At 43.0% G+C, this 57,671-nt stretch carries 56 protein-coding genes, 1 tRNA gene and 1 pseudogene (2 of these 58 cut by a window edge); 26 read left to right on the top strand and 32 right to left on the bottom strand.

Annotation, left to right across the window (positions count from 1 at the left end; all coding sequences use genetic code 11):
- Positions 1 to 356, top strand: the 3' portion of a protein-coding gene (locus tag CW735_RS00555) for a DEAD/DEAH box helicase (RefSeq protein ID WP_100970686.1). 2,227 nt of this gene lie to the left of the window's left edge; 356 of the gene's 2,583 nt are visible here — the last part of the coding sequence; its start codon lies beyond the left edge, outside the window; its stop codon occupies positions 354 to 356.
- 283 nt (positions 357 to 639) lie between these two features.
- Here the strand turns inward: CW735_RS00555 and CW735_RS00550 are convergent, their stop codons facing one another.
- Entirely contained in the window at positions 640 to 1,143 is a 504-nt protein-coding gene (locus tag CW735_RS00550; protein WP_100970685.1) for a hypothetical protein, read from the bottom strand.
- 266 nt (positions 1,144 to 1,409) lie between these two features.
- On the opposite strand from CW735_RS00550, the gene CW735_RS00545 reads away from it, so the two are divergent.
- From CW735_RS00545 to CW735_RS19690, 3 genes are all read left to right on the top strand, one after another.
- Positions 1,410 to 2,222, top strand: a complete 813-nt coding sequence (locus tag CW735_RS00545) for a hypothetical protein (protein WP_100970684.1) — start codon at positions 1,410 to 1,412, stop codon at positions 2,220 to 2,222.
- 253 nt (positions 2,223 to 2,475) lie between these two features.
- Positions 2,476 to 3,150 (top strand): substrate-binding periplasmic protein, encoded by a 675-nt coding sequence (locus CW735_RS00540; protein WP_157812628.1) that lies wholly within the window; start codon positions 2,476 to 2,478, stop codon positions 3,148 to 3,150.
- A gap of 58 nt (positions 3,151 to 3,208) precedes the next feature.
- Positions 3,209 to 3,364 carry a hypothetical protein gene (locus CW735_RS19690; protein ID WP_198033582.1) on the top strand — a complete coding sequence of 52 codons (156 nt, stop codon included), beginning with the start codon at positions 3,209 to 3,211 and terminating at the stop codon, positions 3,362 to 3,364.
- A 130-nt stretch (positions 3,365 to 3,494) separates the two neighbouring features.
- Here CW735_RS19690 and CW735_RS00535 read toward each other — a convergent pair whose 3' ends face one another.
- The gene (locus CW735_RS00535) at positions 3,495 to 4,274 is read right to left on the bottom strand and encodes a hypothetical protein (RefSeq protein WP_071978208.1); all 780 of its coding nucleotides are present in this window, start codon (positions 4,272 to 4,274) and stop codon (positions 3,495 to 3,497) included.
- Between the two features lie 296 nt (positions 4,275 to 4,570).
- Between CW735_RS00535 and CW735_RS00530 the strand changes: the two genes are divergently transcribed.
- Positions 4,571 to 4,837, top strand: a complete 267-nt coding sequence (locus CW735_RS00530; RefSeq protein ID WP_071978207.1) for a helix-turn-helix domain-containing protein — start codon at positions 4,571 to 4,573, stop codon at positions 4,835 to 4,837.
- Entirely contained in the window at positions 4,837 to 6,150 is a 1,314-nt protein-coding gene (locus CW735_RS00525) for a type II toxin-antitoxin system HipA family toxin (protein WP_100970682.1), read from the top strand. Before CW735_RS00530 ends, CW735_RS00525 begins: the two co-directional genes overlap by 1 nt.
- A 70-nt stretch (positions 6,151 to 6,220) precedes the next feature.
- Here CW735_RS00525 and CW735_RS00520 read toward each other — a convergent pair whose 3' ends face one another.
- The gene (locus CW735_RS00520) at positions 6,221 to 6,613 is read right to left on the bottom strand and encodes an OsmC family protein (protein ID WP_071978205.1); all 393 of its coding nucleotides are present in this window, start codon (positions 6,611 to 6,613) and stop codon (positions 6,221 to 6,223) included.
- A 546-nt stretch (positions 6,614 to 7,159) separates the two neighbouring features.
- Here CW735_RS00520 and CW735_RS00515 point away from each other — a divergent pair.
- The gene (locus CW735_RS00515) at positions 7,160 to 7,981 is read left to right on the top strand and encodes a MipA/OmpV family protein (protein WP_100970681.1); all 822 of its coding nucleotides are present in this window, start codon (positions 7,160 to 7,162) and stop codon (positions 7,979 to 7,981) included.
- A gap of 20 nt (positions 7,982 to 8,001) precedes the next feature.
- Here the strand turns inward: CW735_RS00515 and CW735_RS00510 are convergent, their stop codons facing one another.
- Together CW735_RS00510 and abiEi are read right to left on the bottom strand one after the other, a co-directional pair.
- Positions 8,002 to 8,901, bottom strand: a complete 900-nt coding sequence (locus CW735_RS00510) for a nucleotidyl transferase AbiEii/AbiGii toxin family protein (protein WP_100970680.1) — start codon at positions 8,899 to 8,901, stop codon at positions 8,002 to 8,004.
- The gene (gene abiEi / locus CW735_RS00505) at positions 8,894 to 9,433 is read right to left on the bottom strand and encodes a type IV toxin-antitoxin system AbiEi family antitoxin (protein ID WP_071978202.1); all 540 of its coding nucleotides are present in this window, start codon (positions 9,431 to 9,433) and stop codon (positions 8,894 to 8,896) included. Before abiEi ends, CW735_RS00510 begins: the two co-directional genes overlap by 8 nt.
- 504 nt (positions 9,434 to 9,937) lie before the next feature.
- Here abiEi and CW735_RS00500 point away from each other — a divergent pair.
- The 5 genes from CW735_RS00500 to CW735_RS00480 all read left to right on the top strand — a co-directional run bounded on the left by CW735_RS00500 (position 9,938) and on the right by CW735_RS00480 (position 13,047).
- Positions 9,938 to 10,366 carry a YeeE/YedE family protein gene (locus CW735_RS00500; RefSeq protein ID WP_083595134.1) on the top strand — a complete coding sequence of 143 codons (429 nt, stop codon included), beginning with the start codon at positions 9,938 to 9,940 and terminating at the stop codon, positions 10,364 to 10,366.
- Positions 10,367 to 10,386: 20 nt separating this feature from the next.
- Entirely contained in the window at positions 10,387 to 10,806 is a 420-nt protein-coding gene (locus tag CW735_RS00495; RefSeq protein WP_071978198.1) for a YeeE/YedE family protein, read from the top strand.
- Positions 10,807 to 10,819: 13 nt separating this feature from the next.
- The gene (locus CW735_RS00490) at positions 10,820 to 11,248 is read left to right on the top strand and encodes a rhodanese-like domain-containing protein (RefSeq protein ID WP_100970679.1); all 429 of its coding nucleotides are present in this window, start codon (positions 10,820 to 10,822) and stop codon (positions 11,246 to 11,248) included.
- Positions 11,249 to 11,290: 42 nt separating this feature from the next.
- Positions 11,291 to 11,845, top strand: coding sequence for a DsrE family protein (locus CW735_RS00485; protein ID WP_232368334.1), 555 nt, complete (start codon positions 11,291 to 11,293; stop codon positions 11,843 to 11,845).
- A 317-nt stretch (positions 11,846 to 12,162) separates the two neighbouring features.
- Positions 12,163 to 13,047, top strand: coding sequence for an acyl-CoA thioesterase (locus CW735_RS00480; RefSeq protein WP_100970678.1), 885 nt, complete (start codon positions 12,163 to 12,165; stop codon positions 13,045 to 13,047).
- Positions 13,048 to 13,052: 5 nt separating this feature from the next.
- Here CW735_RS00480 and CW735_RS00475 read toward each other — a convergent pair whose 3' ends face one another.
- Both CW735_RS00475 and CW735_RS00470 read right to left on the bottom strand, forming a co-directional pair.
- A complete protein-coding gene (locus CW735_RS00475) occupies positions 13,053 to 14,735 on the bottom strand; it encodes an amidohydrolase (RefSeq protein WP_100970677.1) in 1,683 nt (560 codons plus the stop codon).
- Positions 14,736 to 14,942: 207 nt separating this feature from the next.
- Positions 14,943 to 15,716, bottom strand: a complete 774-nt coding sequence (locus tag CW735_RS00470; protein ID WP_100970676.1) for a PEP-CTERM sorting domain-containing protein — start codon at positions 15,714 to 15,716, stop codon at positions 14,943 to 14,945.
- A gap of 232 nt (positions 15,717 to 15,948) precedes the next feature.
- Between CW735_RS00470 and CW735_RS00465 the strand changes: the two genes are divergently transcribed.
- A complete protein-coding gene (locus CW735_RS00465) occupies positions 15,949 to 16,494 on the top strand; it encodes a heme NO-binding domain-containing protein (protein WP_100970675.1) in 546 nt (181 codons plus the stop codon).
- 8 nt (positions 16,495 to 16,502) lie between these two features.
- Positions 16,503 to 17,756, top strand: a complete 1,254-nt coding sequence (locus CW735_RS00460) for a sensor histidine kinase (RefSeq protein WP_100970674.1) — start codon at positions 16,503 to 16,505, stop codon at positions 17,754 to 17,756.
- A gap of 60 nt (positions 17,757 to 17,816) precedes the next feature.
- Here CW735_RS00460 and CW735_RS00455 read toward each other — a convergent pair whose 3' ends face one another.
- Positions 17,817 to 18,440 carry an HD domain-containing protein gene (locus CW735_RS00455; protein WP_100970673.1) on the bottom strand — a complete coding sequence of 208 codons (624 nt, stop codon included), beginning with the start codon at positions 18,438 to 18,440 and terminating at the stop codon, positions 17,817 to 17,819.
- Positions 18,441 to 18,450: 10 nt separating this feature from the next.
- The gene (locus CW735_RS00450) at positions 18,451 to 19,575 is read right to left on the bottom strand and encodes a TauD/TfdA family dioxygenase (RefSeq protein ID WP_232368333.1); all 1,125 of its coding nucleotides are present in this window, start codon (positions 19,573 to 19,575) and stop codon (positions 18,451 to 18,453) included.
- 98 nt (positions 19,576 to 19,673) lie between these two features.
- Between CW735_RS00450 and CW735_RS00445 the strand changes: the two genes are divergently transcribed.
- Both CW735_RS00445 and CW735_RS00440 read left to right on the top strand, forming a co-directional pair.
- Positions 19,674 to 20,576, top strand: a complete 903-nt coding sequence (locus tag CW735_RS00445; protein ID WP_100970672.1) for a LysR substrate-binding domain-containing protein — start codon at positions 19,674 to 19,676, stop codon at positions 20,574 to 20,576.
- Between the two features lie 764 nt (positions 20,577 to 21,340).
- Positions 21,341 to 22,303, top strand: a complete 963-nt coding sequence (locus tag CW735_RS00440) for a hypothetical protein (protein ID WP_157812627.1) — start codon at positions 21,341 to 21,343, stop codon at positions 22,301 to 22,303.
- 387 nt (positions 22,304 to 22,690) lie between these two features.
- Here the strand turns inward: CW735_RS00440 and CW735_RS00435 are convergent, their stop codons facing one another.
- The 4 genes from CW735_RS00435 to CW735_RS00420 all read right to left on the bottom strand — a co-directional run bounded on the left by CW735_RS00435 (position 22,691) and on the right by CW735_RS00420 (position 28,925).
- Entirely contained in the window at positions 22,691 to 23,305 is a 615-nt protein-coding gene (locus CW735_RS00435) for a TetR/AcrR family transcriptional regulator (RefSeq protein ID WP_157812626.1), read from the bottom strand.
- Between the two features lie 108 nt (positions 23,306 to 23,413).
- Positions 23,414 to 24,823: an efflux transporter outer membrane subunit gene (locus tag CW735_RS00430; RefSeq protein WP_100970669.1), complete on the bottom strand. Its 1,410-nt coding sequence runs from the start codon at positions 24,821 to 24,823 to the stop codon at positions 23,414 to 23,416.
- A complete protein-coding gene (locus tag CW735_RS00425) occupies positions 24,820 to 27,936 on the bottom strand; it encodes an efflux RND transporter permease subunit (protein WP_100970668.1) in 3,117 nt (1,038 codons plus the stop codon). The genes CW735_RS00430 and CW735_RS00425 overlap by 4 nt, the downstream gene beginning before the upstream one ends.
- An 8-nt stretch (positions 27,937 to 27,944) precedes the next feature.
- Entirely contained in the window at positions 27,945 to 28,925 is a 981-nt protein-coding gene (locus CW735_RS00420) for an efflux RND transporter periplasmic adaptor subunit (RefSeq protein ID WP_157812625.1), read from the bottom strand.
- 315 nt (positions 28,926 to 29,240) lie between these two features.
- Here CW735_RS00420 and CW735_RS00415 point away from each other — a divergent pair, with 315 nt between their 5' ends.
- The gene (locus CW735_RS00415) at positions 29,241 to 30,197 is read left to right on the top strand and encodes an IS1595 family transposase (RefSeq protein ID WP_157812624.1); all 957 of its coding nucleotides are present in this window, start codon (positions 29,241 to 29,243) and stop codon (positions 30,195 to 30,197) included.
- 445 nt (positions 30,198 to 30,642) lie between these two features.
- Here CW735_RS00415 and istB read toward each other — a convergent pair whose 3' ends face one another.
- Positions 30,643 to 31,428, bottom strand: a complete 786-nt coding sequence (gene istB / locus CW735_RS00405; RefSeq protein WP_269529678.1) for an IS21-like element helper ATPase IstB — start codon at positions 31,426 to 31,428, stop codon at positions 30,643 to 30,645.
- A 14-nt stretch (positions 31,429 to 31,442) separates the two neighbouring features.
- The gene (istA, locus tag CW735_RS00400; protein ID WP_083595408.1) at positions 31,443 to 32,969 is read right to left on the bottom strand and encodes an IS21 family transposase; all 1,527 of its coding nucleotides are present in this window, start codon (positions 32,967 to 32,969) and stop codon (positions 31,443 to 31,445) included.
- Positions 32,970 to 33,116: 147 nt separating this feature from the next.
- On the opposite strand from istA, the gene CW735_RS00395 reads away from it, so the two are divergent.
- A complete protein-coding gene (locus CW735_RS00395) occupies positions 33,117 to 33,983 on the top strand; it encodes a class I SAM-dependent DNA methyltransferase (RefSeq protein WP_100970665.1) in 867 nt (288 codons plus the stop codon).
- 65 nt (positions 33,984 to 34,048) lie between these two features.
- Here CW735_RS00395 and CW735_RS00390 read toward each other — a convergent pair whose 3' ends face one another.
- Positions 34,049 to 35,182 (bottom strand): cysteine desulfurase family protein, encoded by a 1,134-nt coding sequence (locus CW735_RS00390; protein ID WP_100970664.1) that lies wholly within the window; start codon positions 35,180 to 35,182, stop codon positions 34,049 to 34,051.
- A 225-nt stretch (positions 35,183 to 35,407) separates the two neighbouring features.
- A tRNA-Arg gene (locus CW735_RS00385) sits at positions 35,408 to 35,484 on the bottom strand.
- Positions 35,485 to 35,868: 384 nt separating this feature from the next.
- Here CW735_RS00385 and CW735_RS00380 point away from each other — a divergent pair.
- Together CW735_RS00380 and CW735_RS00375 are read left to right on the top strand one after the other, a co-directional pair.
- A complete protein-coding gene (locus CW735_RS00380; protein WP_071978191.1) occupies positions 35,869 to 36,276 on the top strand; it encodes a c-type cytochrome in 408 nt (135 codons plus the stop codon).
- Between the two features lie 104 nt (positions 36,277 to 36,380).
- Positions 36,381 to 38,981 carry a sensor domain-containing phosphodiesterase gene (locus CW735_RS00375; protein ID WP_071978190.1) on the top strand — a complete coding sequence of 867 codons (2,601 nt, stop codon included), beginning with the start codon at positions 36,381 to 36,383 and terminating at the stop codon, positions 38,979 to 38,981.
- Positions 38,982 to 39,025: 44 nt separating this feature from the next.
- Here CW735_RS00375 and rep read toward each other — a convergent pair whose 3' ends face one another.
- Entirely contained in the window at positions 39,026 to 41,041 is a 2,016-nt protein-coding gene (rep, locus tag CW735_RS00370) for a DNA helicase Rep (protein ID WP_071978189.1), read from the bottom strand.
- A 218-nt stretch (positions 41,042 to 41,259) separates the two neighbouring features.
- On the opposite strand from rep, the gene ubiK reads away from it, so the two are divergent.
- Positions 41,260 to 41,511, top strand: coding sequence for a ubiquinone biosynthesis accessory factor UbiK (gene ubiK / locus CW735_RS00365; protein WP_071978188.1), 252 nt, complete (start codon positions 41,260 to 41,262; stop codon positions 41,509 to 41,511).
- On the opposite strand, the gene ubiA is transcribed toward ubiK, so the two are convergent.
- Together ubiA and CW735_RS00355 are read right to left on the bottom strand one after the other, a co-directional pair.
- Positions 41,497 to 42,360, bottom strand: coding sequence for a 4-hydroxybenzoate octaprenyltransferase (ubiA, locus tag CW735_RS00360; protein WP_071978187.1), 864 nt, complete (start codon positions 42,358 to 42,360; stop codon positions 41,497 to 41,499). The two genes, ubiK and ubiA, sit on opposite strands and share 15 nt — an antisense overlap.
- A gap of 24 nt (positions 42,361 to 42,384) precedes the next feature.
- The gene (locus tag CW735_RS00355; RefSeq protein WP_083595130.1) at positions 42,385 to 42,957 is read right to left on the bottom strand and encodes a chorismate--pyruvate lyase family protein; all 573 of its coding nucleotides are present in this window, start codon (positions 42,955 to 42,957) and stop codon (positions 42,385 to 42,387) included.
- Between the two features lie 235 nt (positions 42,958 to 43,192).
- On the opposite strand from CW735_RS00355, the gene CW735_RS00350 reads away from it, so the two are divergent.
- Positions 43,193 to 43,609 carry a flagellar basal body-associated protein FliL gene (locus CW735_RS00350; protein WP_071978186.1) on the top strand — a complete coding sequence of 139 codons (417 nt, stop codon included), beginning with the start codon at positions 43,193 to 43,195 and terminating at the stop codon, positions 43,607 to 43,609.
- Positions 43,610 to 43,628: 19 nt separating this feature from the next.
- On the opposite strand, the gene glpG is transcribed toward CW735_RS00350, so the two are convergent.
- The 8 genes from glpG to CW735_RS00310 all read right to left on the bottom strand — a co-directional run bounded on the left by glpG (position 43,629) and on the right by CW735_RS00310 (position 52,601).
- Positions 43,629 to 44,513, bottom strand: a complete 885-nt coding sequence (gene glpG, locus CW735_RS00345) for a rhomboid family intramembrane serine protease GlpG (protein ID WP_071978185.1) — start codon at positions 44,511 to 44,513, stop codon at positions 43,629 to 43,631.
- Between the two features lie 112 nt (positions 44,514 to 44,625).
- Positions 44,626 to 44,937: a thiosulfate sulfurtransferase GlpE gene (glpE, locus tag CW735_RS00340; RefSeq protein ID WP_071978184.1), complete on the bottom strand. Its 312-nt coding sequence runs from the start codon at positions 44,935 to 44,937 to the stop codon at positions 44,626 to 44,628.
- Complete coding sequence (gene tdh / locus CW735_RS00335) at positions 44,934 to 45,962, bottom strand: L-threonine 3-dehydrogenase (RefSeq protein WP_071978183.1); 1,029 nt, start codon at positions 45,960 to 45,962, stop codon at positions 44,934 to 44,936. The genes glpE and tdh overlap by 4 nt, the downstream gene beginning before the upstream one ends.
- The gene (locus CW735_RS00330) at positions 45,959 to 47,155 is read right to left on the bottom strand and encodes a glycine C-acetyltransferase (RefSeq protein WP_071978182.1); all 1,197 of its coding nucleotides are present in this window, start codon (positions 47,153 to 47,155) and stop codon (positions 45,959 to 45,961) included. The genes tdh and CW735_RS00330 overlap by 4 nt, the downstream gene beginning before the upstream one ends.
- Positions 47,156 to 47,326: 171 nt before the next feature.
- Positions 47,327 to 49,789: a putative bifunctional diguanylate cyclase/phosphodiesterase gene (locus tag CW735_RS00325; RefSeq protein ID WP_071978181.1), complete on the bottom strand. Its 2,463-nt coding sequence runs from the start codon at positions 49,787 to 49,789 to the stop codon at positions 47,327 to 47,329.
- 7 nt (positions 49,790 to 49,796) lie between these two features.
- Positions 49,797 to 50,972, bottom strand: coding sequence for a hypothetical protein (locus CW735_RS00320; RefSeq protein ID WP_100970663.1), 1,176 nt, complete (start codon positions 50,970 to 50,972; stop codon positions 49,797 to 49,799).
- Positions 50,969 to 51,439, bottom strand: coding sequence for a hypothetical protein (locus CW735_RS00315; protein ID WP_071978179.1), 471 nt, complete (start codon positions 51,437 to 51,439; stop codon positions 50,969 to 50,971). Before CW735_RS00315 ends, CW735_RS00320 begins: the two co-directional genes overlap by 4 nt.
- A gap of 157 nt (positions 51,440 to 51,596) precedes the next feature.
- Entirely contained in the window at positions 51,597 to 52,601 is a 1,005-nt protein-coding gene (locus CW735_RS00310) for a glycosyltransferase family 9 protein (RefSeq protein ID WP_100970662.1), read from the bottom strand.
- 94 nt (positions 52,602 to 52,695) lie between these two features.
- On the opposite strand from CW735_RS00310, the gene CW735_RS00305 reads away from it, so the two are divergent.
- Complete coding sequence (locus CW735_RS00305; RefSeq protein WP_232368332.1) at positions 52,696 to 53,427, top strand: 3-deoxy-D-manno-octulosonic acid kinase; 732 nt, start codon at positions 52,696 to 52,698, stop codon at positions 53,425 to 53,427.
- Between the two features lie 119 nt (positions 53,428 to 53,546).
- Positions 53,547 to 54,032, top strand: a complete 486-nt coding sequence (coaD, locus tag CW735_RS00300) for a pantetheine-phosphate adenylyltransferase (RefSeq protein WP_071978177.1) — start codon at positions 53,547 to 53,549, stop codon at positions 54,030 to 54,032.
- Positions 54,033 to 54,106: 74 nt separating this feature from the next.
- Here coaD and mutM read toward each other — a convergent pair whose 3' ends face one another.
- The 4 genes from mutM to rpmB form a co-directional block, all read right to left on the bottom strand.
- The gene (gene mutM, locus CW735_RS00295) at positions 54,107 to 54,916 is read right to left on the bottom strand and encodes a bifunctional DNA-formamidopyrimidine glycosylase/DNA-(apurinic or apyrimidinic site) lyase (protein WP_071978176.1); all 810 of its coding nucleotides are present in this window, start codon (positions 54,914 to 54,916) and stop codon (positions 54,107 to 54,109) included.
- Positions 54,917 to 55,381, bottom strand: a complete 465-nt coding sequence (locus CW735_RS00290; protein ID WP_071978175.1) for a hypothetical protein — start codon at positions 55,379 to 55,381, stop codon at positions 54,917 to 54,919.
- 254 nt (positions 55,382 to 55,635) lie between these two features.
- Complete coding sequence (rpmG, locus tag CW735_RS00285) at positions 55,636 to 55,791, bottom strand: 50S ribosomal protein L33 (protein ID WP_013786148.1); 156 nt, start codon at positions 55,789 to 55,791, stop codon at positions 55,636 to 55,638.
- A gap of 11 nt (positions 55,792 to 55,802) precedes the next feature.
- Positions 55,803 to 56,039 (bottom strand): 50S ribosomal protein L28, encoded by a 237-nt coding sequence (gene rpmB / locus CW735_RS00280; RefSeq protein ID WP_032094753.1) that lies wholly within the window; start codon positions 56,037 to 56,039, stop codon positions 55,803 to 55,805.
- Between the two features lie 730 nt (positions 56,040 to 56,769).
- Between rpmB and CW735_RS00275 the strand changes: the two are divergent.
- Together CW735_RS00275 and CW735_RS00270 are read left to right on the top strand one after the other, a co-directional pair.
- Positions 56,770 to 56,979, top strand: a pseudogene (locus CW735_RS00275) (glycerol-3-phosphate cytidylyltransferase); the annotation flags it as partial.
- Between the two features lie 11 nt (positions 56,980 to 56,990).
- Positions 56,991 to 57,671: the 5' portion of a glycosyltransferase family 25 protein gene (locus CW735_RS00270; protein ID WP_071978174.1), read on the top strand. It continues 78 nt past the right edge of the window; only the first 681 of its 759 coding nucleotides appear in the window; it begins with the start codon at positions 56,991 to 56,993; its stop codon lies beyond the right edge, outside the window.

Raw genomic sequence — 57,671 nt, 5'->3', positions numbered from 1 at the left:
AAGTCTCTCTTCCAATGCTTAGAGATGACTATCAGGAGTTTTATAAGAACTTATTAGCGAAATATGGAAAAGCAGAAAAGAGTAATAGCCCACTCAACAACCCAGAATTTTTAAATGACAAAAAGCAGCTAACGAAAAGTATTTTACAAAATCCATTCGAGAAATTTGAGCGCAAAAGCTTTATGTACCACGCCAAAGATTTAGACAAACTAGCATTTGACGCTGTTCTATGGGAAAAGCTTGAAAGCGGCGATTTTGAGTTGACTAGAGAGCAGATGATTGAAGATGGGAAAAGTTACTTCGATAAGCATATTGAGGCTGGCGCGTTCAGAGAAGAAATGTTTGACGACATCTAGTTAATGGCTCGCTTATCTTGCGTGCAGAAGATTCGAACCAATGACCTTTGCCTCCGGAGGGGTGCGCTCTATCCAGCTGAGCTACGGGCGGTTTAACTTTTTACTTCAATTTTTATGGTACACGACGTTATGTCGTGTTCTTCGCACAATGTCCGTTGCCCATTTTTTTCGACTCCCGGATGTCCGTTACCTCCGGAGGGCTGAGCTTTATACAACTGAACTAGGGCAGAATACTTTTTTCACTTCGCTCCGAGAAAGCACACAAGAACTTTTCAGTGCTCTCTCACGCCTGCCGTTGCTTTATATAACACATCAACCTTTTCGTGGCCGTATTACTTTTTACATCTAGGCTTACGCTTTGTTTACTATACGCATCGGGCTGCTCTTTATACAAAAACAGGCAAACTGCCAAGAAGTTAAAATCGATATCGTTGTTTATAAGGGAATTAAGCAAAGTGAGCTGTTCCAGTAATATTTGCTCACTTGGAGACAATCCATTACTTCGCCTGCTTTTCATTATTTCAAAGTCTTCAGCAATCATGGCTTCAGTGTAACCAGCAGAGGTAAGCGCATAACCCAGAATCTGCTTTGCCGCTGAGGCAATGCTATTTATATTGTTTTCATTGCCTGTTGATTTTTGAGCCACATTATTTTCGCTGCATGCCATCATAAAAAGCACCGCAGGGTCGACCGCATTAAGCCGTATAGCGATATCTTCGATAGACCGATAAAACCGTGGATGGGAAATGTTGTCGATAAAGGCGTTAATAATCGCTCGGTAAACCACGTTGGCTCTCCAATTATCCTGCTTCTTTGTGTAACTGATTGATGCTTGATAGTACGCATTTTCGCTGCTTGCGTGTAATTAAAAACTAGCAATATGCAATGGGCAGTCTAGGCTCAACAAGCCATTCGGATAGTGGAATGCTATACCTTGCAGAAATAACGCTGTTGGCATGTTTATCGGAAATACCCCTTTTCTCCCCCAAGTTCGTAACAACTTATAAGCTATTACCTAAATCTTAACACCCATAATTTCATAACCCACAAATTGTGCACACTCAAACAAACGAGGCTGTTATCAAAAAAGGTCTTACATTTTTCTTACTACTGACCTCGCTCGTACTAGCTGGCGCTATTTGGTTTTTTCAAACCCAGCACAGTAACACTAAGCCAGGTTATACCGAGCCGTGGCGTAGTAGCGTGTGGAACAACGCCTTGTGCAACTTTTTTACGGAAAACAGCGATAAGCGAGATGTGGCACTACTGAATGAAGCATTGACTAACGCTTTGGGTGACAAAGAGCCTGTTTTTGATGAAGAGGCTGTTGCTAAAGAGATTGTTGCAAAAGAAAGCACCGCTGAACCAACAAATATTACAGAGCAAGCTTGCGCTGCAGTTACTAGTTCATCTGCTAGCTTATCTGCTAGTTCATCTCCTAACTTACCTTCTGGCTTACCATCTAATTTATCTTCTAGCCTATCGGGCCGCGAAAGACGCTTGCTCGAAACGCTACAGGCGGTAACGGTATTACCTAGCCCGCCATCAAACACAATGAGTGCTGACGTATTAACGCTTACCTCTTTTATTGAACAGTATGGCCCACTTGCTCGCGCCGATATGCGCATTTATGAGGTAGATGTAGCCAACCAGCTTTTTGCCTACGAACTGCGCTTTGAAGATGCTCGCGCATACGTAATGTACAACTTCTCTTTTGATACTCACCCAATGCCTTTGCCCCTTGGCTTTATGGCTTCAACCAAAGTCACGCTGTATAGAACAGACAACCCAGAGTTTAAGCGCTTTGTCACTAACGGCCCGTTAAGTATTACCTACCACTCTGCCGTTGTGGTTATTGTCGACTGAATTAAATTATAGGTTGCCGGCACAAAGGATTTGTATAGTCTGATATACTCATAAGTACGAAGTAAAATTATTCGAATGCAGTTAATTCGTGAGAGCTTCGGTGGAGCGTGTATGGCATTTAAGGCAACAATGTTTTTCTTTTTAGCGATTGTGAGTTTCGGGCTTGCTAGTGAAACACACATTAATGCTGAGCCTGCGCATCAAACTGATGCAAATAAAGTAAAATGGCCCGATACCCAACCCGTTTTGCGCTTTGCGCTTTGCAATAAATCATTTCCCTCCCTACTCCATATTGTCAGAGGGCAAGCCCCCAGCTGGAATAAATGTTGAAGCTATGAAAATAGTTGCCGAGCAGCTGAACATGCGTTTGAAGTTTGTGGAATGCCCGTTTGCTCGCTGTATTGTGTTACTTGAAAAGGGTCTGGTAGATGTTTTTGTTGGGGTAACGCACAGCGCCGAAAGAGCAGAATTTTTGCACTTTATCGAACCTCCTGTTGCACCAGGCAGTGTGCAAACCTTTTACGCGAGAGCGGGTTCACCTATCTCGATTAATGAGTTTGCCGACCTTGATGGCTTAATTGTCGGCCTTTTACGTCATAGCCTATACTTCCCTGAATTTGATAAGGCCACAAATTTTGCGAAAGTTGAAGCCAATACACACATGCAGCTTATCGATTTATTACTCAATAAGCGCATTGATGCGTTTATTGGCTCTGAACGAAGGTTCAACTATTTACTACATGAACAAGGCCTATCAAACAAAATTTCGCAGCAAACCTTTCACATAACCGAAGACAGAAAGGTGTACCTTGCACTGTCGAAGCACTCTGTACATTCGGATTTAACAGAATCATTCAGCAAAGCTCTCAGCTACGCAAAAAACAAAGGCGTTTTTGAAACACCTTTTGATAGGAGTAGTAGCGAGTAAGTTGAAATGGCTATTTTTTGCATCATAATATGAAATAGCCAGTTAAAAGGAGGGCTATATGAAAAGCGCGGTTTCAAAGAATGCTAATCAAAAAAGTCGATTTATACCAAATATGGCAAATTTTGAAGTAAGCCTGAGCTACGAAGGTCTTTCGCTGAAAAAAGTTAGTGAACGGAAGACCATCAACGATTTAAAACGGAAGTATGCAAGGTAAGTACGCGGTATCTCAGGATAGATGCAAATATTGCAGGCGTAAATTTAGATTTATCTCCGCTTGAGGCAATATTTTCTCTGGCAATCTCACCGAAAGCCGACTGCAACAATAGACCTCTTTAATCTCTGCGCTACTCTTTCACCCTTAAGACATAAAATTTATCTAACGCCTCTTGTACCGTTAGGTTTTCATCGGCTAGCAAATATTTTTTTACCTCGCGAATAACTAGATTTCTGTTCTGATTGTATTGCTTTGCAAAGGCTTCGCAGGGCTTCTCGATTGCGTCTAATAACCTGCGCGCTTCCACCGAGCGATGAAACGCCTCTATCGCTTTATCGAAGCTCTCACCGTTTTCAAAGTACAGCTCGCTTAAACGGCCCTTTTTAATTTGATAGGTACTGCTGGCGTACTCTAGTGCTAATTTGAAGTTTTCAAATGTTTGGTCAAATACTTGATAAGACTTGTCTAGAGCTTTGCCCACTCGGGTAATGCTGCCGCCAATTTCGTGGTCGAAACCGTTGAATTTAAGTCGCGACACAGTTTCTTTGCCTAAATTTATGCCCGCGCTTAAGCTAATTTGAAACGCTTTGTCCATTTCCTCCAGCTCTTCTGGGCTCCACATGTTATATACCGTTATAGCCTTTTTGTATTTCTCTGCAAGCAGCGCTTTTAAAACATCGAAACGGGTTTGCAACGTGCCGTTGTTTTTCTTTTTCAGTATATCGAAGCACTCATTGCAGGAGAGAACGGCAATAAATTCTGCTTCGCTATTTGCATCGCGCCAGTGGTGAATAAAGGATATAGGAGGAATGTAGTCGGTGTGATTAGCTTCGCAGCCACAGTAAAAGCAGCGATTAAAGTCTGAAGAGTTTACGGCCACCAGCGGCTCGTAATATTTTTCGTAGTTCATGCTTTTACCGCCTGTTTTTAGTCACCCATTTCTGCTTTACAGGTTCACCAATAAAAAGTAACCGTTCTTTCAATTACGCTGACAAACGGTAAGTCGATCGTTGTCATTTCTTTGGTCTATTGAATATGATGAGTAGGCACAACTAAGTTCCATATTGAATTTGAAATAGATGCTGCATAGTCACATTTTATACTAATCAATGTATATTTTAACTTTATATAATAATCTGCATAAACTTGCTTTATACACATTTCTGCATAAACTAATTTTATTCACTATTGTGCATAAAAGCTGATATGAAAATTAACACACCAAAAGATTTAGGCGCGGTTTTTAGAGACAGTCGTAAGCTCAAAGGCTGGACTCAAGCAGATTTAGCAGAACGCATTGGCGTATATCAAAGGGATATTTCCAACTGTGAAACAAAAACTGAAAAAGTCTCGGCCGAAATGCTCCTCAAACTGTGTGCGGCACTAAACTTAGAGTTTAATGTCGGCAAACTGAACAATGATGAAGAGTCTACGCAGGTTACTCCACTTGCTAAAAAGTCGTTGAGATTCTAATGGGACGAAAGTCACATACCAAAACCCTTTATTGCTCTATGAATGGATTTCCAGTCGGTGATTTATATTTAAAAAATGGGCGCATAAGCTTTAAGTACTCCCCAGACTGGTTAGAGGTAGAAGGAAGCCGTGCTATTTCTCTGAGCATGCCCATGCAAAGAGCTGAGATATCGGGAGACGCTGTACATGCTTATTTTGATAACTTGCTGCCCGATACAGGCGCTATCAGAGAGCATATTAAAGACAAATTAGGTGCAGATAGTGCTAACCCCTTCGACTTGTTAGCCAAGATTGGAAAAGATTGTGTGGGTGCGCTTACATTTACAGAAACTCCTGCAACAGGAGGAATACCCTCTCTAACGCTTACACCATTGTCTGAGGGTGAATTAGCACAAATTATCAGAGACACTCGCTTTGAAAAAATGTTGGGTATGCACTCAGGCGATGACTTTAGAATTTCTCTTGCTGGTGCTCAGGAAAAAACAGCACTGACTCTATGGAGAGGAAAATGGTGCAGGCCACACGGCTCAACGCCAACAACGCACATATTTAAGCCACCTATTCTTCATCATGAAAGCTTGGGAGTAGACTTATCTTCGAGTGTAGACAATGAATGGTTTTGCCAGACGTTTATGAAAAACTTGGGTTTAGATGTCGCCAATTGTGACATTGCACAATTTGAAGATCAAAAGGTACTTGTGGTCGAGCGCTTTGATCGTAAAGTTGAATCAGACGTTATTTTAAGACTTCCTCAAGAGGATATTTGTCAGGCGCTAGGAAAAGTAAGTGGCTCAAAGTATGAAGAACAAAGCGGCCCGGGCTCCCAAGAAGTTATGAAATTACTTTCTGGCTCAAGAAACGCCTATAAAGATAGACTCGAATTTTTGCGTGTGCAGATTGTGTATTGGCTACTTGCAGCAATTGATGGTCACGGCAAGAACTTCACTATTACACTCAATCAGGATGGCTACCGACTGGCTCCATTTTATGACGTGCTCAGTGCTTATCCTTATTTTGGGCAAGGGAATATTCAGGCACAAAAAATAAAGATGGCAATGAAAGTCTACAGTAAGAACACACACTACAGATGGAATGAAATTATGCCTAGGCACTGGCCTGAACATGGTAAAAAGCAGGGAATAAGTGAAGCTCAAACGCTCGCTATTATGACGTCGTTAGTGGACAAGGTAGAACCAGCATTACGAGCATCTTTACAGGAAGCTAATATGCTTTTTGACAAAGAGGTTGGTGAGGCTATAACCGAGAATACACTGACATGTTTGCGCAAAATATCTCACTTTTTAAAGAGATAGTTGGTGGGCGCTGATAGCTCACAGCGCCATTTCTTTTGTACTTTAACTGACGTTAGCTATCTCTAGCCTATCACTCTTCAATTTCAATACTAAACTCTGGCATGGCCTGAATCACTTTTTTCACTGTGCAGCTGTTGGCAGACGCCAAAAGTGGCTTTTTATATTTCTCTGGGAAATCGTCAGGCAAGGTTACTTTAATAGCGAATGCCTTTTTAAATTTATCTTCGGCATTGCTGCTGTGGTCTTGGCTAATACTGATCCCGTCTGTGCTGATGTCTCTGGCTTCACAGAATTTGCGAATAAAAAACGCTGCGCATAAAGGCATGCTAGCTAAGAAATAATCAAACGGCTCAGGGTAAGACTCATCGCCCCCGGCTGATACGCTTTGGTCACTGATGATTTGATGCTTGCCAAAACTGGCCTGTAGTTTTTGCCCTTCCAAAAGTGCGATATCTATTTTCATAACGGTAACCTTATATTCAATTAAGCTAATAAATGATGTGTTGATCCTGAAAGGAGTTGTACGCGGAGTCAAGGTTATTGTGCGCTTTGACACTAACAATAGTGAAGCACCGTTGTTAAACGGCATTTATCAACACAATGCCGCGCAAGTCAATGAACAACGTATCGCTAACTAACACTTGCTGCGCTCCTAGGTTCGTATCACATGTATTTATACAGTGAACACTCAACGAAATACCCCTTTTTTGTATTAACGGTTAGTTTTTCTCACACGTTGCTAGTGGGTATAGTCTAATAATCATTGGCCATTCATACATAAAATCAACAGCTTCTACATTTTCGATATGCACCGCTGAACGATCGTCTATACTCATGTCCATGTTAAGCCAAATATCTGCGTTACAAGCGTAGCCTGTTATTTAGCGTATCGGCTGATTCAAAAACACTGATTAACCATGGCGCGAAACTCAATAGCAAACTCGGCTGTGTGATGTGTTGCGCAACTAAGAACTTACAATTAAAAATAACAATGTGGAGTTTCTGTTACATGAAAAAGGCTATCTCGATTGTATTGTGTATTTACTGCCTCATTTTTCAATTAGCTTCGGCACAAGAGAATAATGCTGCACTGGTTCCTTTGCCATCGCTAGACGACTTTACTAAGGGGGAAGACGGTTGGAGCTTCGGCCTAGGCTTAGGTATTGAATACGAAACCGCCTACGAAGGCTCGGATGAGTTTGGGTTAGAACTTCAACCTGCAGGAGCCGTGCAGTGGCGCAGCGGTGATAATATTTTTTATTTTGCCGGAGAGGCATTTGGCTGGCGAGGACTTCAAGGTGACAAGTGGCTGTTAGAAGCCTTATTAGGTTTTGAAGAGGGCCGCGAAGAAGGTGATTCTGACGATGGAAACCTCGATGGCTTAGGTGAACAAGATGAAGGGTTTGAATTGGTGCTTCAAGCACGACGGTCATTTACTGATGACTGGCGTTACTGGTTGGTTAGCCGAGTAGTAACCGGCGGAGATGGAAATTTAGGGTTATTTGGCATAGGCCGCCGCTTTGGCGACCAAATTGACGGTACCGGCCATGAAATTAACTTGGTAGCCGTGTTCCACGATAGTGAGTATGCCAATAGAGGTTTCGGCATAAACGCCGAGCAAGCACAAGCCTCTGGATTGGCTGAAACTAACTTAAGCGGCGGCCTGCGTTCCATTGGCGTTGACTATAGTTTTCGACACTATATCAATGACAATTGGCAGCTTTATGGCGAGGCACTTTTTGAGTATTACAGCAGTGACGTACAAGATAGCCCTATCGCGCGAAGCAATTACGAAACCGAGGTTGGCGTGGGATTTATTTATATTTTCTAGGGTGTAGAGAGCTTTGCTCTCTACATCTTCATGTTCGAACCGTGGCCATCTGTGGAATTTCTATTCAGCGCCGATCCAATTGTCTCGATTTGTGAGGCTATCGTTTCACCCACATATGGCCAAAACTCCTTGCGATTTAAGGTACGTTCACGGATATCTTTAGGGACAAATCGTAACATTTCTCTTTCAAAGTCTAATTTCGTCTCATCCGACGCCAGAATGGATTCACTGTGTATCTGTAGATTTTTGAGAAAACCTTTCTGAGTTTTACCACGCATTACAAGCTTCTTTTTTACCAGTGAAGCTTCAATCGGAACGTTCTGTTGGCTTAGCCATGCTAAGTCCCACACGTCCCGTGGTTTTATCCGACGCTCTCGAAACGCTAACGCAATCAGCTTGTCGGCCAGTATCTCTTTACTGCTTTGTACCGGAATTGGTAAGCCTTCAATAGGCGAATTTATGTCATAAAAATTTTTAGCAGGGCGCTGAACCTTATCAAACGAATCATAGCGGCAAATATCGATGTGCATCTTCTGTGAAGGTAAGTCTGGCCGCTTAGGGTTTTTGATAATAGTCACTTTCCAGGTTGATGTGTCACCGCGGTCTATTAAAGGCTCGCGCACATTAACGTCTAGCATGAATTTGTTTTGCAAGTGCGACTCGATATCGGCAGATAACGAAGAGAAGTCTTTAGGTGAAAAATGCGCCCCTCCTGTGAAGTCCAAGTCTTCTGACAAGCGATTAGAGCCATAGCACATACGTAAAGCCGTTCCGCCGATAAAAGTGAGATGTCCCAGAAACCCTTCTTTATGCAGAATGTTAAGCAACTCATGATGCACAATCTCTTTTTCTACAACATCTTCCAACCCTATTAATTGAGGGTTCTTCTCAATCGCCTGAGAGACCAAATCACTAATCATTCACTGCCTCTTCATTTATCATATCCACATTTCTCCCGACCCGCTTTAAATCAGCTATTGCGCGCTTGGCTCTGGCCCGGAAAATTCGTGTATCTGGATCATAATACACATCTTCTGCCGTTCGGTTTTTTCGATTGGTATGCGTAAACTCAATGGTTCCATATCGCGTCTCTATTTTCCCACTTCGACCTTGTGTCATAACGGTAAGGTAACTAAAAGGAATTTGCGATATTACTCCTTGCCTTGAGAGCTCACTTTCGAGACTGACGTATATGAATTTATTCCAATGCAGGCGCGATGCAATATATTCAAGCACGCCTCGCTTTGTAGGCTCATCACTGGGCAATGCATACATGTCTCGGCATACTTTCAATAGCCACCCTCTTGAAACACCTTTAGAAAGTTTTTTTCGAAAATTATCATCAGCGCTTTCTAATAAAGATAATGCAATATCGTGAGTCGTAAATATACCGAAGTGCCCGTTTTTTATGGCTTTGTGTAGTGTACTAGTAACCTTAAGAGCAAAACTCATATACACTTTTTCTCCATATAGACGAAATTATGTATAGATAATAGCATAAGTTTTTAAGTTTACTTCACTTGGTACTTCGCAAATATTCACCAATACTGAAGAATATTAACGTTGACATTGGTGCATGTGCATGGCGATGGGTATAAAACTCGCTGGTTGCGCTGTGGAGTGGGTGTAACAGCAATGCCAATAAGACTAAGGTGTAAACACATACCTTTGCACGAACACAGCACCTAAAAGCGCAAGCGCCAGATATTGTAGTATGAGGTTATTTACTAGTTAGCTGATATTTGACTAAACCTGATCCTGGTAGGCTCAGGCATGAAAAGTACATGCTAGATATATATTTAATGTATATACTCCTGTAAGCTTGTTAGAATATCAATTGTGTTCGTAAGTATTAGTGCGCACACTTATATGCGAAATAATGCATTTAAAGAACTTCTACAGTCAGTGACGTAATGCATAAACTTGTTTTAAGTGCAGCAAATTAGGAGAAGAGATTTGGAAAACTGGACTATGACACCGTTCGAGCCGCTATCCGGTGTAGCTGGAGGCATTCTTATTGGGTTATCAGTTGTACTGCTGTTGCTCACGCTTGGCCGCATCGCAGGTATTTCTGGTATTTCTGCTGGTGCGTTAACCCAAAGAGGTTCAGAACAGTATTGGCGACTAGCGTTCCTGGCAGGAATGATTTTAGCGGCCATATTCTACAGCAATTTTATGGGCGGCTTTAAGGTAGAGACTCAATTGGGCTCGGGCTGGATGATAATAGCAGGGCTACTGGTAGGCTTTGGCACTCGCCTTGGCTGTGGATGTACGTCTGGCCATGGTGTCGCGGGTTTATCTCGATTATCACCTCGCTCGATAGTAGCCACACTGACGTTTATGGCGGCTGCCGCCGCTACCACAAATATTATAAGACACCTTTAATACAGCGGAGGAAATAGATTATGAAAGTACTTATCGCTTCGCTATTTAGCGGCCTACTTTTCGGTTTTGGGCTTGTTGTATCGGGAATGAGTAACCCTGCCCGCGTGCTTAATTTTCTTGATTTTAGTGCGAACTGGGATGCCACTTTAGCTTTTGTTATGGGCGGTGCTATTTTAGTGGCAGCCCCAGGCATTTATTGGGTACGCAAAAGAAGCAAACCTATGTTTGCTAGCAAGTTCGATATTCCCACGAGCAAAACCATAGATAGTAAATTGGTTTTGGGATCTGCGTGTTTTGGTATTGGCTGGGGAATAAGTGGCTTTTGTCCAGGCCCTGCCGTGGTTGCTGTTGTATCTCTTCAGTCAGATGTTCTTTTATTTATCGGCGCTATGCTTGTTGGCATGCTGGCGCAGCATTTTTTAACACCGAAGTCTTCTTGATTAAGGAAAGGTGATGAAAAAAGCAGCTTTAACAACACTCTTACTTTTCACCGGTTTAATACTTTTTCCGTTATTGTTAAATGCACAGACAGCAAACACAACAGACACCATGACGGTGCACGAGGTGCATAACGCATTGAGTGATTCCATGTTTAATGGCGTATTGATAGATGTTCGCACCAAGGAAGAGTATGCAGAGGGGCATATAAAAGGCTCTTTGAACATACCGGTTGGCACTCTTCACGAACATATTGAAAAGCTTCGCTCTCTCGAGACTAATGGCCTCGTGGTTTACTGTCGCACAGGCCGTCGTGCAGCAAAGGCAATAGATTTGTTATTGCAGGCAGGAGTTGAAAATATCATTTATATGAAAGGTGATATGACGGAGTGGAAAAAGGAACAACTCCCTATGGTGGTAAACGACAAAACTGGACAGAACTAACACCTAACAATGAATAAGTAACTCTCTAAAAAGGTACACACCATGCTAAAAATAAAAAACGTAAACCTGATGGCTTGTTGTTTGGTAGCTCTCTTTAGTTTTCATTCTGTGGTTCATGCTCAAATGTCTGAGTTCAGAGATGGCACTGTGATTAAAGGCTTTGGAAAAAGCGCCCCCGTGCCCTCTCATTTTTTGCCAGAAAACAGCGAATTTAACATTACCTTCGACGTTGCCAGTACCAGTGGTGAAGGTGTTGTAAACCGAAAGTTTGATAGCCTTGCGCGCTTTATTAATATGCATGCTGCTGCAGGTGTGAAAAAAGAAAATATCCACCTTGCCCTTGTTGTTCACGGAAGCGCAGTTTTTGATTTATTAAATGATGTGTCTTATCAAGAAAAGTTCGACACACCAAACCCTAACGAACCGCTACTAAAAGCACTTTTAGAGAACAACGTGCGCGTAATTTTATGTGGTCAGAGCGCCGCTTCAAAAGCTGTAAAAAGCGGCCAGCTGGTAGAGGGCGTAGAGATTCAACTATCAGCCATGACCGCCCACGCTTTGCTGCAGCAAGAGGGCTATACGGTAAATCCTTTTTAAATTCATAAGAGTCATGGGGCGCCACATAAAAACTGATACCGCAATTGCCAGACGCTGGGAATGTAAGGGGCTATCGATTTTTGCTGAACACCTAAGCTCAATAGCTTCTGATTAACTTATAGTTGAGTAATCAAATTTATGATGGGAATTCCTCAAAAATAGCCACAAATAAAATGCGTTTCACTTTATAGTTAATAAGGTGTTTAGGTGCAGATTGGCGCTGACGCATGATGTTTATTAGGTGAATACAAGTCGTGGGTTCTGCTACCAATCGCTATATCTAAATCGCTGTGACTAGCTCGCGATAAAGGAACAATATGAAGGAATTGCCGGCAACGTATTGGTTAACCGAACTGCTAGATGTAAAAGCATTAGATGTTAGTGCATCGGAAAATGATGAGTTTTTAGGGCATAGGTTGCCATCATCTACTGGTCGCGTTTTTGGCGGCCAAGTATTAGCGCAGGCACTGATGGCTGCATCGAAAACCGTGTCCGCCGACAAGCTTGTGCACTCATGCCATAACTACTTTATCCGTCCGGGTGACTGCGATCACGATATAACGTACATAGTACATCGCGACTTAGACGGCCGCAATTTTAGCAACCGCAGAGTAGTTGCCCTGCAAAACAACAAGCCAATTTTCAATTTAATCGCCTCGTTTCAAGGTGAAAGCGACGGATACCAGCATCAAATTGAAATGCCAGATGATGTTCCTCCACCCGATAGTCTGCTTAACGAAAATGCATTGGCAGATAAGCACAAAGGCTCGTTACCCGAGCACGTTTATTCTATGCTTAGCCGGTATCGCTCTATTGAGGTGAGGCCCATTAACGAAGAAGCCCACTTTTTACGAAGCGATAAAAAACTGAGTCAGGCCACCTGGTTTAAAGCAAAAGAAACGCTGCCAAATACCGCCGCGCTGCATAGGGCAATATTGGCTTACGCTACCGACTTAACATTACTAAGTACAAGTGGCCGTCCACACGGCATGTTGTGGATGGATGAAAATGTAGCCACTGCCAGCATAGACCATACCGTATGGTTCCACGCTAATGACATTAAAACCGACCAGTGGTTATTGTATTTGATGGATACGCCTTGGTCGGGCAATGGTCGTGGTCTTAACCGAGGAAGCATTTTCACACAATCGGGTGAGTTGGTCGCATCGGTAGCGCAAGAAGGCTTGATTCGTATCAAGTAATATTTTTACTTGCCTTCTCGCGTGTAAACCACCTGCCCATTTACAATAGTCATCACGACATCCGCTGAGAGAATATCAGCCTCATCTACCGTCATAATGTCGCGGTTAAACACGGTAAAGTCGGCATACTTGCCTACTTCTACCGAGCCGCGCAGATGCTCTTGAAACGCGCCGTAAGCAGGCCAAATGGTAAGCATTTTAAGCGCAGTTTCTCGTGAAACTGCTAACTCGGGGTGCCAGCCTTCACCCGACGTTCCGTCGAGTCTTTTACGGGCAACTGCTGCGTAAAACTCTATACGTGGGTCGCCTACTTCTACCGGCGCATCTGAACCCGCAATAATTTTTAGCCCTTTATCTACTAAGCTTTTCCAAGGATATGCATAAGCTAACCGCTCGTCTCCCAAGCGCTCTCTAGCAAAGTTTAAGTCGCCTATGCCGTGGCTAGGTTGCATTGAAGGCAATACGTTTAGCTCAACAAATCGCTGCTGATCGTCAGGCGTAATAACCTGCGCATGTTCCATACGCCACCGCAAATCTTGGCTTTCCCACTGCAACTTTGGTACAGAGGAGTATGCGTTTTCATACCAGTTAAGCAGTGAACGAACCGCCCTATCTCCAATAACGTGGGTTTGAATTTGAACCCCCTCTTCCAACGCCTTTTCCAAAATAGGCACCAATGCTTGTTGGGTTATTCTATTCATAAAGCCGTTGTGCGCAGCGTCGGAATAGTTGTTGATTAACGCTGCGCCACGTGACCCTAGTGTACCGTCTATAAACACTTTAATTCCGCGCACATCCAACATGTCGTCATCTGTTTTTTCACGCCCGCGCTTAAAGCGCTGCTGCGCCTCCTGAACCGGAATAGCCGCATAAATTCGATGCAGCATTTCGCCTTCTTCATGCAATTGCTGCATTAAATCTACAAGTCTGTACGACATACCGGCATCGTGCGTTTGTGTCCAGCCCATCGACACATTAACCTGCATGCCTTTGAGTAAATTGTCTTTCAGATACTCATCGGTTTCTTGAGGAATAATGTTGCGAAACACATTCATAGCGTTGGCGAGCACGTAGCCCGTTAGCTCACCCGTTGCATCTCGCTCAAATTTACCGCCTTCAGGATCGGGGGTATTTCGGTTTACGCCTGCTAGCTGCAGTGCTTTGCTGTTTACTAGTGCCGATACACCATCGGCACGGGGCATGAAAAGCGGCTTATTTTTCGTAAAAGCATCTACATCTTGCTTGGTTAAAAAGCGTTGTTCATCAGTCCATTCCCGCTCTATCCAGCCGCGGCCTAATACCCAATTGTTTTCGGGTATGCTGCTTGCCCAATTTTCTATTTCTTGTACGGTTTGCTTTAACGTAGGTAGCCCGAAAAGACTTAAGGTTTTGGTACGTTTACCTACACCCTCTAGGTGTTGATGCCCATCAGTAAAGCCTGCAAAAACTGTATTGCCAGTCATATCAAAAATCTTGGCTTTGCCGCACATATACTTTTTGGCCGCTTCGTTTGCGCCTACGAAAACTATTTTACCGTCTAAGCTAGCCATGGCCTCAGCGGTCCACTGGGCATCGTTGGCGGTATATATGGTGGTGTTATGCAGTACTAAATCTGCTTTTTCGCATGCAGAACACACAACACTAAAAAGTGATAACGTTATAACAGTGAAGTAGTGCTCTATGCGCATGGTTGTACCTTAAAAACTGTATGGCGACAAAATTGGAAGGGGCCCATAACCAAGGCCGCTTTTGCTAGGCTAGCAATATAGCTGGCTTTTGTATCTATTTAGTTTTTAGCCAATCGTAGATTGTAAATGCACTTGCTGCGTATAATTGGAGAGCAAAAAAAAAGCACTAAAAGTGCTTTTTTACAGTCCGTATTATGGAATTTACTTTTAAGCTTTTTTACGAAAGCTTACTAAGCCTAGAAGACCGAATGCAAAAATCGCCAGAGATGCAGGTGCTGGTACCGAGGCTATAGATGCTTTAGCGCTGTTGCCAATGTCGTATTCAACATCGCTTGCACTGATACTCCATTCTCCGTTACTTGCAAAGTCTATGTTAAACTTGATGAGCTTCAAAGCAACTGACTCTCCCGTATTTAAGAATGAACTCATCTTAACGTACTCGCCTGTATCGGCATCAAACGGTACATATGTATCAAATTCAATATCTATCCAATAATTCGAAAGGTCACCCTTTATTTGACCTTTTACAATTAGGTTTTCGCCAAATTCAGCATAATAGTTTTCTGGTAGTTCACCCTCTTTTGTAAAAAACACTCTTTCTGCATAATATTTTTCCGTAGCTGAAAAATACGCATCTGAAGCATCAAAAACACTATCAGTATCGGAATACATAGCATTATAGATTATTAAGTTATCAACATGATCTGAGGGGCCGTTATATTTAAAAGATAAAAAGTTTGAAGAGGTAATCTCAAAATCTTCGCCTGCAACAAATCCATCCAATCTAATGTTTCCTGACACTGGTGTTGCGTCTTCATAAGACTTATCACCTTTCTCACTTAAGCAATCTGAACAGATTCCAGACCAGTCGATTGTAGTGCCGAAGTTAATATCGGTAATGCCATCTACAATCATACCCGCAGATGCTTGCATTGAAAGAGTTAAAAAGCACAGCGATGCTAGTGAATATCTCAACTTCATTCCATTGTTCCTTGTTGTAAATAAATTTTTCATTATGTAAATGTTTAGCAAAAATTTTTAGCAATAAACACGCCAACAAAAAAATCAAGAAATTTCAAGCAATTAGATAAGCCCACTTGTTCTGATGATTGCTTTGTAAAAAAGCCTGACAATTAAGCCCGCTACTTTTGAATTACATTCTTTTTTTTGGCGCTGTGCTATGTTTTATAAAGCTTAAGCGGGGAGTATTTTTATGTACGGCATGGTTAACAAGTTTATTTCAACTACGGTAATAAACCGTTATGGCAAGCAGGCGTGGAACGAGATCAAACAGTCGCTCGACGACTATGAGTCCTCTTTCATTGAAATGCAGCCTTACAGCGATGACGTAACTTTTGGGCTTGTGGGAGCCTCCATAGCCTACTTGGGTGTCGATTTAGCCACTTTTTTACGTCAAATGGGAGAAGACTGGGTAAAAGAAACCTCTCAAGGCAGTTACCATTCTATGTATTCTCTGGTATCGGGGGGAGCATTTGAATTCCTATCAAATCTGAACAATATGCACCAAGTCATTTCTGCACAACTTAAAGAACTGGTCCCACCTTCTTTTTTATGCGAAAAAAACGATGACGGAAGTATTACCATTCACTATTATTCTAGTAGAGAGGGATTGGAGCCCTTTGTTGAAGGTTTGCTAGTAGGCGTGTGTAATTACTTTGAAGAGCCAGCCGCGGTTACTCAGGTTAAAACAAAAGATGAAGACACTCCATTTAGTACGTTCCGCATTAATTTCGTGTAGGAAGAGTTTTGCAAATTCAAACATTCCAATTTGAGCTAGACCAACAGCTTAATATTAAGAGCTTCTCTCCAGCGTTTGCAAAAATATGCAGTCAACTTTGCGAGAACATGCCACTGCTAGAAGCTTTTACACTGCTTACGCCCAAAATTCCCGTAAGCAAGCAATTCCTTACCATGTTTAACGGTCAATTAGTCACTATTTGCCCGTCCGGCAATACCGACTTTGTGTTTGGAGGTGCGTTTTACCAAATTCCTACCGGGTATTACTTTATAGGTTACCCACAGCTTACTGAAATGGGTAAGCTGGCAGAAATGGGATTGTCGCTCACTGATTTTGTTAATCACGATCCCATTAATTTCTACATCGGTACACTTCAGCTAAAAGAAAGCATGTACGAGGATGTCAGGAAACTAAATAAAGACCTTAAGGCCAGTGCAGAGCACCTTGAATCTTTGGTAGACCAACGCACTAAAGAGTTGCTTCAATCGGAAAAAATGGCCTCTATTGGTACCCTTGCTGCTGGTGTAGCCCATGAAATTAATAACCCCATTGGTTTTTTACTCAGTAACTTGTCCAGCCTCGATGCCTACATGCAAAGCATCATTCCGCTAGTAACCGCATTGTCAAAACTATCACCTGAAGATAAAAATCAGATAGAAAATTTAACGCAATCCAGTATTAATTGGGATGATTTAGCGTTTATGTCAGAAGACATTCCGCCTCTTATTCATGAAAGTGTTGATGGTGCTAGGCGAGTAAGCAAAACCGTAGCAGGGTTACGCAGCTTTGCTCATCCTTCAGATTCAACACAAGATAGAATGTCTGTTCAATCTGCCATTAATTTAGCTATTTCTTTGGTTAATAACGAGTTAAAACATAATGCTGCCTTACATTATGAGCCCGGTGACGATTGCTATGTAAATGGTAACTTAACAGAGCTAAGTCAGGTATTTGTAAATCTACTCGTCAACGCCGTGCAGGCCATTGAAGAAAACGGTGTGATTGAAATTGATATAGAAGAAACGAATAACACTGTACAGGTAAGAGTTAGAGACAACGGCTGCGGAATTCCCGCTAAAAATATCGACAAACTGTTTCAACCGTTTTTCACAACAAAAGAAATTGGCGCAGGTACAGGGCTTGGTTTAGCCATAAGTCATGGCATTATTGAAAGCCATAACGGTGAAATAACCATTGACAGTGAGGTAGGTAAAGGCACTTGCTTTATCATCACGCTACCTGCTGCTGATACCCTTGAATAGAGCCCGTTATTAACGCGTTTAATCACGGGCTCTACTGAATTTTTAAGTTCTGCTATTGAATTAAGCGTTGCTTTTTCCAGACATTGCTATATCTACCGCGCTTTTTCCCATGGTTTGATTGCCCACGTATTGTGGGTCGAACGCGGGGCGAGTAAAAATGCGGCGCACGAGTGGCTCGAAGTGAGACAGGGGCTTAGTAGGATAATCAGGGTCGAATGATGCCTGGTCCCATTTCTCACAAAAATCCACGCACGACTGATACCAAGGGTGGTCTTTTAAATATTCACGCTCGTTAGGATCGCCGCCAAGATGGTGGGCGTAATAGAAATTTTGAAACAAGCCGTGCTGATTAATCACCCATGTCACTTCGGGGCGCACGTAGGGACGTAAAATAGCCGCTGCAAATTGTGCATGATTATGAGGTGCTAAATCGTCGCCCAAATCATGAACTAGCGCAGCCACTATCATTTCATCATCAGCACCATCTTCTTCAGCCCGAGTGGCCGATTGTAACGAGTGCTCTAATCGCGTCACCTGATAGCCAGAGAGCGTATTTTCTAACTGCGCTAGCGCCTTTAAAATTCTATCGGGCAGTCCTTTAGCAAAGTCTTCTTCGTGCTTATCAAGAAATTGGAACTCTTCTTTCGTGCCGTCTTTCATTTGTTTGAATGCTACGGTTTCCATAGTGCTCCCCTTATTGACCACTCATTTTTTGCTTTAACAACTTATAACGCCCTTTCGGTGCATCGTAATCTATATAAGCGCCGTGCAGGTGTCTCAATCCTTTATTCGGATCGAAACCTGTTCTACCGTGTAACACGCGGGTATTGTGAAACATCTGCAGCTGACCTGGCTGTAAGCAGAACTTCCATTCAAACTCTGGCGAGCTTAATAGTTGCCCTAAACGTTTTCGCGCATTGTGAAACGTAATAAGGTCGTCATCGCTCAGCAACGGTAAATTGTCTAAACGCGGGCTGTAGGCAATGCCGGTTACTTTTCCGGTAGCGTCCGACTCAATAATGGTGCGACGCTCAACCAAATCGACTTCGCTATCGAAATGACGAAAACGCACCGGCACTTCGCTTAGCATTTTATAGCCTTCTGGCTGCTCTTTCTTTAGCTGCTCTAAAACGGACAAACTATCAACCAGCGTAGATAAGCCTTCGCCCGCTTGGTTTTGTAGGCAATGCAATAGCTGAATACCCGGCATTGGGTCGCGATAAGGGTTATCGGTGTGCGGTCCAAGTGGCACCGAGCGATAGGCTAAGTCGCTTGAATTAGGTCGTGAATATACTTCAAAAGACTTACCAAAGTTGGTTTCTCTTACGTGGCCAAAAATCTCCGCAACCTCAATAGTGGCCTCTAGGTTCTGCGGCACGTTATCAATAATGATAACGCCATAGGTAAGAAACTTTTCAATACCTGCAATAAGCCCTTTATCTGAATGCAACGAATGATAATCCACATGAAAAACAGACTTATCGATATCGCTTTTCCAGGGGCGAGGGGCTGGAGCGCCATCAAGGTGGTCAAAATCGGCATTAAATTCGCTGAGATCATACTCACCGCTGTAACCGTCGCTAAAAGTTAAGCTAGCGCGCAGTTCACTTTTCTTTTCCACCCGCGTAAGCGCTAAATCTGTATCGAGTTGATGCGGATCGAATAGGCGATGCTTAGTTGTCTTATCCACGTTTTCAGTATCCTGACAACGCTCTCTTAGCCACAGCGCGGGTAATGAAATTTCTTTGCCATCGATGGAGGCCAGAACGCGAACTTGCTGCTCATCTATGCGGTAATTGAGTGTTTGCACCTGTTGCACTTTTGATTTTTCCTCTGTGAAATGTCAGGCTGCGAGTATCAAGCAATTCGCTTTAGCACAACAGTAGCTAAGGCTTATGGAAAACATGCAAATTCATTATGAAGCAGCGCAACGAGTCACCAACACTACACAGCCTTATTGCCTTTGACGCCACTGTTAAACATGGCTCTATGACACTTGCAGCCGAAGAACTAGGCATAAGCCAACCGCTTGTATCACAAAGAATTAGAGCGTTAGAAGAGGTATTGGGCGGTGTACTGATAAACCGGGAAAACAAGCCAACCACACCTACTATGGCAGGCACAAAGTACCATAATGAAATAGAACGCTCTCTGGCGACCATCTTGCGGGCAACAGATAGTGCAAAACATGATTTCAACGATTTCAGAACCAAGATATCTATAAGTGCTTATTTTGGATTCGCTTTTCATTGGTTAATGCCAAGATTGCAGCGTTTACAGCAAGCCTTTCCCGACTATTTATTTGAAATACAGCCGACAAATAGCTTATCTGATTTAATAGCTTCCCAAGCCGACATTGTTTTTCACTATTCAAGCTTAGCGGGTAAGTATGAATATGAGCATATGATGATTGAGGAAGAGGTGTTTCCGGTGTGCTCACCCGACCTTGCCAGAAAACTAGGTTTAGAGCCTGGCCAAGCGCTTAACAATTTAAGTGACTTTCCTTTGCTACATAAGGATGTTGATGATCCGCGCTGGCCAAACTGGAAAAGCTGGTCGAAGGGCGTGGGCATTAAACCTTCAAATAATCCTATTGGGTTTCGCTATAACAATTTTCCATTAATTGTTGAAGCCGCTGTAGCTGGGCAAGGATTATGTCTTGGCTGGAAAGGTTTAATTACCTCATTCATTGAAGAAGGAAAGCTTGTTCCACTCGGCCCAAGCTTAACATCGCCAGGCCGTGGCTATACCATTTGTTCTAACTACCATTCTACCTTCGCCATAGGCAACGTGATTAAGTGGCTGGTGAACGAAGTTTAGGTAGTGGCAGTTGAAAAGTGAAAACGATGATTTGTTTGAACTAAACAGAAGAAATGGCGCACCTGGCGCGATTCGAACGCGCGACCTTCGGCTTCGGAGGGTAAACCCCCGCATAGCGCATAAATAGTTCTTAATCGGTCGTAAACGACCAAGCCCGCTATTTCAAAGGGATTCAAGGATGATTTACAAAAAACTATTAAGCCCTAATAAAGCCGTTCTTATTAGCACACCCTCAAATACGGTCTCGAGAGGCTACTCGTGACATATAATTTTCGGGGGATATTAACCCAAAATATACCCCTGCGAAGCGAAATAAATCGGCAATAAACAAGAAATTATGCTATCAGTTGCTTCACAACTGATAGCATGGTGCGAAGAAACTAAAGAGTAGCTATACAACCACATTGCAAATCGAGGTATACACTTCTCAGTTTATTCATGATAAAAATTTAAGTTATCGTGATCAAGAGTGAACATCCGAGGTAAGGTGCCGGCACTGCAGCTTGACCGCAAGAAGGTTAATCTCCTAACTCAAATGCAGTTGGCTTAGAGACTAGTCTATATTATTAATTTGGCCTACACTATCAATTGAATGATAAAGCGCAGGGAGTTGCTTTATCGTCAGTGTATTATTTACGTGAGTTGTATTAACAACTGAGGATAATGAACACTTAATTGAGCAACTAAATACAAGGACTGTACTTATCAAAAGCAAAACTCTTAAAGTCATCAAATTTATTTTTTTGGGCTCAGCAGTTTGTTTGTTGCTGGCATTTTTGGTCTTCGCTTTCTTCTTTATTTACTATATCTTGTATGACTCTTTTGATGGTATTGAGGCAGCACTTATCAGTGTTGGGAAAACCGTTTTATTTGCTGTAACTGGAGCAGTCGCCGTCGGTTTTACTGTTCTGGGTTTTCATAGTAGAACGAAAGAGATCCGTTTACAAAATGTGTTGGATAAAAAGCAGCGAGATAAAGAAATCGCGATTGCGCAAGAGCTTCAAGAAAGAACCGAACAAGAATATAAGCAGTTTGTCGAAACATCCATTTTTGATGAAACTGAAGGCGAGCCTGTATTCGATTTCTTCTTTCACATTAGGTACTTTGCCATTGATCCTACTTATATTTCAGCACAAGACTTATCACAACGTTGGTTGCCACATTTAAAACCAAACACATCAGTTGAGGTTCTCTCAATGGATGACATATTGTATAAGTGGCAGCCTTCACAAGACTCTGTTGGCGTTTGTGCAAAACCCGATGCAATTTTTTCATCAGTAAACGAATATATTGTGGTTGAGTATAAGTCATGGGACGCTATCGACGCTTATAAGTTAAGCCATGCTCAGCTGCAAAGTATTGTTGGTGCTATTACTTATGCACTTCAGCATTCAATCGATATTTCTTTATTTAAGTCTGTACTTAGATTAAATAACGCTTGTTTCAACATTTATGATTGTACTGGCGCTGTTAAGTACTATCGTTATTATCTTTATCTAGTGAATAGCAATAAAGAAGTGTTTAGTCGGTACTATACCCTGAAAAATAATTTGATTGCCGCTGCCGACTTAAGCAAAGTCATCTATTTAGGTGAAGCCAACGACACTAATGACCTATTTGTATATTCACAAGAACAACAAATACGCGGTGATATACACCATTGCAAAATGACATCAGCTAAAACGCTGGATGACTTTAGTGCTGATGATTGGAACATGGTTGATTAAGTGGAATATGAAAGCAGAACCACTGTTAAAACTGTTAAATAGGCAAAGTTTAGCCGATGGCGCATTACACCTTCAATGAATAACAGACCGCTTTGAGGCAGATAGCGGTCAGTCGATTATTGTAAATCGTTAGGAAAATAAGCCTAAATGTTGACCTAAAGTGATAAAGAACACTGTTCTCCTGACCAGGTGGGGAGGCTTTCAGTGGCATCTTCTTTTCAGCACTTCTTTGATATGATCAATTTAGTTGTTGGCACTAAGTAACGTTCACTCCCACTCTTTATGGTTCTAGGGTCAAACCTCCCAGATGCTTTGTGAACTTCTTCCAAATCCACAGATACCTGTTTGAAAGAAAAACATAGTCATAGCTATTGTATTGATAATTTTTCACTCAAAAATCTTTAAAAACTGCCCTGTTCTTTGCGTAACTCTCTCTCTTAAAAGCGTTGAAGATTCGTTTATATCAATATTATATATTGCTCTAACAATATTTAAGCCAAACAACATTCCAATAAACAATTCTGCATTTTCGGCGGGGTTAGGAAAATAGTAAGTGCCCTTCTTGCTTTCTAGTTCAAGCAGTTGCGCCAGCTCTTGCTTTGTTTTATGAGGCCCATTTTCATATATTTGAGTTAAGTCTATTTGTGTTTTGTGTAGCGATACCGATGAAGCCTTTAAAAAAATCGTGTGCTCATCGCTGTGTATAAATGTTAAAAGGTTGGTACCAAACTCGATTAACTTTTCGCTGAGGTCTCCAGATTCAATGTTGGTAAGCCCAAGAGAATCTGTCATCTCATCACATTTCATAGAAACGATCTTTTCAAGAAGCTTGTTTTTATTACTGAACCGAGCGTAGATGGTGACTTTTGAGACATTTGCTAGTTTAGCGACTCGTTCAATCGAAAATTTCTCTGGGCCCTCTTTAAACCAAAGGTCATGGCCAACTTTCAAAATAGCATTTTCCTTGTCTAAATCTACTGGTCTACCCTGATGTTTTGTCACAACTCTCTCACTTGTTATTCATTATTGTTAGCGTTTCGGCTTTGTAAATTCTTGACACAACTTATTCTAACTATAAAGTGTTAATGGCTTTCGTAAGTGTAGCATCCGTCACAACCATGCTCCACCAAACGCGCGATAAACTTCAATCTGACTAATCGCGACTGATTCTTTGTTAAGTAAAAGCAACATTTTTTCTCGCCGTGCTGTCTGCTCAGACTCGATTAGCGCAATTTTAGACACCAAACCCTGCTCATACATTTGCTGTTGATAGCCCGTCATTACATTTTGCATGTCGGTTATATTTTGTTTAGCTTGTAGTTCTTTTTTTGAAAATACGTAAGCTGACAGTGCGGCCTCAACTTCACTCACAGCATTAATATAAACGCGCTCATATTCAAGCTCTGCAATACTGAATTGACTTTGCGCCAACTGCACATTGAGCGCTCTTATACCGCCATCAAATATTGGCCAACTTAGCACAGATCCTAACGACCACGCTTGGCTAGCAGACTCAAATAAATCACTTATGTCAGCGGATTGTTGACCGATTGCTCCGGTGATGGAGAAAGCAGGATATTTATTGGCTATTTGTACGCCAATCCGTTCGTTGGACGCCTTTAATCTATACATTGCTTGCTTTACGTCGGCGCGATTTTGCAATGTAGTACTAGGTATTCCAATAGGCACATCAGGAAGCTCCCAATTACTATTTTCAATATCTTGAATGAGAGTCTCGACATGCTTCGGTGTTGTTGATAACAAATTTGCAAGACCGGCCAAAAGTTGATGATGTTCATTCTCGAGCATAGCAAGCTGCATAAAATTGGCCTCTAGTAAGCTCCTCATTTTTAACACGTGTGTTTCATCAACTAGTTGCTGCTGCGCTAGTAGTTCATTCAGCTCTACAGAATATGCTTGATGGAATAACACCTCCATCATTATGCTGCGCTGATAAATATTGCGTTTTAACCGTGTATAAGTAATCCCCACTTCAGCAAATAATGACACCATAAGGTCACGATACGCCATTTGAGAAGCTTCTATCTCAAAGTCTAATGCGTTCTCTTGCCCCTTAACTCTGCCAAACACGTCTAATTCCCACGTTAGATTTAAGCCAAGGTTAAAAACATTTTGCTGATTGGGTGTCCCAGGAGGTGGGCTCAAGCCCTCAAGTAGCGTACTCGCTTTTTGCCTACTCGCCAATGCACCTGCATTGATAAAAGGCACTTTTTTTGAGGATATTGCTTTGCGAGCCAGTCGGTTTTGTTCAATAGATAGCACTGCTTGTTTCAGCGATATATTTTGACGGTGCGCAATATCAAGTAAATTCGCCAAGACTGGATCATGGTAATGCGTCCACCAACTTATCTCTTCTTCTAACATATCATCGTATTCGTCAGCATGAACGGTAAGTCCATCGCTTAATTCAAGCGTATGCGGCTCAGGCACTGTGAACTCAGGTGCAAGCGTACAACCTTTCGCCAATAAAATGGTTACGAATAAAATTAGCTTCTTCATGCTTTGGCTCCTTGGTGGGTTCTTTGCTGCTCAGCTGTTGCTGTGCTTATTCCGTAAAACAAGCTATATAAAACCGGCGTAAGCATAGTAGAGATAAGCAATGTGCCAATACCTAAACCAAACGCCATCGCAATTGCCATGTCATAAAATAAGACATCTCTTGAAATAATAAGCGGTAACAAGCCAACTATCGTGGTAATTGTTGCCATTAGGATGGGTCTGAGCCTTCGCTTCGATGCAGTAATTACCGCGTCAAATGGAGAATGGTCTTTACTGTTAATTTCGGCATCAATTCGGTCGACTAAAACGATAGAATTATTGACGATAATACCCATAAGTGCATACAGTCCTAGAATTACCATGAAGCCGAATTGCCCATTAAATAACCATAAACCAATTGATGCACCAATAACGACTAGTGGCAAAGCGATAAGCAATATCGCTGGGCCTTTAAAGCCGTTAAATTGGGCAACGAGCAAAATTAAGATAATAGAAAATACAATAGGCAAAGTAGCCGCTAACGCTTTGTTTGTTGCCGCCGTATCGTCCAATATTCCATCAAACTCTACAAAGTGACCAGCTTCAAGTGTTTGTGAGAACTCGTTAAGCGTATCTTTGAGCATCGGTGCCATGTCTTCTGGCGTCAGGCTAAGATTTCTGCCCTCTATCGTCAGTGTATTGATTAGATCCTCTTTTTGAATGAAAGGGAATGAAGGGGCTCTGTCGATGCTTGCTAGCGCAGATAATGGGACAGTTGCCGTCGTGCTCGTTGAATAGATGGGCGTTGTGAGAAGCGCGTCAAACGACTTTCTTTCTGCTTCGGTTGCCCGCAGGATAACCGGGATGACTTCATCACCATCGCGAAAATCGGTTAAATGCATACCATTATTATGTCGTGCTAAAGACATGGCTATATCTTGTGTACTTACGCCTATTTTCTTCGCTTGCGCGTAATCAATATCAAGCGAGAAAGTATCTGCTTTGCTATACCAATCTGACCAGACATCAATCATATTGGGCACGCCATAGAGAATATCTTTTAGCTCATCAGCACGGCTATAGATATACTGCGCATCGGGGCCTCGTAATTGAATCTGAATGGTATTTGGGTCTTCAGGGCCTAAGAACATGCGAGAAATGCGGGCGTTGACACTGGGCACCATTTGTCGAAAATCAGACCTTAATCTAGGCAACACTGCTTTTGCAGCCTCCAAATTTTCAACGTTTATTAGCATAAACCCTTTATGAGGAGCTGGATCTACAGGCGTTAACGACAGCACAAAGCGAGGTCCCCCAAAACCAACGTAGGCAACCACATCCTCAATTTCAGGGTAGTTTTCTTTATTGTTAGTTATTTGCATCAAAGCACTAATTTTTTCATCAGTGATGGTTGAAGAAACATTTACGGGAGCGTCTACATAAACGAGTAATTGCGCTCTATCGCTATCAGGGAAAAACTTTTTCTGAACGGTGCCTAGTAAGCCTATTGCGCCTGCGAATAAAACGAATAAAAAGGCGATATAAAGCCACCGATAAGTTAACACCTTTTCTAAAACTGCGCCGTAGAGGTCTTCTATTTTTAAAAAATAATCGACCTTCGTCTGATTAGTTTTGTTTACTTTATTTACGTTTGATTGCGCAAAAGGAATATATTTATGACAGAGCGTCGTCGTGATCGTCATGGCGAAAATCCAGGAAATAGATAAAGCAATTAACATGACTATTGAAATGGAGCGTGTATATTCACTTGATGATGTTTGAGCAATCATTAGGGGTAAAAACACAGAGATTGTTGTGATTGAGCTGGTTAATAAGGGTAGCGCTAAATCCTTGCTCGTATTTTTAAGCGCATCAATTTTTTCTTGCCCCTCTTCTAAGCAGCGTTTGAAATTTTCTGCCACTACGATGCCATTATCGACTAAAAGTCCCAGTGAGATGATCAGCGTCGCCAAACTCATTCGCTCAAGTGGCAATCCAAACACACCCATTATGCCCAATGTGGTGAGCACAACTGCAGGGATAATAGAGCCAACAATTAATCCAATCCGCAATCCCAAAAACAGGATAACGACTACCATTACGATAACGAGGGTTTGTAGCATGTTAATGCTGACCCCATATACCGTATTTTCGACTTGGTCAGATTGAAATGTGATGTATTCGAGATCTAGGCCCACAGGCAAGCCCAAGGCAAGCTCATCTATTTTAGCCTTTGCGCGCTTGGAATAATTAATGACCGACTCAGATTCGAACATTGCTATCGCAATCACTAACGATTCTTTCCCATTAAAATAGGCTTTTTGAACGGGTGGATCAGCATATCCTTTGGTGATAGTGGCAATATCTCCTAATCGCCAAAAACGTGCTCCATTTTGGGAAGGGATTTGGATGTTTTTTATCTCATCGAGATTAGTGAATTGACTGTTTGTGTCAATCAAAAATATAGTTTGCCCACTGTCAAATTGCCCACCTGTGCTTGGAATATTATGCGTGTTTAGCGCATTGGCAATCTGCATTGGGGAAAGTCCAGTTTGCAACAAAGACTTGTTTTGATATTCAATAAAAATCTGCTCTGGCTGCATGCCAACAATATCTACTTTTTTGGTGCCTTGAACGCCAATTAAGTTGTCTCGAAGATGTTGGGCATAATCAAATTTTTCATCTAGCGAATAATCAGACCCAGAAAGCGCAAGAGTGATGACGGCAACATCACCAAATTCGTCATTAATTTGAGGCGTAAGTGTGCCAGGAGGAAGGCTTGCACTCATGGCTAGCACTTGCTCTTCTAGCTGGTCCCATATTCCCTCTAACTCCGTAAGATTATCAGCAATAGTGGCATGAATAATTGATGTCCCATTCATCGATGTTGATTTAATTTCACTGAGCTCAGAAATCTGCAGCAACGCCTCTTCTATGGGTTTAGTGACTAGCCTCTCTATATCTTTGCTAGACAACTGTTGATTGTGAGTCACCACAACAGCCTCTCTTATGAGCAGCGCTGGGTCTTCTCTTGCTGGCAACGTAAAGTAGCTGTAAATACCATAGGCCATGAGCAGGCTTACCATTAAAAAGACGACAGGTTTATATTTAAATGCTACTAATGAAATATTCATGCTCGTACCTATTGATTAAATCTATTAATGCTTGTGTTAGCAGGTTGCACAACTTCGCCGTCTTTTAACAACACGGCGCCTTTTGCTACGATAAGTTCATTTGTGTTTAGTCCTGATATCACAGGAATACCGTCATGTAATGGAGCGTCGACTTGTACCTTGGTCTTGATTACGGTTTTGCTGTCTGCAGAAAATGTGAATACAAATGCCGTATTTTCAGTGTCTGGAATAATAGCGGACGTCGGTACGATGAGTCTTTGGGCTGCGCTTGTAGGTGCCCTGACGTAAACGGTTTCTCCCGCGGCTAAGTCAGTGTTGTCAACGACAAGTGTGATGGGGAAAAGGCCTGAACTATCTGCACTTGCGCCAATTTCGATGATAGTAGCGGGCAATAATGTTTGTCGTATTAACACATTAGTAGAAGTGTCTTTATTTTTTATAAAAGCATTGCGAACATGACTAGGTACATTGGTCACTACTTCTACGCCTGCTTGAATGCCAGTGACTGATAATATAGCTTGATTGGCAGCGGTATTCTGTGAAGGCTCTGCAAATCTATGGGCGACTTGGCCATCAAAAGGCGCAATGATATTCGTGTCTTTTATGACTTCTCTAGCTTGACTCACATTCGATTGCAAACTTTCCACTATATTTTTTTGGCTCAGATATCGGGCTTGTGCAAGGTCGATTTGCGCTTGAGATACTGCGCCTGAGCCGTCCAATGCGCTCTTTCGAGAATAGTCGAGTTGTGCCTCGGTGAGTATAGCTTTTGCGCTATTTAGCTGTGCCGTTAGATTCTCAAGTGACAATTCGGCATCAATAGGTTGCAAAGTTGCGAGCACGTCTCCTTTTTTGAAGGTATCACCCACTTCCACATGGATTTCCTTAATTTTACCGAAAATTTCAAAAGACAAATCACTGCGATTTGCCGCTCTGGTAACGCCAACATATCGCTCAGCTGAATCTGAGCTGGTCAGCGATACACTCATAATCTCGACTAATCTAGGAGAGGGCTTCTCTATTTCTTTTTCGCTCGTACATGCACTCAAAGCAATTAGGCTGAGGCTTATTGATAAGAGACGGCTCAATATGTTGCTAGGCGTTAATTTACATTCATACATTTTTTTTCGTCCGCAGTAGATTAATGAATTAATTCCAGAAAACAGGTAATCAAATTACACTTATTATGTGTACGATACCGTACATATAATATTTTGTGAACGATTAAGTACATTAATTATTATGGCTATGTTCTGCTAAATTGTTGCTATACTGTATATGAATACAGTTATTGAGGGTTGATCATGATCCCAGCACAATTTACAAAGCTTATAGCCGAGTTAGAACACTTAACAGATAGTCAAACCCGTTATGTTGAGAAGCTGCTGAAAGGCACTGATAGCGTCTCACAGTTGATAACAGAGCTTGAGGAGCGGATGGTTGAAAACCCTGAATGTCCGCACTGCCATAGCTCACTGATCAATCGGCACGGCAAGGTAAACAAGATGCAGCGTTATCGCTGCAAGAACTGCGGCAAAACCTTTGTAGCGACAACGGCGACACCGCTAGCTCGACTGAGGTACAAAGAGCTTTGGTTAGAATATATTCGCTGTATGCTGGACAGTAAGCCATTGCGTAAATGTGCCGAAGAATGTGGCCTCCACCTTGAAACATCGTTCAGGTGGCGGCACCGATTCTTGGCGCTACCATCAGCACTGAAAGCGAGCAAATTAGAAGGCATTATCGAGGCAGACGAAACACTTTTTCCCTACTCAGAGAAAGGCTCAAAACGGATGACTCGTCAGCCCCGTAAAAGAGGGGTGAAAGCGAAAAAACGAGGGCGTTCAAAGGATGATTGGGTGCCAGTTTTAACGGTCAGAGACCGAGCTAAGAGTACGTATGAAGCCGTTGTGCCAAGTGTTACATCGGAAGCTTTGCATCAGGAGCTAGCAGGAAAATTAGAGAAAGACAGTGTGTTGTGTAGTGATGGCTATAAGCCCTACATAGCTCTTTCTGAGAAAAATGATTTAATACACAAGCGCTTAGATGTGGCAGGAGGAATTAAGGTGATAGATAAAGTCTTTCACATTCAAAATGTTAACGCCTATCACAGCCGTCTGAAAGCGTGGATAAAACGGTTTAACGGAGTAGCCACAAAATACTTGGAACACTACCTGGGTTGGTTCAGGTTTATGGATAATCCAGAAAACCTTAACGAAAACAGGCTCTTTTCGATTCAACAACAGTTAATCCGAACATAGCCTAACGAAAAGAACAAGTCAAAACAACAAGAACTTAAAGAACAACTAAATAGCTTTTATGGTCCAATGAAAGCACTGAGACAAGAGTCCGTTATCTTATATGATTTGTTCGCTTTAAAAGAAAAACGGAAGCTTTTAGATGATGGGAAATATTTTAGAACTCTGAGATATCTTGCAGAAAATGGTAGGGACTCATTTTCGGAAAGAGATCAAAAACTATTAGACCTAATTCTTGAAGTCGGAGATAAACAACTATCTCTTATTGAGTCTGAAACTTGCGCTATGTTGGCACCTCACCTTGCAAGTGTATTTGGTCGTTTAGCCGCTCACATAAGGATTTTAAAACTAGCTGCGGAGGGGTGTTAATTTGCACCCTAAAGGCGCCACCCATTTGCGGCGTAATGGAGCCACCTGAACATGCTCTTTTTGCCCTCAAACAAGTTGATTATTGACCGCTTTTTGGAGCGAGTCCAGTTTTGTTGTTTTTGATGTTGTTTTCAGGTCTTAATTTTCGATAGCTTTCCCCTTCTAATATTAGTCGATAGGCATTGTGGCGAAGTCGGTCAAGTGTGGCCGCGCCAAGTAGTTTATTCGGGAAGGCATCTCCCCATTCTGTAAAGTCTAAGTTGCTGGTAATAATGGTGGCGTGTTGTTCATAACGCTCATCAATTAAGTCGTGCAGGTCTTCGTCTTGTGGCGATTTCAATGGCTTTAAACCGAAGTCGTCAATGATGAGAAGCGGTACTTTAGCTAAGGTTTGGAAGCGCTTTTCATAGCTGTTGGTGGCGCGTGCGGCATACAGATTTGCCAGTAGTTTGGCTTGGGTAAAGAACAGTACATCCACGCCTTTTTGCACCGCGCAGTGCCCGATGGCTTGCGCTAAATGACTTTTACCGGTGCCACATGGCCCTGCTATTAATACAGGCACTTTTTCATCAATAAAGCCGCAGGTTGCCAGCTCTTGCACATAGGCGCGATTCAGTGTGGGGTTGGTGCTTAAGTCGAAGCTCTCTAGTGTTTTATTGGATTTGAAGCCTGCACGGCGCAGCCGTGTAGCGTATTTCTTTTGGTCTCGCCTTGCCACTTCATCTTGCACGAGTAAGGCTAAGAACTCAGGATACGTCATTTGGTGTTCAATGGCTTCGCGGTTACGCTGGGCCAGTGAATCCGTCATGCCTGATAGGCGTAGTTGTTTGAGTAAGGGTGATAATTCTGGAATAGGGTTAATCATGGTTGTTCCTTTTTTTAATGTGGGATGAGTTTGTTAGGGTCGCGATTGAAGCGACCTTTACCGGTATAACTGTCGCTTAAACTATCAAACGCATTGGTTTCATGGGGCAGCTCATCTAAGCCTTTTTCGAGTATCTGTTTAATGGCGCTGTAGCGCACATTGTCGAAGGTTAACGCACGGCAACAGGCCCTTTCTAAGCGAGTAGGCCCATAGCGTTTGGCGAAGCCGACCACACCTTGTGCTGCGCGCAGGTTATCTAGCACGCGACTCGCAAACAATCTTTCAACAAACAGATGGCAGTATTCCCCGACCTTCTTTGCTTGGGTTAAACAGTATTGAGGATCTTGCATGTTGTAGGCTTGCGCCGCAGGTGGTTGATGCTCTGGCACCGTTGAACGACCGCCTTGGTGGCGTAATCTACCGTGAGTAGCTTTGAGTTCGTGTTGCTGATAAATACGCACGGTGGAATCGCCCGCGCGTATCCATACCGTTTGGCGAATGAGTGTATAAGGCACCGAGTAACGGCAGAGTTCGAACTGTACATGCCCATCACCGTGGACTTTTGCTTGCGCCCATACTGCTTCCTCCGGGGGCACTTCAGGCAAGGGCTTAAGTAATTCCTGTTCAACTTCTTTGAACTGCGTTAAAGGGTAAAGACGCGTCGTACCGTGCTTGCGGTTACCCGCCACACTCACCAGCCACTCTTTTAATTGTGCATTGGCATCGCTTAAACTGCGGAACTCCTTCAGTGGCACGAAGGCATTCTTGATGTACTTCACATTGGATTCAACACGCCCTTTCTTTTGCGGGTCGCGCACCGGACATGGCGCAATTAAGAAACCATAACCTTCCGCGCATTCAGCATAAGCACGCTGTACATCGGGGTCGTGATAACACGCTTTCGTGATGGCACATTTTGGATTGTCGATTACCACGCGCTTGGGTACACCGTTGAACCACTCAAACGCACGGCGATGGCAAGATAGCCATGTGGCAACACTTTGGTCCCAGATAAATTCACCGTACATATGGCGACTCCACGCTAGCGTCATCACAAACACCCATGTTTTACGCAGCTCGCCTGTGCGGGTATCCACCATCAACGGACCAGACCCGAAGTCCACTTGCACCGCATCACCAGGGTCGAACTCCATCACTGTCGAGACCTTGCCTGGCTCACTGGCAATCACACTTTTGATATAACGATTTACCGCCCAATAGCTTCCTGTGAAACCATAACTGTCTACCAGCTTTTGATGGATAGTGCTGCCTTGCACGCCGCTTTCAATCCACTTGTTGACCTTCCCAGCATGGGGTAACACGGAAGACACGCTAGATGATGGTGTATGCACGGTAACATTTAGCACGGTCGCCAATTGGGCGTTGTCAGGCAAGGGATTGAGTTTATCTAACCAGCCATGCTCAAGTGCGGTATCCCTCAACTTCTGTGCCTTTTTGCGTCCCATTAACCCGCTTTGGGCAATAGCACGATTAGATTCACCCATTCGCATCCGAACGAGTATTTGTCGATATTGGTACATTTCAAACCTCTTGTTTGCCATGCGCATCTCCTTGTCTAAAAAGTAGACATAAAGATACGCTATTTACAATGAAGTTTGAGGGTAAAAAGGGTGACTAAAGTGGCGCCATTAACCGCAAATCAGGTGGCGCCATTAGGTGCAAATTAGGTGGCGCCATTACGCCGCAAGTGTAATGGCTCCATAGCGGTGCAAATTAACAAGGGGCAGCTTATAGGTTTTAGTAAAGAAGTAGAAGGCATCGTTTTCCCTCTAGAGATTGATGGAGCACTAGAGTCTCAAATACGAAAAATTCAGGATAATTATGAGGAGTTAAGCTACCCTCTCGGAGAACAGAGAAAAGACCAACCTATTGAACGTAAGTCATATCAAACTGCAACAATCAATTATTACAACAGCTCAAGTAAAGAATATATTAGCTCGACAAGGTCTATTAGTTTAAATTCACTCTATAGCAAATTCAGAAACTCAGGTAGTTTTCGAGGAGGAATACCAAGAGGTGGATTAATCTTAGATGCGGGCTGTGGTTCTGGTAGAGATACTAGATATTTTATTCAACATGGGTATCGAGTAGTTTCCTTTGACGCGTCTGAAGAAATGGTGCGAAGCTGTTTATCATACCCATTTTCTTACTGTATCGAACACTCATTTGAGCAGATTGACTATTTGGAAGAATTTGATGCGGTTTGGGCTTGTGCAAGCCTGTTACACCTCAAAGAGGCTGACTTGAAACTTGCCATGGAGCGCTTGTACAACGCATTGGTGCCGAATGGTGTTATATATTTTTCACTTAAAAATAGGCCAGAACATGAGGGCAAAGATTCGGATTCGCGACAATTCTTTTACTATGAGCAAGCATCTATAGAGAGCCTTTGCGAAGAGCTTGGACTCAAAAAAGTGGAAATTTGGGAAAACACAACTAGAAAGCAAAATGATACAAGTACTTGGGTAAACTACATTTATGAAAAAGTTAAAGTTTATGAAGGAGCGTTACCGCCAGCAATTAAAGTAAGCTAGAGCAACCGAGCGGTATAAAATAGACATAGGTTATGTCGCTTTTAATAAGTATACTGAGTAGTCATTTAATCATTGTTCTTTAAAGCACGAATACTCTCCAATAATTTGTTCAGGTCTTCCCAAATAGTGAAATGAGTAAAACTCAACCTTAAAGTATTTTCCAGTAGCTTTCCTTTAAGCTCAATAGCCGATAATACGTGTGATGGCTCGATTTGTTTCGAAGAACAAGCAGAGCCCTGTGCTATAGCAATAGAGTCATCGGTCATTCTGAACAAAGATGGGATATCGAGTTCTGGAAAGGATATTGAAACAATACTATCGAGAATGTTGGTGTTGTTACCATTAACCTTGAAATCAATATTCATTGCCGTTAAGTGTTCTATAAACTGATATTTTAACTTAGCTTCTTTTAGTTTTTCATAGTACCTAGGAAAAGCGTCTACAGATGCTGCAAACCCATCAATTAATGGTGAAGCTACGGTACCGCCTCGCAAACCATTTTCTTGTCCAGCTCCATGGACAACAGGTGTCAGGTAACGGGTTCTAAGGTCTCGAATATAAATAGCCCCAATGCCTTTTGGACCCCCTATCTTATGGGCAGAGAAAGACATTACATCTACATTTAGCTCATCAACATCTATATCTACTTTACAAAAGCTTTGTGCGGCATCCGAATGAAAAAGAATGCCTTTCTTGAAACACAACTCACCAATATCACCGATAGGGTTAATTGTACCTAACTCGTTATTTACATGCATTATGGAGACTAACGCAGTATCGTCCTGCAATACCTTAGCTAATTCGTCAGCTTGTATCACGCCATCTGCATTCGGCTTTACGTAACTAATTCGATAGCCATGAAATTTAGCAAGGTAGTTACAAATAGCCAACACGCATTTGTGTTCAATTTGAGAAGTAACAATATGTTTTTTGTGTTTCAGTGCAGGGTTATCTAAAAGTAGGCTTTTAAAGGCAATATTATTTGACTCAGTAGCACCACTTGTAAAAACGACTTCACTACTAAGCGCTCCAATTTTATCAGCAATAACATCTCGAGCACTTTCAATTACTTCAGAGGCATCTAGACCTAATTTATGAGAGGCGGTTGAGTTACCATATAATTCGCGAAAAGACTTGTCTAAGGCGACTTGCACTTCAGGTAGTACAGGATATGAAGCAGCTGAATCTAAGTAAATCAATATCGTCTCCGCAATACTTCTTATTAGTGAGTTTAATTTTTAGTATGTTGGTAGATTGTACTTCAAAACTTAATCGTAGATAAGAACGATTCTGCAGTATATTGTAAGTGCTTGATGAAACTGTAAGAGCATAAACGTGCATTTTTCAAAATGGTCACTGCACGGTCACGAGCAATAAAAACAAAAATTGTGACCAATATGGCCAACACTCAAAAAAAGGAGGAATGGCGCACCTGGCGCGATTCGAACGCGCGACCTACGGCTTCGGAGGCCGTTACTCTATCCAGCTGAGCTACAGGTGCGTAGCGGTTTACAACAAATTTTAACAAAAATTTCGACCAAAACACGACAAAATGTTATTGACCGTTTGCCCCGTGACCACTTTTTGCTAAGACTGTCGGCTTCGGAGGCCGACACTCTATCCAGCTGAGCTACAGGTGCATTAAAGACGTTTGCAGACATTAATGTATGTTAATAATCACACGTTGCAAACGAGGCGTATGATACTTAGGGCTACGGCGAGCATCAACTAATTTGTTCTTTTCTTTTTATTTTACCAAAGCCCAATTGTTAAAAATCCTTACTTTTTATAGGTAATTGGATTCTAATAGTTGTTCAACCGCCAATTACCGTTATAATCTGGCGTGTTATATTTTAAACAAATTCATCATTGCCTGGAGACAGATGTGAAATTAAAGACTTGGTTAACTGTTGCTGCTACAGCGCTTACTGTTTTTGCAGCACAAGCACAAGAAATGAGTAACGATGAAATTGCAGATCGTATTAAACCACTAGGTAAAGTGCATGTTGCAGGTGCAGCAGCACAAGGCGACGCTGCTGCGGCAGGCGGAGCAAAATCTGGTGAAGACATTTACAATTCTGCTTGCGTTGCGTGTCACAGCGCAGGCGTTCTTGGCGCACCCAAATTACAGGTAGCAGCAGATTGGCAACCACGCCTTGATGAACGCGGCTTAGACGGCGTTTGGCAAAATGCTATCAACGGCATCAACGCTATGCCTCCAATGGGTACTTGTGGCAACTGTTCAGAAGACGATATTAAAGCCGCTATCGAGTATATGATCGAAGGAATTTAAACTAGTCTGCTTTAGTTTAAGTTGTTTGAAAAATTAGCGTTTTTTCAGTGGATGAGGTAAGTTATTCCGCTACATAAAATGTTAGTTTTATATTGGCGAGTGGAATGTCATCAAATTCGACACAATCTGAGCTGTCTGAAGAAGAACTGCGGGAACTCATACCGCAGCTTCAACAGCTTACAGATAAGTACAAGCGCGCTGAACGTGTTCAGAAAGCGCTTTTTGACATTTCCGAACTCGCCAGTTCAGTTAGTAATCTAAACCATCTCTACACGTCTATTCATGAAATCATTGGCGATTTTATGAACGCGGACAATTTCTTCGTAGCCTTTTACGACCCCGAAAGCAATGTTGTCGACTTTTCTTATTTCGTTGATGAATTTGACGAACAAACGGTTCGCCAGCTTCCCGCGGAATCGTTAATGGACGGCATGACCGGCTATATTCTTAAAACGGGTAATCACCTTTTTTACAAGCGTGACGAAGAGCAATCTCTTTCCAAAGAATTAGGGTTTAAACTTGTTGGCTCTCCGCCTTTTGAACTGCTAGGCGTACCACTTAAACGTGGAAGCCAAGTTATAGGGGCTATGGTAGTTCAAACCTACGATGAAGGTGTTCACTACACGCAAGAAGACCTTGAGGTTCTGTTGTTTGTGTCTCAACACATTGTAACCACTGTAGATAGAGTTAAAAACAGAGAGCTTACTGAACGCACTATTCGTGATCGCACGCGACAGTTGAGACGAACTAACGACGATTTACAAGAAGAAATCCTTGAACGCCAAAAAGTAGAATCGCTACAGCAGGCGTTATTTGAAATATCAGAGTTAGCGGCCAACCTTGAAGGCGATATGAATGTCTTCTATTCAAGTCTGCATGAAATTCTCGCCAGGCTTATTAGTGCGCCAAACTGTTACATCGCTATTGTAGATAGAGAGCAGAACAAACTAGAGTTTCCTTACTTCAGTGATACTAATCAGGCCAGTATAAATTCAAGGCCAATGAGTCGTGGTTTAACTGAGTTTGTGCTTCGCACTGGTCAAGCGGAATTAATAAACCCGCCTCGCGTTTTACAATTGGCTGAAAGCGGTGAATTAGACGTTACCGTTGCTCAGAAAATGCTTAAGAGTGCTAACTCTTGGCTGGGCTCACCGCTAGTTGTAGATGGCGATATTGCCGGTGTAATCGCAGTACAAACTTATGGTAAGCACGCCAAATATACTGCGAGAGACCAAGAACTTTTGCGCTTTGTTTCGCACCATATTGCTGTGGCTATGGAACGCAAGAGCAACACCGAGGCAATTCAAAAGTATAATCTTCAGTTAGAAGAGCGAGTAAAAGAACGCACTGCTGAATTAAACCGCGCTAACAGCTTTTTACAGCAGCAAATTGATGAACGTAAAGAAATCGAATTAAAGCTTATTCACGACGCTCATCACGACTCTCTTACCGACTTACCCAACCGAGCCATGTTTACTAGCCGCTTAGAATTAGCCGTTGCTAGCAAGCAGCGTTATAGCGAAAACATGTTTGCGGTACTATTTATCGATTTAGACCGCTTTAAAGTAATTAACGATACATTAGGCCACCACGCTGGCGATGAATTTTTAATTGAAGTGTCGAAACGCATTGCGCTTTGCATTCGCGGCCATGATTTATTGGCCCGCTTAGGCGGTGATGAGTTCGTTGTCTTATTGGATAACTTTGAAGACAGTAGCGATGTAGAAGAAGTAGCTCGTCGCATTATTTCGTCTATTTCAGAGCCGTTTTTACTGGATGGTCGAGAAATGTACTCTGGAGCAAGTATTGGTATTGCTCACATTCAAAGTTACTACAATGCCGCTGATGAAGTGTTGCGCGATGCAGATGCCGCCATGTATCAAGCAAAAACACTGGGCCGTGGGCGCTTTGTAATGTTCGATAAGAGCATGCGTGAAAGGTTAATTGAAGAGCTTGAGCTAGAGAATGAGTTTAGACGAGCACTTAGAGACGAGGAATTTGATTACTTTTTACAGCCGGTAGTCAATCTTGGGGATAAAACCACTCTGTATAGAGAAATGTATATTCGCTGGTCTCATCCCACTTACGGGAAAATTGCGCGAGAGCAATTTAGGCAAGTTGCAGAACACAGCGGGCTAACGATTGATTTGGATCTCTTTCAGCTGACAAAAGCGTGCGAATTAATTAAGCGTTATGAGTCTACCGATACTCCTATAGAGCGCATTGCTGTAAACGTTTCAATCAATCATCTATTACAGCCCTCTATGGTCAATCGAATGACCGAAGTTATTGCAGAGCAAGGCGTTAAAGCCAAGCAATTGGTGTTTGAATTCGATGAAAATGATTTAAATCGTCGCTCGCAGTTTATACTCCCAGCCATTAAAAAGCTTAAGCGCGCTGGTGTCACCTTGGTATTAGATAACTTTGGTAGCGGCTTAGCCTCTCTTAGCTATTTATTTGCCTACCCTTTCGACTTTATTAAAATTGATCATCGATTTGTTAAATCCCTACCTCGATCACAACGTAACCTAAAACTTATTCAGTCTGTCATGCTGATTTCTGAGCACTTAAAATTCAGTGTAATCGCTGAGGGCGTAGACGCTAAATCTCAGCTTGATGCTCTTAACGACATTGATTGTGTTTACGGACAAGGCAAAGCGCTTGAACGCGCAACTGTGCTGGACATGTCTAAGGTCACCGAGTAACTGCACACCCCAGTGCGCTTCGTAGTTAGTAAACATTCACTTTTTTATTTTTTACCTAATATATCCCGTAAATTTGCAATTCCTACCTGCGCTTTTTGTTGGCGCTCTTCTTTTGTCGCTTTTGGTTTTTGATTTTCCCACTGGATATCGTCTGGGGGCAATTCAAATAAGAATCGACTTGGCTCGGGCTGAATAACTTCACCAAACTGCCTGCGCTCTTTTGCCAAACTAAAGATAAGCTCTCGTTGCGCTCGGGTTATCCCTACGTAAGCTAAACGGCGCTCTTCCTCTACATTATCTTCATCGACACTGCTTTGGTGAGGTAGTAAGCCCTCTTCCATACCCACTAAAAATACAATGGGGAACTCAAGGCCCTTAGACGCGTGTAGCGTCATGAGTTGAACTTGGTCGCTTTCACCGTCTTCTTCTCCCCGCTCCATCATGTCGCGAAGTATTAAGCGATTTACCACTTCATTTAGCGTCATGGGGCTGTCGAGATCGTTCCCCTCTAACATATCGTTCACCCAACCAAACAGTGTACTTACGTTAGCCATCGCCATTTCCGCAGCTTTAGGACTTGCGCTAGTTTCGTATAACCACTCTTCGTACCCCATGGTACGGATCATACTTCTCACTGCCTCTACCGTATTTCCACGCTCAGCGTTATCAGACAATTCAACAATCCAGCGCGCAAAGCCTGACACCGAATGAAATGCTTTATCCGGCAGCACACTATTTAAGTTATTGTGCGTAGCAGCTTCGAACATCGAAACCCCCAGGCTATTTGCAAAGTTACCCAGCTTTTCTAAGGTAGCTCTACCAATACCCCGCCCCGGCGTATTAATTACCCGCAGCAACGCATTATCATCGTCTTGGTTTACCAGCAGCCGTAGGTAAGCCATGATGTCTTTCACTTCAGTGCGACCGAAGAATGACATGCCCCCACTTATTTTGTAGGGAATACGGTTACTCATGAGTAACTTTTCAAACAAACGACTTTGGTGATTACCGCGATAAAGAATGGCGTAATCTTTAAACTTAGTACGGTTCATAAACTTATGCGCCAGCAGCTCGGCAACAACCCTCTCCGCTTCGTGCTCTTCGTTTTTTGCTTCAATCACTTTTAAAGGTTCGCCGTAATGAAGCTCAGAAAATAGGGTTTTATCGAATAAATGCGGATTGTTTTGAATGAGAATATTTGCACAGTGCAATATGCGTCCAGACGAACGATAGTTCTGCTGAAGTTTAATAACGTTTAGGCGCGGAAAATCTTTTTGCAATAGGTTTAGATTTTGAGGCTTCGCACCGCGCCATGAATAAATAGATTGGTCGTCGTCTCCCACCACGGTAAATCGAGAGCGCTCGCCTACCAACAGCTTCACTAATTCATACTGACTGGTGTTTGTATCTTGATATTCATCAACCAATAGATAGCGTATTTTATTTTGCCACTTTGTCCTTATCTCTTCGCTTGTTTTCAGCAATAAAGTGGGCAGCAATATAAGGTCGTCGAAGTCTAATGCGTTGTAAGCTTTAAGGTTATCTTGATAGCGCCGGTAGGCTTCTGCAAACTCTTTTTCTCCCGTGCTTGTGGCTTGTTTAAGGAGCATGTCGGGCAAAATAAGATCGTTCTTCCAATTAGAAATACAACTTTGCAGCAGTTTTAATTGGTCTTTGTCGCCGTCAAGTGTGTCGGCTGTAAGGTCAGTAAGCAGAGAAATGGAGTCTTTATCATCAAAGAGCGAGAACCCCGGCTTTAGGCCCAAATCTTTCACATGCGATTTAATAATGTTTAAACCTAACGTGTGAAATGTAGATACTTTTAACCCTCTTGCCTCGGGCTTTCCTAAGGTTTGAGCCACCCGCTCTTTCATTTCACGAGCAGCTTTGTTAGTAAACGTTACCGCCGCGATATAGCGTGCCGGCATATCGCAGTTGCGAACTAAATGGGCGATTTTATTTGTAATGACTCGTGTTTTACCGCTGCCTGCCCCTGCCAATACTAAACACGGGCCAGATACGTAGGTAACAGCAGATTCTTGAGCATCATTGAGTTTCATTGTGTTCCTAAAGCAGAGTTAATAGTCGTCGGTGACGAATAAATCACGTTGGTTTTGTCATCAGTCAAACGTAGTGCAAAGATACCTGTAAAAAGATACGCGTAATAAACGGCCTAGACCGGCTAGCTAATTTTGCGGTTCACGGTTTTCATTGCATGTCGTGTCGATACCGATAGAATAGAATGACTATTTTGAGCTGTGTATTATAAGGGAATTCCATGCTGGATCCGAAAAAACTAGAAGAGTTAGCGAAACAGATTGCAGATGCTGTACCGCCAGGCGTAAAAAATATGGCCGAAGGCGCAGAATCACGCGTAAAAACAGTACTTCAGTCGCAGCTGTCGAAACTCGATTTAGTCACACGCGAAGAATTTAATATTCAAAGCCAGGTGCTCATTAGAACACGTGAAAAACTGGATATGATGGAAGCGCGTATTACCGAGCTTGAAAGCCAGTTAAACGAAAAATAAATAATTCGCCGCTAGTCCGATGGTTATACAAAGACCAACTCTATGACTTTCCAAAAACGCAGTAAAACAGCCCTCGCGCTGTCTGCGTTTTATTAGTTGGTAATGCCTTACACATAATAAACCAGCTACTAAAACAGACACAAAGTATGGCCATGCGGCCCCTATCGCTAAACCAACGCACCACAGAATAGTAAGAGTAACTGCCTCTAAAAGCATAACTATAGTGACATCTTGCTTGCCAAATAGTATTGCAGAAGACTTCACTCCAATTTTAAGGTCGTCGTCTCTGTCTACCATGGCGTACATAGTATCGTAAGCAACTGTCCAAGTGAGGTTGGCTATAAACAACCACCAGCCATAGGCAGGTACAGTTTCTAATACCGCCATAAATGCCATGGGGATAGCCCACCCAAATGCGGCGCCCAAAACAGCCTGTGGCAAATGCGTGTAGCGTTTCATGAAGGGATATGAAGCAGCAAGTAACAGTGCCACCACAGATAGCGCTATGGTTTGCCAATTTAAAAACAGAACCAGGACAAACGCAATGGCAATGAGCAAAGCGAAAAGCTGCAACGCTTGTTTTGACGTCACCTCACCTGTAGCTAGGGGCCGAGCAGCGGTACGCTTTACACTTCCATCAACCTTTCTATCGGCATAGTCATTAATAACACACCCTGCACAGCGCATCACAATCACTCCCGCGATAAAAATAGCGGTAATACCGAGCGATGGTAACCCCTGTGAAGCAATAATTAATGCCCATAGAGTTGGCCAGAGTAAAAGGTAAAAGCCAATGGGCTTGTCTAAGCGCATTAAGCGAGCATATGCGCTCCAGTTATACTGTTTCATGTCCACTTCTCACTCATTAATGACCTACAAATATACGCCATTTGAGGCATAAACTGGCGACGGGGGCAGGAAAACTTCAGCCACTATTAGGTGGTGAGCTTCAAAAGTAAATACAGAACGTCTACCCCATAAGCTATGGCTAGTATCGCCTCCTAACTGGTTAGCTTGTGCCGACGACAGCTTACACACCTGAAATTCCGACCGTAAAAAACGTTTATCATTAAATAACCGCTTTCCTAAAGGTTCACGGCCTAGATTTGATAACTCGGCGTCTATAATGGCTTGGGGGATAACAGAGCGGGCAAACACCCAAGGACTGTCGTTATCGCACAAAAGGATTTCTCGTACTTGGTAAGAAATGGCCTGATGATGGGTCTCTTTGTTCCCTTGCAGTAGAGATAGCTCATTTTTGTGAGGGGTTAACACTTCTTGACCTAACAAGCGCAACGAGAAACTATGACAAAGCGACTGTACTCTATCTGTTAACGAGCCCGTATCTAACAGCCAATCTTTCAAGGTTGCATTGGGTATATTTGCGTCTTCTGGAGGCATCCAGTTAACAGCAAGGCCAACAGGGAATGTAGCGGTAAAGCTCACTTCAACACACTCTCTTTCTTAGTCTTTTTGCATGATAACATTTATTTATGCACTGTAATTGCCTTCAACGCTAAACTTTACATAGTTAGTAAGCGTAAGATGTTGTAGAACATAAACAAAGGGCTTTGTGCTATTCGCACCTTTGTAGTGGTGTACTACTTTTGCAGTAGTGCGTTTAGGCGCAGCTTTGCTACAATAAGGCTGATCAAAATTTTATCACTTTTCGGTTTTCACCATGCCCAAGTCTTTCATTTTACATTGTTTAGCGTTAAGCGCGTTATTATTAAGCGTATCGTTTTCTGCTCAGGCTCAAGAAAAATCACAGTTTGCCTACATCGGCCTAGAGCCTGAGATTGTAACAAACTACATAAGCGATAGTTCTCGCAAGTTAGGCTATGTGCGCGTTCAAGTTGAATTGATGATATACGATGTAGACCAGCTGGAAATTGCTGAACATCACATGCCTCTTCTGCGCTCTACGGCAATCGAAATTTTTGGTCAACAACCCGCCGAAAAAGTGAAGTCGTTAAAAGGACGCGAAGACATTCGCCTAGCACTTTTAAAAGCGCTTAAAGAGCACATGAAGCAAGAAACTGGCGGTGAAGTAGTAAAGAACGTGATCTTCACAAAGTATCTTTATCAGGGCGATTAAGTGACTGACGCTACCGGCTTTATTTAGATTTTCCAGACCCTAAGCTTAATACGCCGGCTAACAAGCACCCTGTTATCAAACCAGCTGTATGGGCTGCATTAGCCATATTGACCCATAAAATATCTGCGTAGCCCAATACCAACCACACCAACATAAAACCAACAATGGAATTAGGCAACGATAGCCCCCATTGCGGTCGCAACCACCCTAACCACCACACAAAGCCCATTACGGCGTATACCACGCCAGATAAACCACCAAATAAAAATATGTTGGACGAAACAGGCTCGCTAAATAAGGCTTGTGCTGCGTTTGATACAACTGCCGATACAACGAACACAATGCACAGCATTGATACGCCAAACGTACGCTCAATTTTGGCGCCGAGCATGCTCCACCACAAAAGATTAAACACAATATGCAGTATGCTGAAATGAATAAACGCAGGGCCTAACAAACGCCACCATTGGTTATTTTCAGCCAACAAACCAAAGGGCTGCATGAGCAGCTGTTGAGCAATAGGAGCGAACAACCCTAACAAAGACAACCCGTAAACCAATACGCACAACATAAAAATAAGCGACGTAAACGGGGTTGAAACAGCATTTGCGAAAAGCTGACCAACAGAAAAACTGCTACCAGAGGATGCCAGCTTTATGTTTTGACCGCTATCCCATGCGGCTTGCTGATATTTAGGGTGTGTTGGGTTGGCAAGAAAGTCTTTAGCAATGAGTTCAGCTTGAGCGGTTTGCTCAGCATCTTTGAGCACAACTATAAATTCAGACGATGATTTTTGCGATGAGCCAGACTCGGAGACGGAAGAGTGGATACCTTGGCTATTAAGGTAATTAGCGAGTAAATGCGCAGCGCTTTGCTGATTAAAGGCAATGAGCGGATGGTCCATCTAAGAACAACTCCAAAACACAAAGGAATACTGTAAACACCATATAGGTATTACGTTATTAGTAAATAGGAGAAAGAGAAGAAAAGGTGCACAAGGCACCTTTTTACTGGAACTATTCTGTGTCGACAGGGTTGGCTAAGCGCCACGCTTCGAAACCGCCATCCATACTATAGACAGTCTCAAAACCTTGCTGAGCAATAACTTGGGCGGCTTGTTGACTGCTCACACCGTGATAACACACCACTACCACGGGTTTGTCTTTCGGAGTCTGCTCTACAAACTCAGAAAAATTATCGTTATTTAACGGCTTTGCATTAGGTATGTGCCCATTGGCATAAGACTGCGGGTCGCGAATATCGACTATAGATACATCGCCTTTAAAGTCAGCGACATCTTGTACACTAATGTGTGAAAACGTGATCATGATTGCCAGTCCAAAATAACTTTTCCAGATTGCCCAGAGCCCATGGTATCAAAACCTTTCTGAAAGTCATCAACGCTGTAGGTATGAGTGATTATGGGCGACAAATCTAGCCCGCTTTGCAGCAAACTTGCCATTTTATACCAAGTTTCGAACATTTCTCGTCCGTAGATACCCTTAATCACTAAGCCTTTAAAAATAACTTGGTTCCAATCAATGGCCACATCGCTTGGTGGTATACCAAGCATTGCCACCTTACCACCGTGGTTCATTTTATTGAGCATATCGCGCAGAGCTACTGGTACACCAGACATCTCTAAACCCACGTCGAAGCCTTCGGTCATGCCCAGACTGTTCATGACATCTTGCAAATTCTCTTTAGATACATCGACAGCACGGCTGGCGCCCATTTTTTCCGCTAACGCTAAACGGTATGGATTAATGTCTGTTATAACCACGTGTCGGGCGCCAACATGCTTAGCCACTGCTGCAGCCATAATGCCTATAGGGCCAGCACCTGTTATAAGCACGTCTTCGCCTACAAGGTCGAAGCTGAGTGCGGTATGCACTGCATTGCCAAACGGGTCAAAGATAGATGCCAGTTCGTCGCTAATGTTATGAGGAATTTTAAACGCGTTGAACGCAGGAATAACCAAAAATTCAGCAAACGCACCAGGACGGTTTACGCCAACGCCCTCTGTATTGCGGCACAAATGTCTGCGCCCAGCTCTACAGTTTCGGCAATGGCCGCAGGTAATATGACCTTCTCCAGATACTCGGTCGCCAATGTCAAAGCCTTTGACTTCCTGTCCCATGCCTACCACTTCGCCCACGTACTCGTGACCAACGACCATAGGTACAGGAATAGTCTGTTGAGACCATTCATCCCAGTTGTAGATATGCATATCGGTTCCGCAAATGGCGGTCTTGCGAATTTTGATCAGTAAGTCGTTATGGCCTACTTCTGGCTTTGGCGTGTCTTCTAACCAAATGCCCCGCTCAGCCTTCGCTTTTACTAATGATTTCATGCAATGACTCCCATTTCTTTGCCCACTTCAATAAACGCGTCTATCGCTCTATCGACGTGTTCAAGAGAGTGACCAGCTGACATTTGCGTGCGAATACGCGCTTGTCCTTTTGGCACTACTGGGTAAGAAAAGCCAATAACGTACACGCCTTTTTCAAGCAGCTTGTCGGCCATTTCGCTCGCTAAGCGAGCATCACCTAGCATGACTGGGATAATAGCGTGATCTTTGCCTGCTAACGTAAAACCAGCCTCTTCCATACGATTGCGGAAATGCTCTGCATTGCGCCACAGTTTTGCTCGCAGCTCATCGCCATCTTTCATCATTTCAAACACTTTAAGCGATGCGGCAACAATAGGGGGCGCAACTGAGTTGGAGAAGAGGTAAGGACGAGAGCGCTGACGCAACCATTCAACCACTTCTTTTTTGCCCGACGTGTAACCGCCTGAAGCACCGCCTAATGCTTTGCCAAGTGTACCGGTTATGATATCTACGCGGTCAAGTACACCGCAGTATTCGTGGCTACCTCGCCCATTTTCCCCGAGGAAACCTGTAGCGTGGCAGTCATCTACCATTACCATAGCATCGTACTTGTCTGCCAAGTCACAAATAGAGGCAAGGTCGGCAATCACACCGTCCATAGAAAACACACCGTCAGTTGCAATAACCTTAAAACGGGCGCCTTCTTCGTTTGCCTTAATTAGCTGCTCTTCCAATGCAACCATGTCGTTATTTGCATAGCGGTAGCGTCTTGCTTTACTCAAACGGACGCCATCAATGATACTTGCGTGGTTAAGCGCATCTGAAATAATAGCATCTTCGGGACCTAGAATAGTTTCAAACAGGCCGCCGTTAGCGTCAAAGCATGATGGGTAAAGAATAGTATCTTCGGTACCTAAGAACTCACTTATAGATGACTCTAGCTGCTTGTGAATGTCTTGTGTGCCGCAGATAAACCTTACCGATGCAACGCCAAAACCGTGCGTATCTAAGCCTTGCTTGGCCGCTTCAATTAATTGTTCGTTATTTGCGAGGCCAAGGTAATTATTGGCACAGAAGTTAACGACATGGTCTCCGTTAGCAACATCAATATCAGCTTGCTGCTGAGAAGTGATCACGCGTTCTTTTTTATATAAACCATCTTGCTTGGTGGCTTCAATTTGCGATTGCAAATGCGAAATAAATGCCGCTGACATGCCGTTCTCCGAAATAAATAAAAGTGTATTTTAGTAAAAGCCTAATGAGGGGTATACAGTGATACGCTCTATTTCACAGGAAAGCCGATGAAGTGTGTAAATTATTTAGCACACTTATAGTAATCAAGATGGTAGTAATCACGATGGCCAGACTCGAGTTCTGGATGAAAGTTAGCTAGTAGTGCCGGTCGACTTTGAAAGTTTCCAATATCCACCTTCAACATACTTATTTAATACACTCCAAACCTGATGCTCTGGAATTGGCTTGCTAATCATGTAACCCTGACCATAATCGCATTCAAAATCACACAGTAAGTCATATTGAGCTTGTGTCTCGATACCTTCGGCAACCACCTGCATACCCATATTACGTACCATAGACACAGTGGAATTAACGATATTGCGGTCGTCGGTATCATTGGTAATATTTGACACAAAGGAGCGGTCAATTTTTATATAGTCTGCAGGCAGAGACTTAAGATAGCTTAATGACGAATATCCTGTCCCAAAATCATCTATGGCCAACATGCACCCCATATTGCGAATGGTTTGCATAATATCTCTCGCTCGCTTTATATCCGACACTAACACCGTCTCTGTCAGTTCTAGACACACTTGCTCGGGCGCTATTTCGTTACGTTCGATCTGTTGCTGTAAATAGTCAGGTAAGCTGGGGTCGATAAACTGACCGGCCGATACATTTATTGCTACCTTAATGTCAGGGAAACCACTGTGACCCAGCTCCTGAATCAGTGAGCAGGCTCTCGCTATTACCCAATAGTCTAGTTCAAGCATAAAGGTGGTATTTTCTAAAAGCGGAATGAAGTCTGCTGGCGAAATAGCACCTTTGGTCGGGTGGTACCAACGCAGTAAGGCTTCAAAGCCTATCACTTTACCTGATTTCATGGCTACTTGAGGCTGTAGCGCCAGACTAAACTGGTTTTCTCTCAGCGCTTCTCGAGCTTCAGACTCTAGCTCGACCTTTTGCATTACGGCCAGGTTCATTTTAGCTTCATACACTCTGTAAGCTGCACCTTGCTTAGATTTTGCCGCGTACATGGCAATATCTGCATGCCTCAATAATTCAACAGGGCTAGCTTGAGAATGGCTCGTTATAGCAATTCCAATGCTTACTGAAATATAAAACTTGTACCCTTCGATAATAATAGGGGTAGCGAATTCATTGATTAGCTTGTTGGCAATATCATCGACCTGGGTGCGCTCCTCAATATCAGAAAGCAACACCACAAACTCGTCTCCACCAAATCGCGATGCGATATCACTCTCTCGAATGGGGCGGGATATTCGCATTGCCGCAGCTTTGAGCAGCGCGTCGCCTACATCGTGACCGTGGCTATCGTTTACTTTTTTAAAATCATCCAAATCCATGAACATGAGTGCCACTAGCTTTTCATCACGAAAAGAACGGGCAAGTTGCTTTTCAATCTGAAACGTAAGCATGTTTCGGTTGGGAAGCCCCGTAAGCGCATCGAACATGGCCATTTTTTCTAGCTTTGCTGTGTTGATAGCCATTTGACCGTCAAAATCTTCGAGCTGTTTCGCTAAATTATTGGCTGCGTTCTCTACCACATCTAATTCATCGACAAAGGTTACGTTTGATAAGCGTTTCTGCTTAGCGGCCACGGCATGGAATTCATAAAACTTGTGATCGGCTAACAAGGGGAGCCGCTCACTAATAGAAAGCAACCGCCTTTTATAACCGTTCAAAAAGAGGTAGAGCAGAATAGTAAAAATGAGGAATAAAACGATAGCCGAACCAACAACTACCGCCTGATATTGTTTAGTTTGCTGAACAACAGCCGTCACATCTTGCACCAACAAAAGGTACGGGCGGTTTGCATTACTTTTCGAAAACGGCAGCAAACTTATCAGCAACTGTTGCTCGCCAAGAGTGATATTAACCCCTCTGCTGGTTAGGCGATTAATAGACCAGTCAGGCGGTAAGCTATCGAACACCTGCGTTATATATTGACGATTTGCCGCAGAAAGCTGGCTAGCAATAGATAATGCAGCTTGGCTGCTTTCATCAGTGCCTTGCTTCACGATTGCCACCTTGTGCACACCGGCGGCTCGGTTAAATAAATAAAGTAGTTCGCGTAAAGATGTCGAAACCACCACAACCGGGATAGTGTCATTGCTACTCATTAGCGGAATAGACATGTAGTGCGTGCACACCTTGGCGCAAAAAATAGTAGAGCGGCTTTCTATGTTATTTCGGGTTGCTCTGACAAGTTGCTCCACAGCCTGGCGTGATTGATTGACACTTTGTCCAACAGGACCTGCCTCATCGAAAAGTATTAGCTCTTCGACCTGAAAATTGAGGGTAAAATAGTCAGACAGATTGTCCAGCGTGCGTTTTAGTTCATCAAGACTTTTATATTGAAGCTCTCTTTGCTGACTCACCACATCAATAAGGTTAATCATGCGGTTGTGCAGCACTTCTTCAAAAAGTTGAATTCGACGTTGATGGCTGACTTGGCTTTCTCGCTGCTGAAGCAATAAGCTAGCTTCCGACTCTTTAATTAGTAGTGCGGAGACAACAATAGTCACGGTTAAGACCATCGCCAACAGTATGGTGATGGTCTTAGTCGTGAAAGATACTTGAACCTTCATGGTATCTCTACCACCAATACATCAGTTGCAGAGACCACATATCCCAGTTTTTATCAGCCTGCTCTGCAACATTCAGGTTGAGAAGACTGACGACGCGCGTAGCTCCTTCAACCCAGTGATATTCTCCCTGCAGCCTCCATTTTGGAGCAATATCCCAGCGCAGCCCTATAGTTGTTGTGTCTTGATAACCAAAGTAAGCAGGGACAGCACCGCCAGTAGACTGCTCTAACAACTTTCCATCTCTATCGTTTCGATCATTATCATAGGTGTCGTAACCAACTAATCCGCTTAACTCACTGTTAAATAGGTATCTGAGCTGAACAAAACCGCCTTCCCCTCGGCGCTTTTGATCAAAGTCTGGTGCAAAAAGCCCTTTGCTATGTTGAGTTTCAGAGAGAAGCTCCATGGAGAATTCCCACTGCTCTGCAAAATATTGTGCAGATAGCATGAACCTCTCTATGTTTGCATTACCTGCAAGACGATTATCTTGCGCTGCAGGTGTATAGCTAAAATCAGAATTGAGCCAACTCACTCCCACTTTCCATGCCATGGATGACGGCTGCCAAAACACGCTCGCCTGATGCACAAAATCTTGCTTCGCCTTACCGTTTGCTTCCTCACCTAACAAGAAATTCCGCTGCGCATCGTTTATATGAGAACGACCATAGCTCCAATTTATTTCCCATATATTGTTTTCCCCAAAATGAGTAAAGCTGGTCAATACGCCGTTACTGCCTAACGCAACATCTCGAAAACCATCGAAATACACCGACTGAGGAAGCACGGCGGTGTAACGAGTTTGCGGTACATCCCGGGTTACAGAGTAAAGCCAGTGTCTGTTTTTAAAGCGTCCTGCATGAATGTGGGCTTGCCACCCTGCGCCCAAATCAGGAATTTTCCAGTCGACAAAAAGATAGTCAAGACGTGTGCCTTGCTCAAACCGGTTGCCGCCATCTAGATAGTTTATTTGCCCAGCAATAGATAAGTTTTCAGACAATCGATATAAGCCGTTAATGCCAATTTCAGTGAGTTCTGCAGTAACAGCGTTATTGTCGGTGATAAAACTGCTGTCTCTAGACTGCGTTAACCCTTGAGAAACATATCCATGCCAAGAAAAATCTGACTGAGCAGAGAGAGCAGTAAAACTGCTTATAAGCAGCGAAAAACAAACCAATACTTTCATTTTTCTTCTACCTCTATGCGACGAAGTTTAACAATGTCGTTTTTGTCGCCATAACCAATAGCTCCCTCTGTTGACTCGAGCGCTTTTATTAAAGCGTTATATGTTGATACCCGTACAGGTGTAACACCTTGCCCCGAGTAGGTTAGTTGATCCCATAACCGAGATAGCTGATAAGGAAACATCTGTAAAATGTCTCTACAAAATTGCTGATGTAGTTCGTCGCTGTCTTGCAATACAAATACGGTGATTTTTGTTCCGTCTTGCCAGTATTGGCGATGACCTGTGAATATTTGTCGCAGCTCAGAACGATTAAGCTGAGACACGGTGACACTGTCATGAGCCATTACTTTTAACTCCGCCGCATGTAAAAAAGACGAAGTCATAGTTATTGTCATAACAATAAGAAAAGTACGATAAGGAATAAGAGAAAAAGACTCTACGAGCCGCCTTATCAAGGGCGTTTTCATTTGGTAACAGCTCCCTGTTGTTGAGCAACACTATTTAATGAAATAAAAAGCACCGTGCTTGTTGAAATATTCAACTTTATTTTAGAGAAATAGAGCAATTAAGGTTGCTAAACACAGTGTAGTTACAAGCTGAACAATTTACCCAGAAAAAAGCAAGCTAAACCATATAGCCACTGATTTTTTCTTTTACCTGTTCGATGGAAATTCTTTCCATTAGGTGGCTGCCTTTCGCTCTTGTCCCCCACGGAAGCTTGCGCCATGACTTGCCTTTTTGCTCTTCTATACATTCATTATAAACGGACACAACATCATCAAGATTATTATATGGGCCTGTTCTAAGAGGGTTTGAATGCGCATAGAGCCCAATAACAGGGGTGCCAACGGTGGTCGCCATATGTGCAGGGCCAGTATCTGGCGCGATAACTAAATCTGCGTGTTTAAGTAACATAAGCAACTGATGAAGCGACGTTTTTCCCGTGAAATCCTGTAACTCCGTGGCTGCATGGTGCTTAATGGCGTCAGCAGTCTCTCTATCGAGCTTTCCTGGGCCGCCGCAGAGTATTACATTTACATTTTGTTGTTGAATATAATCAGCAATACTCGCGTATCGTTCTGGCAACCAATTGCGTTCGGCTTTACTAGCAGCTGGGGCAATAACGATATACTTACCTAATTTTTGAGCTTGTTGACGCGCCCATAATTTATCTTCGTCAGACACTGGAATGTCCCATTTCAGCTTCTCTACACTGGGCACGCCGAGTGCATCTGCAAAGTCCATAAAACCGTCTAATACATGGGCATGCTTCCTACTTGCCACACGCTTATTCGCAAATAACCAATGAAGTTCTTTACTGCGTGCCCAATCGAAGCCAATGCGCTGCTTTGCATTGATTACCCGAGACGCTAAGTTAGCTCTAAGCGCCACTTGCATCATCAATAGCGCATCAAATACCTCGTCTTTAACCGCATGCTTAAGTTCGTCTACAGCTGCCTTTCCACGTTTTTTGTCAAAAATAATGAAACGAATATTGGGCATAAGCCTAACTAACTGGTATTCAACTTTACCGATAACCCATGTAATTTCAGTATCAGGCCACGCTGTTTGGATTCGATTGACCATCGCCACGGCATGACACACGTCGCCAATGGCTGATAAACGCATTAAACAAATCTTTTTTCCCACTTAGCGCTCTCTCATTGCTGAAAAACTTAAATAAATCGTTAGAATGTTAAATTTACCATAAGTTGTGAAAAACATGGCGATAATACGACGAGACCTAGGTGCCGGACACCACTTTCTATACGATGACGCCATTAGTGATGCCCTCGATGAAGAACTTGGCATCGACACTTTCACGCCCGAATATTGGCAGTTTCAAAATAAAATTACCGGTAAAGCACAAGGCCGCGGCACTACCCTGTTTATTGAACACAACCATCATCAGTGGGTATTAAGGCACTACCAACGCGGCGGAATGATTGGCAAAGTGCTAAGCGATCAGTATCTGTTCACTGGTGTAGAGCACTCACGGCCATTCGAAGAGTTTAGGCTGCTGGCTGCTATGCGAAAAGAAGGTCTAAAGGTCCCCCTTCCGGTTGCGGCTCGCATCCATCGCCGAGGGGTCATTTACCGAGGTGACCTTATTACCGAAAAAGTTCCCAACAGCCAAGATTTGCATCGCGTTTTATGCCAAAAGCCATTAGGAAAAGACCTATGGCGCAGCGTTGGCGAAGCCATGGCAGCTATGCACAAGTGTCAGGTTCACCATCACGATGCAAATATTCGTAATATCATGATGGATGATGACCAACAAATATGGCTGATTGATTTTGACCGTTGTCGCAAACGCAAAGGACATCACTGGAAAACGAGTAACTTAGACAGACTATTGCGCTCGCTACAAAAAGAGAAAAACAAAAACCCTATATTTCATTGGTCTTTTGATGATTGGCAGTATTGCCTCGATGGCTATCACTCAATGCTATGAGGTGAAAGTAATGAGTTGAATGCAAAGGGTTTCATGCTTGGCCTGGTTTGCTCAGGCATTAACTGTGATACATTAGTGCCGTAAATCACTCTGACTACACAACTAAAAGATTTAACAATATGCATACACGAGCACTCTACCCGGGAACGTTTGATCCAATAACAAACGGCCATGCCGACTTAATCGAACGCGCTTCTAAATTGTTTTCTCACGTTATTATTGCCATTGCTTCTAACCCTAGTAAAAAGCCTCTTTTCACATTAGAAGAGCGGGTAGAGATGATTAAGCAAGTCACAGCAGATTTAGCGAATGTAGAAGTAGTTGGTTTTACAGGCTTGCTTGCAGACTTTGCCGATGAACAAAACGCCACCATACTTATTCGCGGGCTACGTGCGGTATCAGATTTCGAGTATGAATTTCAACTCGCCAATATGAATAGACGACTGAACCCGAAGCTAGAGAGTATTTTCCTCACCCCAGCCGAAGAAAACTCATTTATTTCTTCAACACTGGTAAAAGAAGTTGCGCTTCATAGAGGTGCCGTAGACGGATTTTGTCATCCCGTAGTAGAAGCCGCACTGCGAGAGCGATTGGGAAAGAAATAATCTTTAAAGCTTTGGCTTTTAGACTGTGACTTTTAACCTCATTAACAGGCTGATTTAAAGCTCAGCTTTATAAGTTAGCGCTGACAATGAAGACAGAAAAAAGTGTTTCGCTGCCCAATCACTTTGCTTTGGATCATGTTTCCACACACTTCACAGTTTTCACCTTTTTTACCATAAACGTTAAGGTGCTGAGCAAAGTAACCCGGGTTACCATCGGTCTGAGCAAAGTCTTTAAGTGTGGTTCCACCTTGCGTGATTGCCTTTGCAAGCACGAGCTTAATGTTTTCAGTTAAGCGCTTATATCGCTCAGCGCTAATTCGCCCTGCCTGTCTTCGAGGGTCGATACCGGCTAAAAACAAAGCCTCGTTGGCATAAATATTCCCCACACCTACCACTACGGCGTTATCCATAATAAAGCTTTTTACCGGGCTTTTTTTACCTCGCGACAATGCAAAGAGACGATTATCGTCAAACGCCTCAGTAAGCGGCTCTGGGCCTAAGTTATTAAAAAGCGTCAATGCTGCATTGGGGGCTTGGAATAACACTGCGCCAAAGCGCCTAGGGTCATTTAAACGTAAACATAGGCCTGTGTTTAATACAATATCGACATGATCGTGTTTTATCAGCGGAGTAGACGCGTCAATAACCCTTAGCTTGCCAGACATGCCCAGATGCAGTACCAAGCTGCCCACATCGGTTTCAATTAGCAGATACTTGGCTCTTCGTTTAACATCATTGATTTTATGCCCTACCACTAACGAGACGTCGTCAGGTATAGGCCATCGCATGCGCCGTTCTCGAACAATAATATTGTCGATTGTATTGTTGATGAGATGCGGTGATACACCTAAACGGCTAACTTCAACTTCCGGTAACTCAGGCATTTACTTTTTCCATGGCAGTAGTGTATCTAAACTAACATCTTGTAATGTATACCAGGCATTATCGACTTCGACGAGAGTAGATGAAGAGCGTGGATAAAAGCCGTAAACGCGGCCATTTTCTTCACCGGCCAGCCAAACAACAACAACTAGAGGCTCTTCTCCAGCTACCTCATTTGCCACCGACGGAGCACGTTGTAATATGCCATTCTGCCAACCTAGCAGTTGCACTTCTGGGCTTATTGACGGCGTGTGCTCAACGGTACGCTGAAGCCACTGCTGCCCCTGTCGTATTAGCTGGCTCCCATCATGCTCTATCTTTAACAGATAGGCGTTTTGCGGCAATAAACTGCGAAACTCGGACGCTTTCTTCTTAGGAAGAAAACTGTCTATATTAAACAAAGCAATCATGATCAACATGGCGACGATGACCACATTGTTCATTGCACGTTGTGAAAGTCTTGCCACTATATCGACCTGCTATCATAAAAGTGCTCATATCATAAAGGTTGAACGTTAGAGATACCAATTCAATCCCCTATCACTACTATAATTAAAAACTAAAAGGCGTGGATAGAACAAAGCAGACGATGTTCAAATAGATACTTAAATTTGTGTCTTCACAAAGATCGCTGGATGATCTGAGTATTTCAAAACGCAAAAAACCCGGCAAAGGCCGGGTTTTCGTGGAGACAAAAGCAAGTGCTCTTTCTAAAAGGGCTTTACTTGATTTTTGCCTCTTTGAACATAACGTGCTTACGCACAACAGGATCAAACTTTTTGATCTCCATTTTGCCTGGCATGTTACGTTTGTTCTTATCAGTGGTGTAGAAGAAACCTGTACCTGCTGAAGAAACTAGTTTAATTTTATCGCGCATTGTCGGCTTCCTTAGATTTTCTCACCACGGGCACGAACATCAGCTAATACTGAGTCGATACCTTTCTTATCGATGATACGCATGCCTTTAGCAGACAAACGTAGTTTAACAAAACGGCTTTCGCTCTCAACCCAAAAACGGTGTGTTTGAAGGTTTGGCAAAAAGCGACGACGGGTCGCATTTCTTGCGTGTGAACGGTTATTACCAACCGTTGGACGCTTACCTGTTACTTGACATACTCTTGACATTGTATTTGTCTCCAGAACAACGATAACTGTCGCGCCAGTCAATCCCACCGCTCAAACAGTCGTTGGGTCAAATGACGTATTACTATAAATTAGAGGGCGCATTTTATACAGCAAAGGCAGGATCATTTCAATAAGAAAGTAAAAAAAGGTCACTTTTTAGCTGTTTTTTCCACGATCTTGGTATATCTACTACTAATTACTGTACTTTAATTAATAACCGCAACCCACACCCGATTATTTTTGTGGTATCTTACGGTGAACAATAGGCTCATTAGAAAGCCACAAATAAAGTGGGCGCAAACATACCACGGGTGCTCAAGCGCGTCACTAAAATAAAAAGCAACTATGCGAAAAATAGGTCACGTATCACATGACAAAGTCCATCATTTTTGATGTTCAGCATCTTTATTACCTCCCTCAGTATTTTCCTGTCGCAAATGCACTCAAAGAATCGGGTGTAGAGGTAGAGTTTGTTTTACATCCAGAACCGGGCTACGACGAAGTAAAAACACAAAAGTTAGATGCTGATGGTCTTCAGTACCATTTTATTCCTGATGAATGCACCACACTGTCGTTTTATCAGACAAAAAGAGTAGATTGGATAATATTTGGCAACGTACCGCCTTTTTCAGCGGCAGATAAGTCTACACTTCATGCTAAATTGGCGCTTATGCAGCATGGAATTGGGCCTAAAGCCTGCTATTACAGTGTGTCTGAATATCCCTTCGATGTTCGCTTTGTTGATGACGTATTTATGGAAGAGTCGCTTGAGAAAAAGCGAGATTATATTCTTCAACATAAGGCAGACGTATTAGTGATGGGCAACGAGTGGGAAGGTAAATTTGATGAATTTAGTGATGTTTGTGAAGTAGTTTACCTTCCTAGAACGCCGTCAGTTTCTACTACTGAAATAATCGAAGTTATTAAAGAAAGTCAGTAGCGCGCGATATTATGACAAAAATCTATTTAATCAATCTTGAAAAAAGCACGCAGAGACTCTCCCAAAGTGCATCTCGACTCTCGGCACAAAATATCGAGTTCGAGAGACTAAATGCCATATTGGGAAAATCTCTTTTGGAAAAAGAGAAATTCGCGCATTACAGCAAAGGTCTAAATGAGAAACAGTATTACTATAACCTTTCAGATGCTCAAATTGGCTGCTACCTGAGCCACAGAAAAGCATGGGAACGCATTGCTTCGTCTAATGAGCCTTTCGGGATCGTGCTAGAAGACGACTTTGTACTAAATTCAGATTTGAAGCGTGCAATTGAAACCATTAAAGGGCTTGACGTGCCTTGGGATGTTATTAAGTTAGCAGCTTATAATAATCGTACTCGCCCTATTGCATTCTCATATGAAATCGACAATGAGTTTAAGCTAGTCATTCATAATAAGCCCATGAGTGGAGGCGCTGCCACAGCAATAACGAAAGAAGCCGCACAGCGTTTACTTGATACAACACAAACCTTTGGTCGTCCATGTGACACTGATATACAGTATTTTTGGGAACGGGGGGTTGAAGTAATGTCGCTGTTACCCTATCCAGTCTCACAAGATTTACATTATGAGAGTACGATAGGCGATGGAACAAACAAGCAACATCGCCGACCAATTAGAAGGCTTTGGTTACAG

Origin of the sequence: Alteromonas sp. MB-3u-76 (genome assembly GCF_002831605.1) — a bacterium.
GTDB lineage: Bacteria > Pseudomonadota > Gammaproteobacteria > Enterobacterales > Alteromonadaceae > Alteromonas > Alteromonas hispanica.
Note: the sequence above shows the minus strand (reverse complement) of the source record. Positions and strands in the feature narration are given on the sequence as shown.

Coding starts and splice junctions, on each gene's coding strand:
- CW735_RS19690 (WP_198033582.1), top strand. CDS start 3,209: ATGAAAAGCGCGGTTTCAAAGAATGCTAATCAAAAAAGTCGATTTATA.
- CW735_RS00535 (WP_071978208.1), bottom strand. CDS start 4,274: ATGAACTACGAAAAATATTACGAGCCGCTGGTGGCCGTAAACTCTTCA.
- CW735_RS00530 (WP_071978207.1), top strand. CDS start 4,571: ATGAAAATTAACACACCAAAAGATTTAGGCGCGGTTTTTAGAGACAGT.
- CW735_RS00525 (WP_100970682.1), top strand. CDS start 4,837: ATGGGACGAAAGTCACATACCAAAACCCTTTATTGCTCTATGAATGGA.
- CW735_RS00520 (WP_071978205.1), bottom strand. CDS start 6,613: ATGAAAATAGATATCGCACTTTTGGAAGGGCAAAAACTACAGGCCAGT.
- CW735_RS00515 (WP_100970681.1), top strand. CDS start 7,160: ATGAAAAAGGCTATCTCGATTGTATTGTGTATTTACTGCCTCATTTTT.
- CW735_RS00510 (WP_100970680.1), bottom strand. CDS start 8,901: ATGATTAGTGATTTGGTCTCTCAGGCGATTGAGAAGAACCCTCAATTA.
- abiEi (WP_071978202.1), bottom strand. CDS start 9,433: ATGAGTTTTGCTCTTAAGGTTACTAGTACACTACACAAAGCCATAAAA.
- CW735_RS00495 (WP_071978198.1), top strand. CDS start 10,387: ATGAAAGTACTTATCGCTTCGCTATTTAGCGGCCTACTTTTCGGTTTT.
- CW735_RS00490 (WP_100970679.1), top strand. CDS start 10,820: ATGAAAAAAGCAGCTTTAACAACACTCTTACTTTTCACCGGTTTAATA.
- CW735_RS00485 (WP_232368334.1), top strand. CDS start 11,291: ATGCTAAAAATAAAAAACGTAAACCTGATGGCTTGTTGTTTGGTAGCT.
- CW735_RS00480 (WP_100970678.1), top strand. CDS start 12,163: ATGAAGGAATTGCCGGCAACGTATTGGTTAACCGAACTGCTAGATGTA.
- CW735_RS00475 (WP_100970677.1), bottom strand. CDS start 14,735: ATGCGCATAGAGCACTACTTCACTGTTATAACGTTATCACTTTTTAGT.
- CW735_RS00470 (WP_100970676.1), bottom strand. CDS start 15,716: ATGAAGTTGAGATATTCACTAGCATCGCTGTGCTTTTTAACTCTTTCA.
- CW735_RS00465 (WP_100970675.1), top strand. CDS start 15,949: ATGTACGGCATGGTTAACAAGTTTATTTCAACTACGGTAATAAACCGT.
- CW735_RS00455 (WP_100970673.1), bottom strand. CDS start 18,440: ATGGAAACCGTAGCATTCAAACAAATGAAAGACGGCACGAAAGAAGAG.
- CW735_RS00445 (WP_100970672.1), top strand. CDS start 19,674: ATGAAGCAGCGCAACGAGTCACCAACACTACACAGCCTTATTGCCTTT.
- CW735_RS00430 (WP_100970669.1), bottom strand. CDS start 24,823: ATGAAGAAGCTAATTTTATTCGTAACCATTTTATTGGCGAAAGGTTGT.
- CW735_RS00425 (WP_100970668.1), bottom strand. CDS start 27,936: ATGAATATTTCATTAGTAGCATTTAAATATAAACCTGTCGTCTTTTTA.
- CW735_RS00420 (WP_157812625.1), bottom strand. CDS start 28,925: ATGAGTGTATCGCTGACCAGCTCAGATTCAGCTGAGCGATATGTTGGC.
- CW735_RS00415 (WP_157812624.1), top strand. CDS start 29,241: ATGATCCCAGCACAATTTACAAAGCTTATAGCCGAGTTAGAACACTTA.
- istB (WP_269529678.1), bottom strand. CDS start 31,428: ATGATTAACCCTATTCCAGAATTATCACCCTTACTCAAACAACTACGC.
- istA (WP_083595408.1), bottom strand. CDS start 32,969: ATGTACCAATATCGACAAATACTCGTTCGGATGCGAATGGGTGAATCT.
- CW735_RS00375 (WP_071978190.1), top strand. CDS start 36,381: ATGTCATCAAATTCGACACAATCTGAGCTGTCTGAAGAAGAACTGCGG.
- rep (WP_071978189.1), bottom strand. CDS start 41,041: ATGAAACTCAATGATGCTCAAGAATCTGCTGTTACCTACGTATCTGGC.
- ubiK (WP_071978188.1), top strand. CDS start 41,260: ATGCTGGATCCGAAAAAACTAGAAGAGTTAGCGAAACAGATTGCAGAT.
- ubiA (WP_071978187.1), bottom strand. CDS start 42,360: ATGAAACAGTATAACTGGAGCGCATATGCTCGCTTAATGCGCTTAGAC.
- CW735_RS00350 (WP_071978186.1), top strand. CDS start 43,193: ATGCCCAAGTCTTTCATTTTACATTGTTTAGCGTTAAGCGCGTTATTA.
- glpG (WP_071978185.1), bottom strand. CDS start 44,513: ATGGACCATCCGCTCATTGCCTTTAATCAGCAAAGCGCTGCGCATTTA.
- glpE (WP_071978184.1), bottom strand. CDS start 44,937: ATGATCACGTTTTCACACATTAGTGTACAAGATGTCGCTGACTTTAAA.
- tdh (WP_071978183.1), bottom strand. CDS start 45,962: ATGAAATCATTAGTAAAAGCGAAGGCTGAGCGGGGCATTTGGTTAGAA.
- CW735_RS00330 (WP_071978182.1), bottom strand. CDS start 47,155: ATGTCAGCGGCATTTATTTCGCATTTGCAATCGCAAATTGAAGCCACC.
- CW735_RS00325 (WP_071978181.1), bottom strand. CDS start 49,789: ATGAAGGTTCAAGTATCTTTCACGACTAAGACCATCACCATACTGTTG.
- CW735_RS00320 (WP_100970663.1), bottom strand. CDS start 50,972: ATGAAAGTATTGGTTTGTTTTTCGCTGCTTATAAGCAGTTTTACTGCT.
- CW735_RS00315 (WP_071978179.1), bottom strand. CDS start 51,439: ATGAAAACGCCCTTGATAAGGCGGCTCGTAGAGTCTTTTTCTCTTATT.
- CW735_RS00310 (WP_100970662.1), bottom strand. CDS start 52,601: ATGCGTTTATCAGCCATTGGCGACGTGTGTCATGCCGTGGCGATGGTC.
- CW735_RS00305 (WP_232368332.1), top strand. CDS start 52,696: ATGGCGATAATACGACGAGACCTAGGTGCCGGACACCACTTTCTATAC.
- coaD (WP_071978177.1), top strand. CDS start 53,547: ATGCATACACGAGCACTCTACCCGGGAACGTTTGATCCAATAACAAAC.
- mutM (WP_071978176.1), bottom strand. CDS start 54,916: ATGCCTGAGTTACCGGAAGTTGAAGTTAGCCGTTTAGGTGTATCACCG.
- rpmG (WP_013786148.1), bottom strand. CDS start 55,791: ATGCGCGATAAAATTAAACTAGTTTCTTCAGCAGGTACAGGTTTCTTC.
- rpmB (WP_032094753.1), bottom strand. CDS start 56,039: ATGTCAAGAGTATGTCAAGTAACAGGTAAGCGTCCAACGGTTGGTAAT.